Raw genomic sequence first — 57,671 nt, forward strand, 5'->3', positions numbered from 1 at the left:
ATTTCTTTCCGGTTTTTTCGAATGAATTAATAAATACAGCATGCCAAGAATGGCGATAAAAATAAGAGAGTAAATAAAATATTTAATTCCTTTCTTCATCTTTCTTTTTTATTTTCCCTCCTTATATAAAAGAGATCCTTTTTTATTCTGTTCATTAAATTACCCTACTAAAGGATAAGCTAAGCATTTCTACTGACAAAAGAATGACTTTTTATAAAATAGACAAACAAATAGATTTTCTTTGGAAATTGGCCGTATCGCTTGCACCATTATTTCCATTTATGTATAGTATACGTTATATCTATTGATCGAGGAAGGTGAGATCTTGACTAAATCCTTTTATCATTTTCTAATGAAGTTTCGGCACCCTGAACCAAATGATCAAATTAGCGAATTTGCAAATGACGCTTATCTTGATCATGATTTTCCTAAAAATAGCTTTGATTATGACGAAATTAGTGATTATTTAGAATTAAATGGGCACTATCTTCCAAGTATGCGCGTTTTTGATGAGGCTTGGGAGCAATACTTATTTCAAGAAGAAAAGAAAAATTACAGCTATTGAAAACATCCGGCAAGAATTTGTTTGGGTGTTTTTTGTTGGGTTTTTTTCAAAGTAACTGCCTTTTTCTAAGAATTATATATCCTAAATGAAAAAAGGAAGAGCTACTGCATGTACTTAAACGTAAGAATGTATTCTTCCTATTGACATACAGACATATAATGAATAAAAAGTTTTAAAGTAAAAGGAACTACTGGATTTTAGGATACATGAATTTTTATGAGCGAATAGCAGATAAGTGCATATGATAATAGAAACAAAAGCGAAAGTGAAAGTGTAGACGAACAAAAAAGGATGAAAATTAAATGGTGACTGAAGATAGGATTATATTCCTTTAATATCCCCCATCTTCATTTGATTACATGTTCTACTCAAGAGTGTGGGGGAAAACCGCATAAGTAGGCAATGCCACACAATCTTGTTTAGAGAGGATCAGTAATTATGACGAATCGAAAAAAACCTAAATTCAAAATTGGTGATACAGTTGTAATCACGATATATGGTACAGTAGGTAAAATTACCGATGTGAAATATTTAGATCAAATGCATGTATATGAAGTAAATAAAAGTGAAGGATTATATTTAGAATCCAGTCTACAGATGCTGTCTGAATATGAAGGAGAAATAATGGATTCAGAGAAAATCGATATAGAGTATCGCTTCTTTATTGGTGATTTAGTGAAAGTAAAAGGATATGGTTCAAACCTTTTTAAAATTATGGGATTTCGGACAGAGATTTGGAGATATAAGTCAGATGCTTGGGAAGACGTCATTTACGAGCTTTCTAGAGTTAGTGATGGTGAATGGTTAGAGGCAGGAGAAGATGAATTAACGTTAGTGGCAGATGCAGATAGTGCTGATTCATTTATACAAAAATTAGGGCTTTTATATATAATGGATAAAAAACAAAAGTCCATCGATCTTAAAAAATCAAGTAGCTCCTTCCATCAGACAGAAAAAGAATTGTTAGAAAGAACAAAGGAGAAGAAAGAGCTTATTGATGGTTTGTTAGATATATATAATGATTACAGAATTCTTTATTCGTTATTTAAAGACGCTGAGTATGAACAAGTAATGAAGTTAACTCTTCGTAAATTGAAGCTATTAAGCAACAGATCGGATAAGGACAATGGAACCAAAAATTTAGAATAATAGGTAGATAAACATCGGTACACTGCTAAGTAGAAGTAGGGTAAAGAGCTTTTTTAAAAGGGAATGAAAAATAGTAAGGATCTCACTGTTTTCATTATTCAAATCTACTTTTATATCTTCGACTATATATTGGATTTTATTCATAATAGGATGCCTCCCTTTTTTTACTAAAACTATATGTATAAGCTCTAATAAACATGTCTATTTTTTAAACTTATCTGGAGGATATTTTTTAATTGCGTTCATTATTTGGCATTGTAGATATTTCTTCTTGAAATAAAGTCAGTTTTATCAGATAATTTTATTATGAAAGCATTTTTTTTTTAGATGTCACATATATTCTTTAAAAAGGGGGCGATAGGCTTGAAAGAAATCGACGTGATTATAGATACTGAGGAAATAGCAGAGTTTTTCTTTCGTGAGCTATTAAAAAGGGGATTCGTTCCTACTGAAGGTGAAATGGAAGAATTGGCTGACATTACATTTGAATATTTATTGGAAAAATGCATAATTGATGAGGAACTTGATGAATAAAAAAATAAGAATGGTTAAATCCTTGCCCTTTTTTTATGTAAGTAAATGAATTTTTGAAGCGCTGACTTTCTTCTCCCTATTTAATGGAGAAGAAAGTCAGCGCTTTTTTAAAAACTATCTTTTCCGACCTGTTGCAGAATATTCTTTTCCATGTGCTTCGTGCTCAGCAATAATCGCTTCTTTTGGTATATGATTATTTTTCTTTGGAGAATTTATACGATTTCGATGCTTTTTTCCCATTATAATCCTCCTCTTAAGCATTTATCATTATCATTTACTTGCTTTCAAACAGTTAGATAATCTGTTTTCCTTCCTAGTAGAGGAAAACTAATTTTAGTATAACCTTTTAAAAAACAGTTATGCTAAAATTAAATATGTTTTACAGCATATTAGAATATGATATAGTACAAATAGTGAAGTTTTCATAAGTATGATATTTTTGAGTAGGAATATTGAAAAGAGTATCAATTGGAGGAAATACTAATGAGTGTACATATTGGTGCAAAAGAACATGAAATTGCAGAAACAGTTTTACTACCAGGAGATCCATTAAGAGCAAAATACATTGCTGAAAATTTCCTGGAGGACGCTAAATGCTATAATGAAGTCCGTAATATGTTTGGATACACTGGAACATATAAAGGGAAAAGAATTAGTGTACAAGGGACAGGAATGGGTGTTCCATCTATTTCTATTTATATTAATGAGTTAATTAGTAGCTATAATGTACAAAATTTAATTCGTGTTGGTACATGTGGAGCCATTCAAAAGGATGTAAAAGTAAGAGATGTCATTCTTGCGATGAGTGCTTCAACTGACTCTCAAATGAATCGTTTAACATTTGGTGGTGTAGATTATGCGCCAACAGCTGACTTTGATTTACTAAAAAAAGCATATGACAGTGGACTTGAAAAAGGACTATCTTTAAAAGTAGGAAATGTATTTACTGCAGATATGTTTTATAATGATAATTCTGAGTTAGAGAAATGGGCTAAGTATCAAATTCTTGCTATCGAGATGGAATCAGCTGCACTTTATACTATCGCTGCTAAATTTAATCGTAAAGCTCTATCTGTTTTAACAGTAAGCGATCATATATTAACTGGAGAAGAAACAACGGCACAGGAAAGACAATCAACATTCAATGAAATGATCGAAGTGGCTTTAGAAGCTGCAATTAAATAAAAATAGTATAGATTATATAAAGGTATGCTTTGGCATACCTTTATATAATCATTTTAATGAGAAAATATAAAAGGTTTGTAAGGTGACATAAATGAAAAGATCAGTAACCATCCCTGCACTAGCAATAGCAACGCTTATGCTAACGGGATGTGAAAAAGTTGATTTTTCATCCCTCAAAGATAAAATTTCTTTTTGGGACGAAAAAGCGGATGAGCAAGATAGCGGAAACCAGGTTAACGAAGAGGAGCAAGAGAAGGAAGAGCAACAAACTCCTCCTGAAGAGGTCGAAGAAGAAGAATATCCATGGACATTAGAATCGATCTTTTTTAACGAAATTAAAGTTGTAGATGGAAGAAATATTATTCAAAATCCAATGAATATTGTATCACTTGTCAATAAAGAATTTGGATTGCCAGATGGATATATACCAGAAGATTTAGTCCGACCAAATGTGGAATTTTCGTTTGGTAATCAGGATATTGAAAAAAGTTATATGCGAGAAGAAGCTGCTAAAGCCTTGGAAGACATGTTTAATGGGGCAAAGAAGAGTGGCATAACCCTTTACGCAGTTTCAGGTTACCGTTCTTATGATCGTCAAACAGTCTTATTTGGTGCAGAAGTGGACCGAGTAGGAGAAGAAAAGGCGGTACAAGCAGTTGCTTATCCTGGTAATAGTGAGCACCAAACAGGACTAGCTATGGATATTTCAAGCAAAAGTGCAGACTTTTTATTAACAGAAGAATTCGGAGAAACGAAAGAAGGAAAATGGTTAAAGGAAAATGCTCATCTATATGGATTTATACTGCGTTATCCTGAGGGAAAGGAAAGTATAACGCAGTATAAATACGAACCATGGCATTTCCGATATGTGGGGAAAAAATCTGCAAAAGATATATATGAAAATGACTGGACATTAGAAGAATACTTCAAAGTTGTTCGAAAAATCTAATGAAGAATACAGGAAAGGAGTGGGATCCTACATTATTCCTTTTCTGTAGTTCTATAGGAGAAGCTTTCTCATATTTGATTAAATAAAAATAAAAATGGTATTCTATTTTTATACATAGTGTATAACTCTCTTGGAAACGAAAGTGGTGAGGCATTTGGATAACGAAAAAAACAGTAATGAAAAGGAATTAGAACAAGAAAGTGGACAAGGATATATAAAAATAAAAAAGTTTTATTTTGTCATGCTTTTATTTGTTGTTGTAATTGCAGCAGCAGGTATAACTACAATTGCTTTTTCTTTTGGCGAGGAACCTGCTGTAACTGTAAATAATCAACGAGATGAATTTAATAAATTGTATACAGCGTATGATACATTAATGGATGATTATTATAAGGATTTAACTTCGGAGGATTTAGTTAATGGTGCTATTGATGGAATGTTCACAGCACTAGATGATCCATATTCTGATTATATGAATGAGGAAGAAGCCGCAAGTTTTCAAGAAAGTATCTCTTCTTCTTTCGAAGGAATAGGTGCTGAAATTCAGGAACAAGATGATAGCATCGTCGTCGTATCACCCATTAAAGGTTCTCCAGCTGAAAAGGCTGGAATTAAGCCGAACGATAAAATTCTAACAGTAGACGGGAAATCTCTACAAGGTATGAGTTCTTCTGAAGCAGTTCTGTTAATACGTGGTGAAAAAGGAACAAAAGTAGATTTAGAAATAGAACGTGCAGGTGCAAGTGATCCATTAAAAATAACAATCACAAGAGATACGATTCCGATTGAGACAGTTTATGGAGAAATGGAAAAAGATAAAATCGCTAAAATACAAATAACAAGCTTTTCAGAACATACAGCGTCAGAATTAGTTGAAATCTTAAATAAATACCAGGAAGAGGGTATGGAAGGAATTGTCCTCGATTTAAGACATAATCCTGGTGGGATACTTGAAGAAGTGAAAAAAATTGCAGATCTCTTTGTTCCAAACGGAGAAATTATTTATCAAATTGAACATAAAAATGGTACGGTTGACAAAGTTACCTCTCAAAATAGCAACAATATGGATATTCCGCTTGTTGTGCTCATTGACGGAGGAAGTGCAAGTGCTTCTGAAATTTTAGCTGGTGCTGTTAATCAATCTGCAGACGTTCCATTAGTTGGTGTTAAATCGTTTGGAAAAGGAACTGTCCAACGTGCAGAGAGCTTTACAGATGGAAGCAATATTAAGTATACAATTGATAAGTGGCTAACTCCTAATGGCAGCTGGATACATGAAAAAGGAATTGAGCCAACCTATAAAGTGGAGCTTCCAAGCTATGCAAGCCTTACAATGATCAATCCTGAAAGTAAATTGAAAAAAGGCAGTAATTCAGAAGAAGTTAAAATAGCACAAGAAATGCTAAAAGCATTAGGGTATGAAATAGACAATACCAATGGTTATTTTGATGAAAGTACTGAAAAAGCAACAAAAGAGTTCCAAAAGAAAGAAAAATTAAAAGAAGACGGAGTTATTACTGACAAGACAACTACGCAATTAATGAATAAACTTAGTGAAAAACTCCAAAAATCAGATACACAAATGAATAAAGCAATAGAAGTATTAAAAAAGGAAATGGAAAAATAAGCTTTAACATCGAAGAATAGGGTGACAATTTGTCATCCTCTTTTTCATAGGCTGTTTTCAATAGTAAAAAGACAATAGTTAAAGGATGTTATAAAGATGAAACAGACAGATATCTATGTATTATCCGGTTTTCTAGGCAGTGGAAAAACTACGTTATTAAAGGAAATTTTAAAAAAAGAAAAGGAAATTGGACGAAAAGTAGCCGTCTTAATGAATGAATTAGGTAAAGTATCGATTGATTCGAATGAAATAGAGGAAGATATTCCTTTAAAAGAGTTACTCGGAGGATGTGTGTGCTGCACTATACAAGATGAGGTGGAAGCCCAAATTCAAACATTATTAATGGAAGAAAAACCAGATGTGATATATTTCGAGACAACAGGAGCTGCACATCCAGTAGAAACGATCGATGGAATTCTATCTCCCATTTTCGCAGATCGTCTTCGATTTAAAGGGATAATAACAGTAATAAATGGAAAGCAGTGGATAGAGCGAGCTACATTAAACGCCCCAGTTCAACAGCTAATCTTGGAGCAAGCCAGACATGCTAGTTTATTAATCATTAATAAAGAAGATCAATTGACGGAAGCAGAAAAAGCAAAAATTAGTTTTGAACTTCAATCCATTTCCCCACATGCATTTACTATATTAACAACCTTTTCAAAATTTCCATTTGAAAAATTACTGGAAATGAATACACAGGTTTACGATAACGTACAAAAAACGTCAATCCATAAATTACACTTGAGTACTTTTGTGTATACGTTTAAAAAAATGATTGCTGCAGATGAATTTGAAACCTTTTTAAGAGAGCTTCCAGATACGATTTATAGAATAAAAGGATATGTTCAATTTCACCAAGCAAAATATCCAGATTTGTTTCAATACTCATATGGAATGCCTTTATTCATGCAAGAAGACATGAAAATGCCATTAAATATGGTATTTATAGGGGAAAACATAGACTGGAAATTGGTTGAAGAATCACTAAATAAATTATAAGATATTGGTTTTTTTAGCAAGGATCCTTTCATATAATATAGTTTGGTAATTGTTAGCAATGAGTAAAATAGAATGAGTACAGTAGAGAAAAAGGGGCAAACTTTCATTATTCAAATAAAAGTGAATGGGGGTCCTTTGTGTACAGAAAAATTTTATTTATGGTTATATGTTATCAATTTTTGGTTTCTGCGATTTCAGTGCGAGCTGCAGAAGAAGAAATAACCTCTCCTATTAGTTTTGATATTCAACTGTTAAATTGGAATACAATAAATGAAATGATTCCTAGATACAGTAAGTTTACCATTATTGATATAGAGACAAAGAAGCAGTTTAAAGTACAACGGAGAGCTGGAAGCCAGCATGCTGATGTGCAGCCTCTAAGTGTGAAGGATACAAAGATAATGAAAGAAATATATGACGGAAAATGGAGCTGGCGAAGAAGAGCGATTCTTATAATGGTAGATGACCAATTGTTTGCTGCATCGATGCATGGGATGCCGCACGGCGCAGGTGCTTTAAATAACGATTTTCCTGGTCATTTCTGTGTGCACTTTTTAGGGAGTACCACACATAAGACAGAGAAGATGGACTTTTCCCATAAATTAATGGTGTATAAGGCTGCTGGCCATTTAAAAGAGTATTTAGAGCAGATGAATCCTAGCGAGGTTGCCAAAGCGTATACTGCTGGATTAAAGGAAAAGGATACTACCATTTTGCGGTACATTTCAACGAAACAGGAATGGTGGACAGCGTTAGAACCAATCAAAAATATAAAAATTAATCGATTACAAGAGCCTGACCACCAACAGTTTGAACAAGCATTACAAATTGATCTTCCAATTGATTGGAATATTTACGTAAAGAACGAGAAACCAAAAAGTATAAACAAGGAGCTAGTAATAATCAGAAGCTCCCCACTAGAACCTTGGAAGGTTAAAGTAGAAGAACCATTATTTTAATAGCTATAAATAATGCTCCTTCTCATATTGTTTATCTATGGATTTTAAAAAAGTCGTTCTATTGGCTATAGATGCAGACATTCGTTCATGCAGAGGAGGAAACTATGCCTCCTCTCTGCATGAACGACAGGACGGGGGCTATAGCCTTTCCTCTATTGAGGCAATAGCTCGCTTTCAAATAAATAAATCCTCGTTTAAGGAGAACTATACTTATTCAGTGTCTTCTCCTCCTTTCAACTTAGTTTTTAAAGTGTCTTTTTCAATAAAAGAAAAGACCACTAATTAAGGGGAAAAACAGAGCAGCCTGAATACCACTCTCCCCTTGGAAAGCAAAGTGGTATTCAGGCTGTAGGTATAATAATAGACCTCCCGTTATTGTATTCCTTTTAAGTAAAATACTTTTGTACCATAACTCCTCTTTTTTGAGTAAACTCAATTGTTACCACTTTTATTGGCGACAGGACTATTACCTTTTGCTTTTGAACGTAAGATAGGTAGTTTAACTGTCCGTTATTCTGAATTTTCATCTACTCTAATCTTACAGTGGGGAACGAAGGGAAATCCCCACACAAGTTTCACTTTACTGAAAGGTTACTTTTCGTTATCCCTTCATTTCTCCAAACTTAATAAATGTATTTTCGTCTTCCACTAAGCCGCAAGCAGCACACTGAATTCGATATTCTGGTCCAGAATAACCCATATGGAAAGGAGATAGGTTATCAGATGAATATTCCTCCATAACATTACCTGTTTGTGGATCTAATTTAACTGATTGAGAAACTTGCTTAATAATATTAAAGCGACTTCGATTCGTCTTGCAATTGGGGCAGCAATACGGTGTATTCATATCATTACTCCATTCTTTATAAGATATTATTCCTAATTATATTTCCAATCTTATCGTTTTTTTATGCATATAGCAGAAGTAGAAATAAGGAATCATCCTTTTTTACTCATTAATACAAATAGTTCTTTAAGCTCCCACTGTAACAACTTGTACATTTTTGTTAACACATTGACTTTAATGTTATTTTCATTCGAAAAAAAAATGTCTGTCAAGCATCATTTGTTGTCCAAAATATAGGTTTCTATAATATAATTCCTATTAATGGTTTTTTTATCCATTCTATTTATGGATAAAATAAAGGATATATTTTGGTTGATGTATCTATTATTCTATTCATTTTCCTGTTTTTTCCTATATACATTCTTTGTTATCTAACAACTAATTGGTTTTTTTATCCAAAAATATGACAAAAAACCTATGTTATGATTTTCGTAGTAAGTCGAAAACAACAAAATCTATTAAACTTTCGATTTGGACAACTAAGGAGGAAATATAGAATGAAAAAGAAAAATTTAATTTTTTCAGTAGCGGCAGCAACAACATTGATGGCAACTCCACTAGCAAGCAAAGCAGAGGCTGCTACAGTTCAACCAAAAGAGGCAAAGGTAATCTATCAATCATATAATCTTTCAGAAGAGCAACTTAATAAAATAGTAAATGATTTTTCTAGTAATTATCAAATTGATTTGGATAAAGTATGGAGTGAATGGAAAGAGTCAATTGGAAAACAACAAACATATCAATCTGAAAACAAACAAACGGAAGTTAAGAAGGATAATACAGAACAAATAGACAAAAAAAACCAAGAGCAATCAAAGCCTGAAACAACTACTTCACAAAATAATAAGGTAGCTGAACCTACTAATAATAAGGTTGAGGATGCAACTGCTTCGGTAAGCGCTTTTGAAAAAGAAGTAGTAGAATTAACTAATAAAGAAAGAGCTAACTATGATTTACCAGCCCTTACTTTAGATAGCGAATTAAGTAAGGTTGCTAAAGCAAAGTCACAAGATATGAGTACAAATAATTATTTTGACCATACAAGCCCAACCTATGGCAGTCCCTTTGACATGATGGAGCAATTTGGCATCACGTATAAAGCGGCAGGAGAAAATATTGCCAAAGGCCAAAAAACACCAGAAGAAGTAGTAAAGGCATGGATGAATAGTGAAGGACATCGTGCAAATATTCTAAGTGATAAATTTACACATATAGGTGTTGGATATGTTGAAAATGGAAGTTATTGGACACAGCAATTTATCGGAAAGTAACACCAATAATATTATCGATATAAAATAATTAAACATGCAACTCTACAGAATTTTTTTCTGATAGAGTTGTTTTTTTATTATCTTGAATCAATAGTGTTTTGGAAAGCATCAAGTTTAATACAATACTAGCTATAGTAGACACAACCGCAAGCTTATTTGAGTTCAAGTAGTATTGGCAGGCGAGAAAGAGTAGCCAACTATGGAAATTATATTTTAACTTAGATGATTCTGAATAAAGAGAATTATAGAAATAGATGTTTATTAAACAAAATAGTGGTATTTTTGAGCATTAATTTATATAATAATTTTTCCTGAATATCTACTTTAAGAACAAGCACACTAACTAAGAGAGTTTACAGGGAAGAATTTATTGCATAGGAGAAATTACAAGTGGAAATTAGACAAGGACATATAGATGATTTACCAACAATCATGGAGATTGTTAAGAAGGCTTTAGTGATTATGCAAAAAGAAGGAAATGATCAATGGTCTCATAAATACCCTAATGAAAATAGCTTTGAAATAGATATCGAAAATAAAAATCTCTTTGTTGCTATTATGGATGACAAAGTGGTTGGTTCTATTACAATTGATCAAATTGGTGGAAAAAACTATGAGGGTATTGCCTGGACTTATCATAATAGAGAATACATGGTTATCCATCGATTAGTTGTTGATCCAGATATTCGTGGTGGCGGTATTGCGAGTAATTTATTAGCATTCGCTGAAGTGTACGCCATTGAACAAGATGTATTTTACTTGAAAACTGATACATATTCATTAAATGATAAAGCACAAAACTTATTTATGAAAAATGGATATAATAAAGTTGGTTCTACTTTTTTTGAAGGAAAAGACAAACCATTTTATTGCTATGATAAATTATTTCTATGATTCCTTAAAGGGAGATAGGAGGAAATCGCTAGATCTCCTCTTATCACACTTTGCAAGCAAAGGAAATCTGTAAAATTCCATTTTCATATTTCTTTTTAATCGTATTTTCATTCACATATTTTGGGATGCTGATTTTTTTTAGAAAATGTTTATTCTGTCGTTCTTTCAAAAGATAGGAACATTTAGGAAAAAGGGTTTTATAATATCCTTCTATATAAAGGACATGGTGATGAATACGAATCTTTAAAAGGTTTATATCCATTCCTGGCAACTCCATATCAATAAAATAACAAGATTCAAATAAATAATAATCACATGCTGGGAAAGTATCGCTATTTTTTATCGATGTTGGTGAAAGGGAAGACCACTCTTTGTCACTAGATCCAAACATTTCTTTCCAATAATCTTCCTTATGACTATTCTCTGAAAATTGATAGATTTTTTTTAAGTTGTCAAAACTCATAAAAATTCCCGCTTCCTTTTTAATTCATTTCTGTTACATCAATCTCCGAAAATTGAATATCAATATTCTTCTGAATCCTTATCTCTAAAATATGATCTTTGTAAACGGCAGCAGACCCTTTTTTTCTTACAATGGCAGGCAATGTAATCATATGTTTGTCTTCAAATGATGGAATATGCTCTATTACTAATTGGTTAGATGTATAAAAGATCTTAATATGTTCAAGCCAGCTGCTTTCTAGAATAGGAATTCTGACATAAACGTGATGATGGGTTTCAAAAACGACATAATTGAATTTTTCTGAATCGTGAATGTTATCATTGCGATAATTCGCACCTTTTGAAAATTGCTGGAACATAGTATCTGGCTCCATTTTCTGAAGAGATTCTGGCATAAGTTTATCCATCATTTCTTGTACATACTTTTGGATATCTTGAGGATTCATTTGATCCATTCTATTTTTTGAATCTTTATTAAAAGGGAATAAATTCCATGGGAACATTGGAAATTCATCCTTTCTCACCTTTGCAAATATATGCTTATTTTTCATTGTATTCACACATAATAAAAGTGTGTATTTGCCTAGTTGGCATTTCTTTAAATGAATATTGAAAAAAATCAGATAAGCGCAATGCCTTTTTCATATGCTCCATGTCTAACTATTCATTTTACAAAGTAGCCTAAGGACCATTATCAATATATTACTGTACCGTTTCTTGCCAGTACTTAAGAAGTTTATCCTCTGGTAATGGCCTACTATAATAGTAGCCTTGAATTTCATCACATCCCCATTCTAAAAGGCATTTAATTGTTCTTCCTTTTCAACGCCTTCAGCTGTTACCGTAATATTTAAGTTTTTGGCTACAAATAGCAAAGATTGTACTATGGCCGCATCATTTTTATTTTTTGGTAATTCTTTAATAAAGGAACGATCAATATTTATGCGATCCAGGTTGAACTGTGATAAGTATGTCAGGGAGGTGTAACCTGTTCCAAAATCATCCATCGATTTTTGGATTCCTTTTTCCTTCAGTATATTAATTTTTTTCTTAGTCTGTTCTGTATTTTCAATAGCCAGGTTTTCGGTGATTTCTAGATCAATCATATGTGTTGGAAGTTTGAATTTCTGTAATTGCGCAAATAAAAATGGTATAAAGTTCTCATCTAAAAAATGAATAGGCGATATGTTGATAGAAAGGTGAAAATTCACATTATATTCTAGTATCCAACCCGAAAATGAGCTTATTGCCTATTCAATAATCCAGTTACTGAGAGGAATAATTAGACCGTTTTCCTCTGCTAATGAAATAAATTCATCTGGACTGACAAAACCTTTTTCTGGATGGTTCCATCGTACTAATGTCTCTACACCTACTTTTTTTTTGTGATTAGTACTATGCTTGGGTTGGAAATGAAGAATAAATTGTTCTTGCTTAAGAGCTATCTTTAATGACTGAAGCATATTGATTTGTTCTAGTTTCTTCTCTTCAACCTGAGAAGAAAAGAAAATGACATTATTTCTTCCAGAATGCTTGACTTCATACATGGCCATATCAGCATGCTTAATCAGCGTGTTTAAATCTTTGCCATCTTCTGGATAAAAAGAAACACCGATGCTTATAGTAATTTCTTTCAAAGTCTCTTGTACTAGGAATGGCTCCTTCATTAAATCTTGAATATTCTTGATTCTTTCAAATACTTCGTTCCGACTATAGGGCGCAATAAGGCAAATGAAAAAATTCGTCTTCCCCATTCTTGCAAGCAATTCACCTCGTATCAATATTTTTTTTAATCTTCCCGTAACTTGCTTCAGTAAGGTATCTCCAGCGACATGGCCAAGATTATTGATGTCTTTGAACATGTCGAGATCGATAAGAATAGTTGCCACAAGCGTGTTAGCGTGAATGGTGACTTTCTAAATTTCGATAAATTCCTCTTCATTTGAATAAACCAGTTAAATCATCATGATATTGATATGCTACGAATTTTACTTGCCTCTGAGTCGTAATCTGTTCTGTTATATCTTCTAAAGCAACATTTATTAACTAAACAGTAAGAGGTTAAAGTAGGGACTTTTGATTTGTTTAGTTATCAACAATGTGAATGGTGACAATCATAGATTTATATGATGGAAGATATTCTCTTATATGAAGGGGATAGAAATTTTCTAGTTCTATTGATACTTAGAGGTAGGTCGGAGATTAGCACCGTAATGACCAAGAGTTTTACCATTCAATAGTAGGGGGATAAAGGAAAACCCACCACTGATGGAAGTTTCACTTTATCTTTTTTTACATCTTTCCCCTTGTGGTAATCACTCTTTTAATGCTGATATTGCGGATAAGCAAATTTTTTCTTCTGTATCTTTATTAATCGACTCGTTAAGAAAATAGCTCCTGTAGCAAGACCGATAATGAGACCGATCCAATAGCCAAAGGGACCTAAATGGGTATACATAGCAAGAAGATAGCCGCTTGGTAAACCAATCACCCAATAGGATAGAAAGCTCATAAGAAGTGTAACATTTACATCTTTATAGCCTCGTAAAGCTCCTTGAATTGGTGCTTGAATAGCATCTGATAATTGAAAGAATATCGCATAAATAAGAAAGTGAGCTGTTAGATTTAGCACTTCCCAATCTTTTGTATAAATTTCAGCAATATCCATTCGGAATGTTAACAGAATTATTCCACTTATAAATGCAATGAAACACGCTAGTCCCACTCCTAACCAGCTATATGCTTTTGCATCCTTCAAGCGATTGGCTCCAACTTCATAACCAACAAGGATGGTTAATGCTGTAGAAATGCTGAGGGGAACCATATACAAGAGTGAGGCAAAGTTAATTGCCGATTGATGTGCAGCAATTGTATTAGTATCGTAATTGCTCATTAGAATTGTCACAGCACTAAAGATACTTGTTTCAAAGAACACGGAAAAACCAATCGGAATCCCAATTGTCAAAATTTCCTTCCATTTAATCCAAGATACTTTTGAAAATTGAGTAAATAATTGAAACGAAACAAAAGGCTGTTTTCGATGCACGATATAAATGGCAATAAAAAACATAATCCAATACGTTATACTTGTTGCATAACCAGTTCCTATTCCACCTAGCTCGGGAAATATCCATATCCCATTGATAAGTGCATAATTTAATACTACATTAATCGGAATGGCAATTAAAGTAATAAACATGGTAATCTGAGTCTGGCCAAGGGAATCAATGAAAGAACGAAGAACAAAGTATAAGAAAATAGGAATAATCCCCGTACTCAAGGCTACTAAGTAATGGTAAGCAACGTTAAAGACTTCTTTTTCTAACCCAATACTTCCTAATATGGACTCTAAAAAGAAGTAGCCAATTATTATAAGTGTTACAGCCATACTAAAAGAAAGATACGCAGCTTGGATAACTGAAAATCGTACCTTTTGTGGTTCGCTTCTACCCATTAATTGGGAAACGATTGGAGGTAAAGCAAGAAGAATCCCACTGAGTCCTGTATAGATTGGTGTCCATAAGGAGCTCCCTACTGCTACTCCCGCTAAGTCAACGGGACTATAATGTCCAGACATTGTCGTATCAAAAAAGCTTAGTGCAAATATGCCAACCTGTGTAACAAGTACAGGCATTAAAATAACGATCATTTGTGTTAACTTTTGATTAATTGAATTTGATTGTTTCATCTTTTTGTCCTCTTTCTTAACAATAACGTTTCGTATTATACCATAGATTGGGAGAATGATGGAACGAAAGAAACGGAAACTTCTAAATTCTTTGCATAAAAGTGGTTTGTAGTTAAGATGAACAGATTATGATGAAATTTATATATGAATGGAAATGGATAAGAATATATGTCTTCGAAACAATTTGACAGTGAAGCAAATATTTTAAACCTTTTAGGGCATAAAACATAGTTATTAATGGTAGGGATGCTAACGGTTCACGAATGCTGTTTATGTGAATTTGTAGATGGGTTTCAATTGTCTCAACCTGCTATTAGTCAACATTCGAGAAAGTAAAAGGATGCTGGACTGGGTAATCAATTTTCTAAATCAACAAAATATACATTTTTCGATGGTTAACGATATTCTAAAGTAAGTAAATGAGCAAGAAGAAAAATTTATTAGCTTAGAAGATCACGGCAAAAGAATTTCTTGTATTTAAAAGTAAAAAAATGTAATTGACAGCACCTTTTTTTACTGATAATATATAAGTATATAATTATATATTAAAAGAATAGATACAAATACTAATAAATATTGTATTTCTTTTCTTTAAATAAGTATATAACAATAAGCTTATGTAATAGGAAATCGTGTAGAAAGGAGGATAAAAATGAGCAAAAAAGACCAATCTTTAAAAGAGACAGCTAGTGTTTTAAAATTACTAGGGGATAAAACAAGACTTAGCATTGTAAGCTTGTTGTCTGAACAAGAATGCTGTGTGTGTGAATTTGTTGAAATCTTTAATATATCACAGCCAGCAATTAGTCAGCATCTTCGTAAAATGAGAGATTTGGGAATTGTAAAGGAACAAAAAAAGGGGCAGTGGGTTTTTTATTCATTAAATAATACTAGTGACTATTATGAAATGATAATGGAGCTATTAAAACACATCCCAAATCAGCGAGAAAAAATCGAGAGGTTAGAAGAAAAAGGTTTTAGAATCATATGTAATTAATGGAGGTTGACACTTTGTTACAAACAGTCTTGGCAATAATTATCTTTTTATTAACATTAACATTGGTTATCTGGCAGCCAAAAAATCTTTCGATTGGTTGGTCTGCCTGTGGAGGGGCAATACTAGCATTACTGGTAGGTGTAGTAGATTTTAATGATGTTGCTGATGTAACAGGGATTGTTTGGAATGCAACACTTGCCTTTATAGCAATTATAATTATCTCTTTAATATTAGACGAAATTGGCTTTTTTGAATGGGCAGCACTACATATGGCACGAGCCGCGAACGGGAACGGGCTTAAGATGTTTATTTATGTTTCGATATTAGGTGCAATTGTTGCAGCGTTGTTTGCAAACGATGGTGCAGCACTTATTTTAACCCCCATTGTACTCGCGATGGTTCGAGCATTAAAGCTAGAAGAAAAAATGGTTTTTCCATTTATTATGGCTAGTGGATTTATTGCAGATACTACATCCTTGCCGTTGGTGGTAAGTAATTTAGTGAATATAGTTTCTGCTGATTTCTTTGGTATTGGTTTTGTTGAGTATGCATCCAGAATGATTGTTCCAAATCTATTCTCCTTATTAGCTAGTATCCTTGTGTTATATCTATACTTTCGTAAGAGTATTCCTAAGAAGTATGACTCAAGCCACTTAAAGGTTCCCGTTGATGCAATTAAAGATCAAAAAATGTTCCGGATTTCTTGGGGCATTTTAGTGGTCTTACTTATTGGCTATTTTGGAAGTGAGTTTTTGAAGATTCCAGTATCGTTTGTTGCTGGCATTATCGCAATTATTTTTCTCTTTTTTGCAAGAAGAAGCGAGGCGGTATCTATTCGGAATGTAATGAAGGGAGCACCCTGGGCAATTGTTTTCTTTTCGATAGGAATGTATGTTGTTATTTATGGTCTTCGGAATGTAGGATTAACCAACCTGCTTTCAAGCGTTATTCAAGCAGCTGCAGATCAGGGATTGTTTGTTGCAACCATTGGCATGGGATTCATCGCTGCTATTATTTCTTCCATAATGAATAATATGCCGACTGTCCTGATCGATGCCTTAGCAATAGCAGATACTAATGCAACTGGAGTAATCAAAGAGGGATTAATTTATGCTAATATAATCGGTTCCGATTTAGGTCCAAAAATTACCCCGATCGGTTCACTGGCAACTTTATTATGGCTACATGTATTATCACAAAAAGGGGTAAAGATTTCATGGGGAACCTATTTCAAAACGGGAATAATTTTAACCATTCCGACTCTTTTTATTACTTTAATTGGCTTATACTTCTGGCTTTCTTTCCTTTCATAGTTGGTAAGTTAAACCATTAATCTCCGAACTCTAAAAAAAGCAAGAGAGAAGGAACGAGCCATTTTTAGTCGCCTGTTTTTATATGATTCATTGCAAAAAAGAAAGGTTAAATCGATTTAAGAAAAAAATGAATGCATATAGGAGGATAAACATGAAAATTATTATAATAGGATCGGTTGCAGCAGGGACTTCTGTAGCAGCAAAAGCACGTAGAAATGACGAACAAGCCGAGATCACCTTATATAATGCAGATTATGACATTTCCTATTCAGTTTGTGGAATTCCTTATTTTCTAGGTGGAGAAATAGATGAATTGGAAACTTTAACACCAAGGACTCCATCTTGGTTTAAAAAACGATATAATGTAGACATTTTTATCCGACATGAAGTTACCAGTATCGATGCTGTAGAGAAAAAGATTCAAGTGAAAAACTTAGATACAAACGAAGTAAAAGAGGATATATATGATGTATTAGTTTTTGCAACAGGTGCAACACCAATTACTCCTGAAATTAGTGGTGTAGAATTGGAGCATGTTTTTCAGGTTCGAACCATTCAAAATACGAAAGCTATCGAAAAATTTATGAAAGAAAAGCAGCCCGAAAAAGCAACTATTATTGGCGCAGGTTATATTGGCTTAGAAATGGCAGAACAGCTTAAAACAAGAGGATTAGATGTAACGTTAGTTCAGCGTAGCAATCAAGTTATGTCTCATTTGGATAAGGATATGGCTATACGTGTAGAGGAGCACTTAGTTAAAAAAGGGGTAAAACTCCTTTTAAATGAAGAAATAACCGCAATAAATGAAGCGGAAATACATTCAAAATCAGGAAAAGTTATCGAAGCAGATATGGTCATTTTAGCAACAGGTGTGCGCCCAAATACACAATTGGCTGAGGCAATAGGTGTTAATATTGGTCAATCAGGGGCCATTGCTGTAAATAGTAAAATGCAAACAAATATACCAGATGTGTATGCAGTAGGTGACGTGGCGGAAAGCTTTTCCTTAATAACAGGGAAACCGCTGTATCGTCCATTGGGTAGTACAGCTAATAAAATGGGGAGAATAGCTGGTGATGTGATAACTGGTGGTTCACTAGAGCATCGAGGTATTTTAGGTACAGGAATTCTGCGAGTTTTTGATTTAGCTGTTGGACAAACTGGTATGACAGAAAAAGAAGCATTAGAAGAAGGATATTCAATTGAAATCCTGCACAATATCAAACCTGCTAGAGCGGAGTATCTTGGAGGGAAAGATTTAATCATTAAGGCAATTGCTGATAGACAAACAGGCAGAATATTAGGCGTACAAATTGTGGGGGAAGAAGGGGTGGATAAGCGAATGGATGTATTTGTTACAGCCATTACATTTCAAGCAAAAGCTGAAGACTTATTCCATCTTGATTTAGCGTATGCTCCACCTTTTAGTACAACAAAAGATCCTGTTATGTATACTGGGATGGCGTTACAGAATGCTATAGAAAAGAAAAATAAACTAATTACCCCAAGTGATTTATCAGAAAGAATAAATAATGGTGAAGCAATACAGGTAATTGATACGCGTTCTGCAAAACAATTTCAAGCCTCATGTGTGGATAGTGCCATTAATATAGCTCTTGGTGATTTGCGTGAAAAATCGAAGAATCTTGATCCGTTGCTCCCTACTGTGACATATTGCAATAGTGGTACAACAGGTAATGCTGCGCAAAATGTATTACGAAATTTAGGGTACAGCGATATTTATAATCTTTCTGGTGGTAATAAAAATTATCAAACCTTTAAGAAGAGTAAATAAAGGGTTTGCTAACATAGGAAGGAACCTTTAAGTTCAAGCTTTATCGGTTCTTTTCTTCATTCAAAATGTCACAGAAAAAATGTAAGAAATAAAATAAGATCAGTAGATAGATACTAGAGCTATCGCTGATCTTAGTAGATTATGAACAGTTGACCAATGAATTTACGCCTCTCTGAGATCATTTGTACTCTCTTCAGTAGTTTGACGTAAAGTATAAAGAGTAAATAAATCTTTAGGAATTTCAAATAGTTGATAATTTGTGCCAGAGCTATTTAAGGCTTGTAAAAGATTGCTTCTTGTCTCATTGGCAGAAATAGCATAAGGAAGCTTTTCGGCTGCTTTTAGCGATCGAGTATTATGGCTTCTAATCCGCATTAATATGCTGTCAATATTTAGGTCAAAAAATGCTTCAGAGAAGAATAGTTCCTTTGCCAATTTATTGTATCCTTTTCCATGATATGGCTTCCCTAGCCATGTTCCTAGAAAGCCAATATTATTATTTAGATCAAATAAACTTATCGTACCAATTGGGTTTTGCCATTCGTCCAAAATGGTTCTTGAAATAAGTTCTCCTCTTTCTTCTGCTTCCATTGTTTGTTTTGTTAGAAACAGGTATTCTTCATATGAATTAGCTTTTTGACGCACAAATGGGAAGACAACTGGATGCGTCATTAAAGGATATAACACTTGGCAATCCTCGAGATCTCTTTTCTTTAACATAATAATCCCTCCGTGTCCTGAGGGCAGAACTTACTCTTGATAAAGAAATGCCCACCCTCGAAATTTTTAATCCAATTGAAAAAAAATTTCGGGGTGGGAATCGAACCCACTAGAACCAAAGCGGTGGCGCACCATTTGCCTTCCCATCTTTTATTATTATCTCATGATAACAAATTACTTTTCTATATCATACAAAATTATGTAGAAAATGAAAATAGGAAAATACAAACAAAATGTAAAATTTTTATGAATAAATGTAAAGGTGAGGGAGGCTAAATAGTTATATAGATGAAAAAACATAATAAAATAATTGGACAAATATTATTAGAAAAATGAAACATTTAATTTAATCAATGGTATATAATAATATAGCAATTATTATTACAATTCGGAGGTTTCAAATGGATTTCAAAGAAGATGTATCATCAACGGATGAGAGAATTTTTGCAATGCTGATTTACGTATCAAGTTTCTTTACTAATTTTATCGGACCATTAGTTATTTGGCTCGTGAAAAAGGATTCACCTTTTGTTAATTATCATGGTAAGGAATATTTCAATTTTTTAATTTCTTATGCTATTTATTCGTTTATTGCCTGGATTCTGATATTTATTATTATAGGAGTGATTATTTTACCTATTATCGGAATAATGGCGTTTGTATTTACAATTATTGCAGCAATAAAATCTTATGAGGGTCAAGCGTATCATATTCCATTAACAATTCGTTTTATTAAATAGTCCATTTGACTAAACATGACATGCTTTAAGAACTGCCGCATATTCTCTTAAGTATAATACTATCCTTCTTGATAGTGGTGTATATGAGATAGGGAATATGCAGCAGTTTTTTTATTTGTATTATTCCATTTAACAGAAAAAGCATCATTACTGTTAATCCCTCATTCATGCAGAGGGTACCATTCTTTTCATTCCTTGTCCTCCTTTTGTGGATTGATATATCCCTAATGAATTTATAGTCTTCCTGTTCCATCGATAAAGCGTTGGAAAGCAGACCTCCATTTTCTTTTGCTCCTAAATAAAAAAGAATAATAGACAATTTAATAGAACTAATTTCATTTTTTCCAAAAAAGTCTCCATTAACTAATCATAGATTTGAGTAGAAATTAATAGAATAGTTACTACAGATTAAAAAATATGCCAAAACTCACAATCCAACCTTGTAAGGAAGAATGGAAATAAAGGAGACTCGTTATGAATATAGAAAAATATTATAAATACACAGCCGTTTCTGCTTTAAACGCTAGTCTAATTAGTTGCATTCCAATTTTTCTTTTTACGGTGCTGTTTATTTTTAGTCACTCTAGCATTACTTATTTCTTACTTTTAGTGCCATTTGGATGCTATAGTGTAACTTGCTATAGCCAGTATTATTTACATAAACGACGATTCGAAAAGGTAGATACAATATTTTCATTTGGTCAAGTTAACTCCATTTTAAAAACAAATACAGTTGTTTTATCATTTTTACCTGCACCCTCACTGCGTATGGTTATTTTTGATAGAAATGGGCAAGAGATTGGAGAAATTAAAGATGTGAAATTTTCGGTGATTCGCTGGTATCTTCCCTTTCTATTTGATCTGTTTTATGTAAAATCATATGGATTTTATAATACGGAGAACGTGCTTCAATATACTTTCAGAATGAAGCGGAATAGGATAGAGATTTTAAATAAAGACAATAGAATGATAAGCTCAATAATGGAGATGAAAACAGATAAACGATCTTCGCGGATTTTTTTATTTGGTGAAAAATCACTCAGGATGAAAAAGAGCTTTGGTAATACGGAATATCATTTTGAGAAAGAAGATGGGATTGTATTAGCACATTTGAGAAAAGGCTGGATGCCAAAGGAGTGGTCAAAGCGATTCATGGACCCTAATCTTCCTTTATTTACAATTGATCCACATGCTTCGGATAGAGAAGTAATCCATCTATATGCTTTATTGGCGAAAATATTTGCGTATACAAATCATTGATTTATTTGAATTTATTCTGAAATTTTTTTGATAAGAAAATATTACTAAGGAAAGGCGAAATCATCATAATCTGTAGGAAAAAGTAAGTATTTTCTCCTAAAAAACATTGGCAAAGTAATGGGAATCTGCTATCATAAATTCTTGTGGCTACCCTATTTCATGCTGAAAGTCATGTCAATATATGACATGCTTTTCTTGTGTTTAAGAGGGAAGCGGGTAGGGAGAGGGCTATAACTAAATAGGTATTTCAAATGAAAGATTATATTTTTTCATTTTTTAAGCTAAAAGAAAATCAAACCACTTTTAAAAGTGAAATTTTTGCAGGGATTATTGGATTTTTTACTGTTGTTTATATTGTGGTGGTGAACTCTTTAATCTTGGCAGAAGCAGGTATTCCTTTAGAAGCAGCGATCATTGCAACGATTCTAACGTCAGTTGTAGGTTGTTTTTTAATGGGTTTTTACGGGAATGTTCCGATTTTACTTGTACCTGGTATGGGGATTAATGCTTTATTTTCCTATACAATTGTCCATTCAATGGCTTTAACTTGGCAAGAAGCTCTGGCGGTTGTATTCATTTCAGGAATTTTGTTTATGATTGTTGCCTTTACGAAGCTTGCAAAGATTGTAAGTGATTCAATCCCTGTTTCATTGAAAGAATCGATTACTGTAGGGTTAGGTCTATTTTTAATGCTAATCGGTTTGGAGAAAGGCGGGCTTGTTGTAAGAGGAACGAATTCCATTATTGCTTTAGGATCTTTTAGTGATTTACATGTATTAGCAACTGTACTCACATTTTTAATAAGTATTATCCTATTTTTAAGAAATGTGAAGGGAAATTTCCTCATTACGATTGTTGTTGGCACATTGATAGCAGCAAGTTTTGGAATAATTGATGTAAATAGCGGAAAGAGTCAATCGCTCCACTTACAAGAATACAAGAATGTGTTTGGTCATATGTCTTTTGATAAACTAATATCGATTCCATTCTGGATTGCGGTATTTTCCCTAACGATGGTACTTATTTTTGAGAATATTGGATTGGTAAATAACCATGTGCAATCTATTGATAGACCAGACCGATTTACAAAGGCTTTTCGAGCTAATTCTATATCTGTATTTCTTTCTAGTTTTTTTGGCACAAGTCCAACAGTAGCGACAGTGGAAAGTTCTGCAAGTATGACAGCTGGTGGGAGAACAGGTCTAACAGCGGTAACAACAGGACTTCTTTTTCTTTGTTCTGCGTTTTTTATTCCTGTTATTAAATTAATACCAGACAGTGCGATTGCACCGATTCTTATCATTATTGGAGGATTAATGCTACAAAATATCCGTAATCTGGATTTAAGGGATTTAAGTGAAAGTTTTCCCAGCTTCTTTATTATTGCTATGATTCCATTTACTTATAGTATCGCAGATGGTATGGCAATCGGATTTATCCTTTACCCAATTTTAAAGATAGCATTAGGTAAAGCGAAAGATGTTTCACTTCCTTTGTATTTCATATCCTCATTGTTTTTGATTAATTTTGTACTTCAATATACACATTAATCAAAAAGAAGATCCATCCTTTATCATAGCGCTTATTTTATTTTTTGAATAAGAACTTTACTAATATACCAGGATAAAGGATGGTCTTTATCATCGAAAAATAACTGCACCATAGATGCCCCTATAATTAATCAAAATAAGACATTTTAAGCGCTAAAAATAATTATCTTACACTCAAGGTTCGACAACCTTCTGCTTATAAATTTATTAAAATGACAATAACTATGGCACAAATAGATTGACGGAGGTAAAGGAATGGAAGTTTTTGTGGCGAGACAGCCACTATTTAATCGAATGGAAGAGGTTTATGGCTATGAATTGCTTTATAGACATAATAACATGAATTCATTTCCAAATATAAATGGAGATCAGGCGACGACAGAAGTTCTAATTAACAGTTTCTTTAATATTGGGATAGATAAGCTATCAGACGGAAAACCTTGTTTCATCAATTTCACAGAAAATTTATTAGAACTAAGACTGCCTACATATTTTCAACCAAGAAACATAGTAATCGAAATTCTCGAAAGCGTTATTCCCAGTCAAAAAATAATCGATATTTGCATAGAGTTAAAACAACTAGGCTATAAATTAGCGTTAGATGATTTTATTTTTGACAAAAGCAATCTATACTCACAATCTTTGCTATTACTTGCTGATATGATTAAAGTTGATTTTCAGCAAACAACTAAGGAAACACGTTCAGATTTGGAAACGTTGGCGAGAAAGAATAATATTGAATTGGTTGCAGAAAAGCTGGAAACAAAAGAAGAGTATGAACAAGCTAAAAATAAAGGATATCACTATTTTCAAGGTTACTACTTTTCAAGACCACTGATTATGTCTACTCACGATGTACCAATCTATATTCATACGTATTATAAGATACTTGAACTTTTGAATGATGAAGATCCAGATATTAATCGTATTTCAAAATTAATCGAGCAGGATATTTCATTGTCCTATAAATTATTGAAACTAATAAACACACTAGGCTATGGAATGAAGCAAAAGGTAACAAGTATTAAAAATGCGATTATTTATATTGGGCTTATTGAGCTGCAAAAATGGATATACGTTTTAACCGTAAGAGAAAATGAGTGGAAGAATGGAATCTCATTTGAAGTAATGCTTAATTGTTTAATCCGCTCTAAAATGTGTGAATCGGTCGCAAAGCTAATCCCTGGAAGACAAGAATACGGCAGTTTTTTTTTAACGGGTATGTTCTCCCTTATGGATACCATTATGAATAGAGATATGGCGACAATTCTTTCTGATTTACCTCTAGATGAAACGATTGTACAAGCATTATCAGGAGAGAAAAATATTCAACGAGATGTACTCCAATTGGTCATAGCTGCAGAAACAGCTGATTGGACTGGAATAGGACTTGGCTGCAAAGAGTTAAATATACAAGAAAAGGAACTATTTAAAGAATATGCAGAATCCATTTCATGGGCTAAAAAGCTATTGGATGAAGATTATTTATAATGTTTATTAAATAGAGAGGTTGGGACAAAAGCATTTCAACGAGAGTATAAAATATTTTGTGTAAATGAAAATTTCCATGTAAAAAGGAAGACCTTCTCTTGGTAGAATTAAGTCACCACAACCAATCCTAGAAAAGAGGTCTTCCCTATGAATCAGTTTACAACAGAAATTATCGATGCACTAGTAAAAAAACAAGATATTACCGAGGTTTTTCGTTCGCACTTGGAAATGGCGATCAACTCGCTACTTGTGACAGAGTTAACGGAATTTCTAGATTATGAAAAATATGACCGTATTGGCTTTAATTCAGGCAACTCACGCAATGGGTCTTATTCGCGTACGCTTCACACAGAGTACGGCGATTTAGCCATTCAAATTCCACGTGATCGCAATGGTGAGTTCAAACAACAGACCGTGGCTCCGTATAAGCGTTCGAATGATACGCTTGAAGATACGGTGATTCACCTGTTTAAAAAAGGCATTACGATGGCTGAAATTGCCCAGTTAATCGAAAAAATGTACGGCCATCACTATACGCCTCAAACGATTTCGAATATGACAAAAGCGGTTTCAGAAACAGTCGATGCATTTAACAACCGTTCGTTGCATAATCGTTACGTATGCGTGTATTTAGATGCGACGTATATTGCCGTGCGTCGTGATACGGTGTCCAAAGAAGCTGTCTATATCGCTGTTGGTATTCGCGAAGACGGCTCTAAAGAGGTACTCGCTTATACGATTGCCCCAACAGAGTCTGCTTACAACTGGCAAGAGCTACTAGAAGAGCTGAAAGACCGTGGTGTAGAAGACGTCTTATTATTCGTATCAGACGGCTTAAAAGGCATGGCAGACGCTGTTTTCACTGTGTTTCCAAAAGCAAAATATCAAGTCTGTTTAGTTCATGTCGGTCGCAATATTATGCATAAAGTACGCGTAGAGGATCGCAAGGAAGTCTGCGAAGATTTTAAAATGATTCACCAGGCAAAGGACGCCGAAGCAGCTGAGCTAGCACTTGGGCAGTTCTGCGAGAAATGGAGCAAATCGTACAAAAAAGTTACACAAGGCTTACTAAATAACCCGTATTTACTGACGTTTTATCAGTTTCCAAAAGCAATTTGGCGAAGCATCTACTCGACCAATTTAATTGAGTCGTTCAATAAGCAAATCAAAAAATATACAAAGCGCAAGGAACAGTTTCCGAACGAAGAATCACTGGAACGTTTTTTAGTGACGCAGTTCGAGGACTACAATCAACGTTTCGCCTCACGCTGTCACATCGGCTTCAATCAGGCACGTGCAGAGTTGGAAGAGATGTTTGAGCAGCTACATGAACCGACAAACTAACCGGGACGTGCCAGCGCGAAATTTGGGTGTCTAGGAAAGGGCTAGCCCTTTCCTAGACACCCAAATCAACACTTCGAACAAATCTATTTGAATACGAAGGTGATCATCTACCTTGAGAAGTTGAAAAGTCATTTACACAAAAATATTGACAGTACCATTTCAACTAATAAAAAACGCGAAAATTTATATAGTTAATATATATAAATTTTCGTGTTTTTTAGTTTAAAAATAGGTTTGAAAACGAAGTGAAATGGAGCAGAGGACGCTCGACTCCTGCGGGAAATAGAGACGCTTTAGACCCCTCAGAGCATGCGAGGGAGGCTCAGCTTCCTCCATGGCGCATCGTGGGTCTGTAGCGCAATGGAACGACTTAGTTTTTATACTTGACTATATTTAAAATCATAGATAATCATCATGAGATAGTAGCTTTATTTAAGAGCTAAATTAGAGAGTATTTGTCTTTAAAGGTTGGTTATTTAGTTTTGTCCCAGCCTCTTTTGTTATTTTCTGTACTCTTTTACTAATAAGAATTAATTGCAGGTTAAATGCAGGAACGGTAAAATGGAAGAAGATTGATATCAGCTTGGAGGAATAGGGAAATGAATATAAAAATTACAAAATGTCATGGAAGTGGAAATGATTTTTTAATTATAGATGAGATATCAGATGATTATCAGTTTTCTGAAGAAGAAAGAGCGACGTTAGCTAAAGCGCTCTGTAATAGAGAGTCTTCCTTGGGAGCTGACGGAATTCTTTATGTAATGTCAAGTCAAGTAGCCGATGCAAGAATGAGAGTATTTAATGCAGATGGTTCGGAAGCGTCTATGTGCGGAAATGGTATTCGTTGTGTTGCCCGTTATGTTTGTGAATTGCTTAAAGTAGAAGAGGCTGTAATTGAAACGATGAAAGCTAATCTGGAAGTGAAAAATGAAGAGGATATTTATCCAAACATTCCAACTTATTTGGTAGAAATATCTCCAGTTTCCTTTAAGACAGAAGATCTTCCATTACAATTAGAAGCAGATACACTACTGAATGAGAAGATTCCAGGACTGCATGAAGATTTGTTATTTACTGCGTTAGCAGTACCAAACCCACATTTAATTACGTTAGTGAATAAAGAGGTACTGGATTCTGAAGTACAGGAAACTTTAAGTAAATATGTGAATGGGTCAAATGAATACTTTCCAGACGGAGTTAATGTTAGCTTTGTATCGATTTTAGATAAAGGTAGTATCTATGTTCGTACTTATGAACGAGGAGTTGGTTTTACTAATGCATGCGGTACAGCGATGAGCGCATCTACCCTCGTTACGATATTAAATGGATTTAATGAAGAAAATACTTATGTTGATGTGTATAATAATGGCGGGAAAGTTCGCTGTATTGTTCACCATCAAAATGGACAATACCGCATAGATTTAATTGGAAATGCTAGTTATGTATATCGTGCAGAAGTAGCTTTAGAGTGGGATACGATTGAAAATTTTAATGTTAAGAATAAGATTTATTTTGAGGATGAAGCTATCCAATATAATAAACTACAAACAGAAGCACAAAATTATGTAGAGGCTCATTTAAAGTAAGTATAATAATAGTTCTTTCCAAATGGATAGGATGAAAAGGTAAGCTATATTTACTAAGATGAAACGATATATCATCAGAGTGAGTAGGTTGCAGGTAATTGTAATTGAAATGGCTATTTTAAAAGTATAAAGAGATTGGGACATAAGCATTTCAATCAACAATAAACACGAACGTTTTATGTAATTTAATTACACAAAGGTTCGTGTTTATTGGTTTAGAACAAGTTTAAAAAACGACTTAGTTTTTACACTTAACTACATTTGTATCATAGATAACCATCATGAGAAAGTAGCTTATATAAGAGCTAAATTAGAGATTGTTCGTCTTTAAAGATTAGTTATTTAGTTTTGACACAGCCTCATGGCTTATGTCCCAAGTCTTTTCGTCTAAAAAAGTATTAAACAGTTTATTGCTAAGTTAAATTCTGAAAGATAATGGGATGTGTTGGAATAATACTGTATATTATTTTTCTATTTGCAAATGGTAAGGATAAAAAGGATATCTACTATGAAGCCAATAAAGCCATTTGAACCAATCTTAACAGATGTAATTCCTCAAGGTGATCAGTGGGTTGCCCAAGTGAAGTGGGATGGAACAAGGATACTCACCTATTATGATGGAGATAAAACCCAATTGTTTAATAGAAAGAAAAACGAAAGAACCAAACAATATCCAGAGCTCTTACGCCCAAATACGTTTATACAGGCTGAAAATTGCATTTTGGACGGAGAAATAATCGCTTTACAGAATGGCAAGCCGTCTTTTTATGAAGTAATGAAGCGTGATCGAATACGAAATATGGATAGAGTAAGCCAATTGCAGCAGGAAATTCCCATTACCTATATGATTTTTGATATCCTTTATGTTAATGACCATTGGTTATTAGAGAAGCCTCTACGTGAAAGACAACAAATACTACGAGAAAGAATTACTGAGAATGAAGTGATTCGCCTAGTGGAAAGCTTTTCCGATACAGAAGGTTTATTTAACGTATGCATGGAGCATCAGCTCGAAGGAATTGTTTGTAAAGATCTCGATAGTCCATATTTACTTGAAGGAAAAGATTCAAGATGGAGAAAGAGAAAAAAAGAGCAGGATTTAATCGCAGTAGTAGGCGGGGTTACGTTGAAGAATAAGACTGTCCATTCCCTACATCTTGGGCAGTTTAATAAGGACGGCCAATTATTTTATATTGGAAGTGCTGGTTCTGGAAAATTAACGGCAAAAGACTGGGTTGCTGTTACAAATGCTATTGAACCAATTATTATCAAAGAGAATCCGTTTATTAACCAAGTTGAAGTTAAGGGAAGTGTTTGGCTGAGGCCAGCTCTTACTGTGAAAATCACCTTTTTAGAGTGGACAGAGGGTAGAACCTTAAGACATCCAGTAATTGAATCCTTTGTAACCGTCCCTATAGAAGAGTGCCTAATGGAATGAGCCTCTTACAGGAATCCCTGTTTATTTTTAATTTGTGTTAATATATCCAGCACTTGACGGAACGGCTGTCTTTTTTTGGCTTCAAAATAAGTAGAAAATGGATTTATTCCTTTTTCTAATCTCTCAAGGACAGTTTTCATCGGAAACTGACTTGGATGGAGGGTGTTTGTAAGTTCCTTCCATTCAATTGGACATGCAACATATCCACCTCTGTTACCACGGATAGAGTATGGAGCGATTATCGTTTTGCCCTCGCTGTGCTGGATATAGTCAATATATAATCGATTATTTCTGTTTTTTTTCAGTCTTTCAATGGTGAATTGTTCTGGATTCTTTTCTATCATAAAATGTGCGATAAATTCAGTAAAAATCCGCACTTCATCGTATGAAAAAGTTTTTTCGGGAAGTGGCAAATAAATTTGTATGCCTTTGTTTCCTGAGATTTTTAAAAAGGCTTGTAATTGCAATCTATTCAGAATTTCATGCAGAACTTTAGCTGCTTCAATGGCCATATGAAAATGATCATTTGAAGGAGGATCTAAATCAAATACAATTTCAGAAGGCATTCCATTGGAGTGGATGGTTTCGAATGGGATATGATATTCAAAAGCTAATTGATTTCCTAACCACATTAGGGTTTCTTGATTATTACATAAAATATATTCAATATCTTCTTTTACATATGTTTCTACAAAAGAAGGAGCATAATCTGGGCATTGTTTTTGATAGAATGATTCTCCAAATAGACCATGTGGAAAGCGAATGGTTGTCAGCAAACGGTTATGCAAAAAAGGAAGGAAATAGGGACTTACCTCTTTTAAATATAAAAGATAATTAAGTTTAGTAATATTAGTATCGGGAAAAAGTGGTTTGTCAGGGTGAGTAATAGTAGTGCGATCTGTTATAAGTTGTTCCAATTTGCAATCGCGCCAATTATGTTTATATAAAAATTTTGAGAAAGTAGGATTGATTATTTCATCATGTACAAATGAAGAGAAATGTAATTCTACACAAATTCCTGGATCCATATAATAAAAATCATCCTCTTCTTTTTTGTAATGTTCCTTTATAATGCCTAACAAGGCGATTTTCTCATCCTCCTTTAACCCTTTCTTAAATCTCCCAACGGTTATTATTTCCTTATTTAAACAAACGCTCACACCAAATGTATCTGATTTTTTATGATAATAATGTATAAAAAATGCTGCTTTAGGCATAAGTAATCCTCCTGATAATCATTCGATAATAGTAGTATATCCAATTGATATGGGTATGTATGAATGATGTGCACTACCAATAATTAAATAGTATGAAAAAGACATGGAAACACAATGTATTAATAGAATCAAAAAGTAAAATTTTTGGGAAAGTAATTTAAATGAGAATGGAGATTATACGATGCACACGATGTGGAAAGGAAATATAAGTTTTGGACTAGTGAGTATACCGATTAAGATGCATTCTGCAATTGAGGATAAAGATATAAAGTTAAGAACACTTCATAAAGCGTGTCATGCTCCTATTAAATATGAAAAGAAATGCTCTGCCTGTGAAAAAGAAGTAGCTCCAGAAGAAATTGTGAAGGCGTATGAGTATGCAAAAGGAAAATATGTAGTCCTCGATGATGATGACTTAGAAAATCTACGCAAAGAGAACGAGGATAAAGCGGTAGAGATTATTGATTTTGTGAAAATGGAAGAAATTGATCCGATTTATTTTGAAAAATGTTATTATATGTCTTCAGGTGAGGGCGGAAATAAGGCATATGCTTTATTAAGACAAGCTTTGCTTGAAACAGGAAAAGTAGGAATTGCTAAGATTATTATTCGCTCTAAGGAGCAATTAGCTATTATTCGAGTGTATGAAAATACACTTGTGATGGAGACGATACATTTTCCAGATGAAGTTCGCAATGTAGAAGATGTACCAAATGTACCTGAAGCCAGTCAAATAGAGAAAAAAGAATTAGAAACAGCCATTTTATTAATAGATCAATTAACAACAGAGTTTACACCAGAAAAATACACGGATGAGTACAGAACAGCTCTTCTTCAATTAATTGAAGCAAAAAAAGCTGGAGCAGAAGTAGTTACAGGTACAGAAAAGCAACCGAAATCGAATGTCATGGATCTGATGGCGGCTCTTCAAGCTTCTATTGATAATACAAAGCCTAAGAAAACAGAAGAAAAGAAGAAGAAGACAACGAGAAAGAAAGTCGCAAAAGAAGCTTAAAATTTAAATAGGTGCTATGCTTGTATGGACAAGCTAGCACCGAAAAATAGCGAGGGATAATTTTGGAAAGAAATATAACATTAAAGTATATAATCCTGATGATTGCTATAATCGTAACTTTTAGTACGGTATTTTATTTAATAGCAAACCTAGTTACCAGTTTGGATATCATTACTTTTGACGATATGATCATCGATTTTATCCAGTCATTCATTTCCGATGATTTAACAATATGGGTGGAACGGGTGACATTTTTTGGATCGGTATCATTTATCACAATTGCTTTACTATTCATTACAGCTCTTTTGCTATGGAGAAAAAAATATGCTTTAGCCACCTTTTTTGTTTTGACAAATGGTATTGGCGCACTATTAAATAAACTGCTTAAATGGTTTTTTAAAAGAGAGCGTCCAGATATTTTGCCTGTTATAATAGAGAAAGGCTATAGTTTCCCAAGTGGACATTCAATGGGCTCTCTTATATTCTTTGGTTCATGTGCATATCTATGTATACATATTGTGAAATCGACTGGACATAAAATAATTGCATATGTGGTTGCTTGCCTATTTATCATTCTAATTGGTATAAGCAGAATATATTTAGGAGTTCATTATCCGACAGATGTTGTCGGCGGATATTCAATAGGAATAGCCTATTCAGCCGTTTGTATTTTAGCTTTTCGGCTATATGAATTTAAATCTAGACTGTAGCCAAACGCCTGGATTGTAGAAATAAGGTTTGTCTATAGATATTTATTAGGTCCTTAGGATTGGAATGTTGCTTTCCGTTTTTGGGGTTTGCCTTCCTCAGTAGGGCTCGCGCTAATCCCAAATGAGTCTCACCTCTTACACTAAAAGCGACGCATAAAAATTCTATTTAACTTTTTTAAAATCATTTTTTTGACAAACTGAATTGAAACGGTAATTTTTTACTAAAGAAAGCTGTTAATAAAGAGGAGAGCGTATACAAGGTATAGTAATTTTGCAATAAAGTGAATTATGGGGGATAAAAATGAATCAGCATATCATACCTGCATCATCAAATATGAAGGAATTTGAAGCTTTTCTAAAAAGTGATTATGAAATTGGCGTGTTCTTAGAAGTACATATTTCTCAATTAAAGCACATTAGCCAACTGGCAAAAAAGGCTAATAAGAAAATGATTTACCATGTGGATCTAATTCAAGGATTAAAAAGTGATGATTTTGGTACAGAGTTTATCTGTCAAGAGTTTAAGCCATATGGAGTAATATCTACAAAATCATCCGTTATTTTAAAAGCAAAACAGAAAAATGTCATTGCTATACAAAGGGTCTTCTTACTCGATAGCCATGCGATAGCGAAAAGTGTTAAATTGGTGAAAAGAACATATCCAGATTATATTGAAGTTCTTCCAGGCGTGATGCCTTGGATGATTAAGGAATTAAAAGATAGTTTGAATGTACCGATACTCGCTGGTGGTTTGATTCGCACAAAAGAAGATGTTAAAAAAGCAATTGATGCTGGGGCTACAAGTATTACGACATCGAAGCGTGAATTATGGGAAGAGAGATAATGTACACTTAATTAATAATTACTATTTTTATAGTGGAAATATCAAAAAATAATTGACAGTCTACTGGTAAGCGTTTACAATAGATTTACAAGTTAATTTAATGTGTAGGAGAAAAGGAGATGCACGCAGGTAGCCATAATTTATTTATTGGCGATATTCTGTTGTGCTCTCCTTTTTTGCGCATTTTTTAACCAATTACACTCTGTGATTTGAATCGAAAAGACAGGTTGATAAGTATTAACGAAGATGTAAAAAATGTATTTAGCATCGAATTAAAACAGAGTGAAAAAAGGATAAGGGGGATTCGAATGTCTGCGTTTATGGGAGAAGTTATTGGAACGCTTATTCTGATTGTATTTGGTGGCGGGGTCGTAGCAGGTGGTAACTTAAAAAAGGCGTACTCAAATGGCGGTGGTTGGATTGTCGTTACGATTGCATGGGGATTAGCTGTAGCAATGGGCGTATTTGCTGTAGGAAGCATTAGTGGTGCACATCTAAATCCTGCAGTGACAATTGCTCTAGCAATAACTGGGGACTTTCCATGGAATCAAGTAGGGCCTTACATATTAGCGCAAATGATTGGTGCGTTTTTAGGAGCCTGTATTGTTTATTTACACTATCTCCCACATTGGGAAGCAACAAAGGATCCTGGTGCAAAATTAGCAGTGTTTTCAACTGGACCTGCGATTCCACATACTTTTTCCAATATATTAAGTGAGTTGATTGGAACGTTTATGTTAGTGCTAGGATTGTTATTCATTGGTGCAAATAGTTTTACAGAAGGTCTCAACCCAATAGCTGTAGGTTTGTTGATTGTTGTAATTGGTATGTCATTAGGAGGAACAACAGGATATGCCATTAATCCTGCCCGTGACCTTGGTCCAAGAATTGCTCATTTTGTACTGCCGATAGCAGGTAAAGGCTCATCGAATTTCGGATATGCATGGATACCTGTAGTTGGACCGATTCTCGGTGGTTCTTTAGCTGCAATTATGTATACTTATCTTTTTAAAGGTATTATCTTATCCAGTTTCTGGGTAGTGTTAGCCATAAATGCAGTTGTTTTAATGCTTGCATTTTTTATGACAAAAGGGGAAAGTAAGAGTATTAGAAAAAAAGTAGCGTGAATATTTACTAACTGGGGAGGAATGAACATGGAAAAATATATTTTATCATTAGATCAAGGTACAACAAGCTCTAGAGCGATTATTTTTAATAAAAAGGGAGAAATTGTGCATGTTGCGCAAAAAGAATTTACACAAATTTTTCCAAAGCCAGGCTGGGTGGAACATAATGCTAATGAAATCTGGGGTTCCATTCTGGCTGTAATTGCAACCGTTTTATCAGAATCAGATATTAAGCCAGAACAAATTGAAGGAATCGGGATAACAAATCAGCGTGAAACAGCGGTTGTGTGGGATAAGAAATCTGGGGTTCCTGTATACAACGCAATCGTCTGGCAATCAAGACAAACAAATGACATTTGTGAAGAATTAAAAGCACAGGGGTATAATCAATTATTCCGAGATAAAACAGGATTATTGATTGATGCGTATTTTGCAGGTACAAAAGTTAAATGGATTTTAGATCATGTAGATGGGGCAAGAGAAAAAGCAGAAAATGGTGATTTGTTATTTGGGACGATTGATACATGGCTTATTTGGAAGTTGTCTGGTGGAGAAGCACATGTAACAGATTATACAAATGCATCCCGTACATTAATGTTTAATATTTATGATTTAAAATGGGATCAGGAATTATTAGATATTTTAACAGTTCCTAAATCGATGCTTCCTGAAGTAAAGGCTTCTTCTGAAATATACGCATATACAGTTGAAGGACATTTCTTTGGTAACAGAATTCCGATTGCGGGAGTTGCTGGAGATCAGCAGGCTGCATTATTTGGGCAGGCGTGCTTTGAAGCTGGAATGGCAAAAAATACGTATGGAACAGGCTGTTTTATGCTCATGAATACAGGAGAAAAGGCAGTCAAATCAGATCATGGACTATTAACAACCATTGCATGGGGGATAGATGGAAAAGTGCATTATGCGCTAGAAGGGAGCATTTTTGTTGCTGGATCTGCCATTCAATGGTTACGAGATGGATTAAGAATGCTAAAAGATGCGAAGGATAGTGAAGCATATGCAAGCAGAGTGGATTCAACCGATGGAGTGTATTTAGTACCAGCATTTGTAGGACTTGGTACACCGTATTGGGATAGTGATGTAAGGGGTGCGATGTTCGGCGTAACGAGAGGAACAACAAAGGAACATTTTATTCGTGCAACATTAGAGTCACTTGCCTATCAAACAAGAGACGTACTTTCTGCAATGGAAGCAGATTCGAATATTCAAGTAAAAACATTACGTGCAGACGGGGGAGCAGTTCGAAACAATTTCCTCATGCAATTCCAAGGAGATATACTGAATGTTCCTGTAGAACGACCAGTTGTAAATGAAACAACTGCATTAGGTGCTGCTTATCTTGCTGGATTAGCTGTTGGATACTGGAAAGATCAAAGTGAAATTGCAGAACAATGGAGTTTGGATCGTTCCTTTGAACCAAAAATGGAAGAAGATAGAAGAGAAGAATTGTATCTTGGCTGGAAGAAAGCAGTCAAAGCAACGATGGCTTTTAAATAAGAAAACATTATAAAAATAATATAAATACTATGAATATAAAGAAAAATATGTTATAATATACACAAGTTAATAATTTTTGTCTGGAGAATTGGAGAGACCACAAGCCATTGTCATCATAATGATAATGTAGCTTTGTGGTCTCTTTTTGTTTCCTAAAAAACTACTTACGACTCAATTATCTCATTTGTTACAGCAGGAAAATATTTAACCAACATGGTTTTCACTTAAAGGGAGGTTATTACTTTGCAAAAGAAGCCAAGTAATAGAGAAAAAATAGAACAGCAATTAATGAATAAGAAATTTGATATGGTAGTTATTGGTGGAGGTATAACAGGTGCGGGGATCGCTTTAGATGCGGCAACTAGAGGAATGGAAGTAGCGCTAGTAGAAATGCAGGATTTTTCAGCTGGAACCTCAAGCAGATCAACGAAATTAGTGCATGGGGGACTAAGATATTTAAAGCAATTTGAAGTGAAAATGGTTGCAGAGGTAGGGAAAGAAAGAGAGGTTGTATATGAAAATGGACCACATGTGACCACGCCTGAGTGGATGCTTCTCCCCTTGCATCAAGGAGGGACTTTTGGGAAATTTTCAACGAATATTGGCTTAAGAGTATATGATTTTCTTGCCGGAGTAAAAAAATCAGAACGTCGAAAAATGTTATCAAAGGATGAAACATTATCTAAAGAGCCTTTAATAAAAAAAGATGGACTAAAAGGTGGCGGATACTATGTAGAATATCGGACAGATGACAGCCGTTTAACGGTTGAAGTACTTAAAAAAGCAGTAGATAATGGGGCGACTGCCATTAATTACACGAAAGTAGAAAACTTCTTATATGATAAAAATGGTATGGTGGAAGGTGTGGAAGTTAGAAATTTAATAGCTGGTACTGTGTATCCAATTTATGCGAATACCATTGTTAATGCAACAGGACCATGGGTCGATACGTTAAGAACAATTGATGGAAGCAAGAAAGGAAAAACGCTTCAGCTTACAAAAGGAGTTCATTTAGTTATTGATCAGTCTGTATTCCCGCTAAAACAAGCCATTTATTTTGACACTTCTGATGGTAGAATGGTTTTTGCTATTCCACGAGATGGTAAAACCTATGTAGGTACAACAGATACCTTTTATAGTGATGATCTTATACATCCATCCATGTCTATAGAAGATAGGGATTATATTTTAGGAGCCATAAAATTTATGTTCCCTTCTGTGTCTGTTTCTGCAGCAGATGTAGAATCTAGTTGGGCTGGAGTGAGACCATTAATTTTGGAAGACGGAAAAGACCCATCTGAAATTTCGCGAAAGGATGAAATTTGGGAATCGGAAAGTAAATTAATTACAATCGCTGGAGGTAAACTAACTGGTTATCGAAAAATGGCAGAGACAGTTGTTAATCTAGTAGCAAGTAGATTGCAAGAAAAAACAGGCAAAACATTTAAAAACTGTATGACAAAATCATTGCCAATTTCAGGCGGTGAAGTCGGAGGGTCAAAAGGTTTTTCGACATATATCAAAGAGGTAGTAGAGAAGGGAATTAATGCAGGACTCTCTAAAGAGGATGCAGAAAAAATCGCAAAGCTATATGGCAGCAATGCGCCAATTCTATATGAGCTGGCAAAAGAATCTATCGGAAAGCATGAAGAGCTTTCGCCAGTAGTGCTTTCAAGAATACGCTATGCAATGGAATATGAATTCGCTATGACACCTACAGATATTCTTTTAAGACGAACAGGAATGCTACTATTTGATATAGATAAAGTGCAAGAAATAAAGGAAGCCGTTATAGAGTATATGGCAAATTATTATAATTGGAGCTACGAAAGGAAAAACATATTAACAGCTGAATTAGAAGAAGAAATCCAAAAAGCCACAGTACCATTTGAAGGAAATTTAATTAAAAATTAACTCGTAAGTGGTTCTCTTTTTTTAAAGCCTAAAATCTTATTATAGGAATTTAATGGGAAATATGTAGTAAGAAGTAGGGCGAGTCAACACCAATAGAATCGTTGCTTGCCCTAAAGTAAACTGTATTTAGCCTGCTATACTTTTTGTTCATTTGCTTAGATTCTAAAACCATTAAATGAATGATTTTACAAAAATAGGGAAGGTTGAAGTTGACTTATATCCATTTCTAAGATATGATGTTTCTTGTATGTATTTGAGGTTTAAAAAGAATTTTGTAGAATTATGTGTAAGGTAACTAAGATATTTATAAGTAAACGGAACAGCTATATAAGAACATTCATGACAATTACACTCCAATTATCTTCAAAAACACATTTAAAATCCTTCCTATTGCGGATTAATCCTTCCATTATTTTTTTCAGAAATGTATTTTTGTGTTCTGCACAATTCACCCTAAATTCACACTGGCACGGCCTAGGAGCCGTAAGGATGAAAGAGAGGTAGGGCTTTCGTTGTTTTAGGCATTTACACCAATTAACTAGTATTCGTGTATTTCCCTTAAATATATGCATAGCTAATGTGTATTCATCATGATGGATACAGTAGTCAAAGGATCTTCTAAAACTGACTTTAAAATCAGTTTAGAAGATCCTTTTTTCATTTGCTTTAAAAAGCAGAAATGATCGGAAAATTTATTTCATTTAAAATAGAGCTATGATATGATACATAAGTACTTATCAATACATAGTGACTGACGACATAGATGGAAATAACCATATGGGAGCTGTGTATATGTATAGCCGGTCGTCTGGGCAGAAGAGCAGCAAAACGCACTTCTTTCTATAATTTACCAGGAGGTATATACATGTCGAAAAAACTGATTTTAGACGGAAATGTAGTAGCAAATGCAGTAAAGGATGACTTAAAAGGAAGAATAAGCGCTCTAAAAGAAAAAGGGGTAACTCCTTGCTTAGCAACAATATTAGTTGGAGATGATCCATCATCTGCTACATATGTTAGAATGAAAGGTAATGCATGTGCTAAACTTGGGATAGAATCTAGGAAAATCCACCTGAAAAAAGAAACAACAACAGAAGAATTGTTAGAAACGATTAACAGATTAAATAAAGATAAAGATGTCCATGGTATCTTGCTACAGCATCCTGTCCCAAGTCAAATAGATGAACGACAAGCATTTGAAGCAATTGATATCGAAAAAGATGTCGACGGTGTTACAAGTTTCGGTTATGGACAAACGGCCCTTGGTTTTGGGAAATATCCTTCTTGTACTCCAGCTGCTATTATGAAAATAATGGAACATTACGAAGTAGAAGTTAGTGGGAAACATGCGGTTGTCGTAGGTCGTAGTCCAATTTTAGGAAAGCCTGTATCTGCATTGCTCCTAAATGAAGATGCAACAGTAACAACATGCCATTCTCGTACGGTAAATGTAGAAAGCTATGTAAGACAAGCAGATATAGTTATTGCTGCAGTAGGAAAACCAAACTTTATTCAAGGAGACTGGATTAAACCAGGAGCAGTTATTTTAGACGCAGGCTATAATAAAGGCAATATTGGTGATGTGGATTATGAAGCTTGTATAGAGAAGGCTTCTGCGATTACACCTGTACCAGGAGGCGTTGGTCCTGTTACAATAAGCATGCTTTTAAAACACACGGTTGACTCAGCGGAAATAGCATCTCGTTAAAAAGAAGCTTTTCCTGTTGTATTTCCGAGAATAGTTTTGAAGTATGAGTAAAATGTTTGTGGGAGAATAAATATCCTTTTTGTCTAGTTGGGGGACTCGTCCCCCAACTAGACAAAAAGGCCACCAAGCGAGAGCGCGGTAGCTGGAAAAAATTAAGCATTAAAAAAGAGAGCTTCCTTTTGTAAAGTAGAATTTGACTAGAAAACTACGAAAAGGAGAGGCTCTCATGAATCAATGTAACACAAAAATGCCATCATTAAAAGAATTGGAAAAAACTTTATTTCGAACACTACAAATGACGTTTCAAGAAATTCTTGTTCAAACATTAGAAAATTGGGATCAAGAGATTGCTCAGCAACGAGACAAAAGAAGATTTGCTTTACGTGATAAACGAGAAATACGAGTAGATACAGCGTTTGGAGCTGTGGAGCTGAAGCGTAATTATTATTTTGATCGTGTGACCAAAAAATATATTTGTCTATTAGATCACTATTTACAGTTTCAGGGGAATAAGGGATTTAGTCCGCTACTAGAAGAATGGGGGTTAGAACTAGCGACGAATGGTTCCTCCTATCGAAAGGCGGTGGAAACGTTCGAACAATTTTTAGGCTATTCGGCGATGAGCCACGAAGCATTACGGCAACATCTTCTTCAAACAAGCGTACTTCCCGCTAAGGAAAAACGCCCTTTTCAAAAGGTATTGTTTGTAGAAGTAGATGGATTATATGTGAAGAGTCAAGAAAAGAAAAAGCGTGGATGGGAGTTGAAATTCGCCGCTGTACACGAGGGATGGAAAGAAAACGGAAAGCGAGTCAGGCTCCGAAATAAAAGGCATTTTCTTTATGAAGGAAAAGAACCCTTTTGGGAAGCCTTTGAAACGTTCTTACAGAATCATTATGCGTATGATCCTACCCAAACCTTGCTTATTATTAATGGCGATGGAGCAGGCTGGATAACGGCATGTCGAGAGTATTTTCGGGAACGCGCCTTTTTCACCATGGATCGTTTTCATGTCGCTCGTTCAATGAAGCAACTAATGAAGAGCCATCCTCGATACCGCTACATGAAAAGAGCGTTAAAAAACTACCAGGTAGAAACATTACTTCTAGAGTTGAATAGCGCAGTAGGAACAATGGATACACCAGAAGAAGAAGAAAAACTAGAGCATTTCCTTGCCTTTTTAACGCATCATCAGGAAACCATAAAAGATTACCGTAGTTGGTTACAGGAAAAAGGTGTGGACACGACAGCGTATCGTCCAATGGGAAGTGCAGAGGCGATGATGAATCAATTAGCCAAACGATTAAAAAATGGAAGAGCATGGAGCAAAAAAGGGGTCATGAGCATGGCGCGCTTGTGGATTGGATTGAAGGATGACCTATCCATCCAAACGATATATGGGAAATGGGAAAAAGAAAAAAGCCTAAATACATCAAAGAAAGAACATCGACCGAAAAGAAAAGTACCCACAAAATTAGTAACAGAAACCGTGCGTCAGAACATGCCATACTTAAATCAAGCGATTGGAAAACCCATTCACTTTGCCTTACAGGGATTAAAAGGTTTTTAAAAAAAGAAAAAAACGAAATTTTGATGAAAGAAAATATTTAGAAAGCGGATACAAAATTAAAAGTTTTATTTTATAAAAAGGGAGCTAAAAAAACTCCCACAAAAACTTGACTCAATCAGTTTTGAAAACGTTATTGACAAAAAGCCAATAAGATTATATTATAAGTGTAACGCAATTAAGTTCGGTATATGTTTTATGGATAAGGTGGTCGTAGCTGCAATGTATGTAGGCGATTTTCTTCTACATCATTCCAGCTACGGCTTTTTCATGTTGAATGAGGTATCGATTCCTAAAAGTTATATTAGGTGCTTAGTGTGTAACACATTTTTGGAGGTTTTACAATGAACACAGGTAAAGTAAAATGGTTTAACGCAGAAAAAGGTTTTGGTTTCATCGAGTCTTCTGAAGGGCAAGACGTATTTGTTCACTTCTCTGCTATTCAAACAGAAGGTTTCAAAACTTTAGAAGAAGGCCAAGACGTAACTTTCGAAATCGTTGAAGGTAACCGTGGACCTCAAGCTTCTAACGTAACTAAAGCTTAATAAAAAATTAAAAAAAGGTGATGCCTTTCAAAATGCATCACCTTTTTTAATGATGTTTACAAGAACTTCTATAACAAAGATTATTTCATATAAACGCTTTGAAAAAATCATTTTAGAATGAAAGCATAATGTGATTTACTCACTGTCTTATTACATTAACTTAGCATTTATATAAAAAATCTCCATCAACTTCATTATATTCATCCGTTAAAAAACCACATAATTTCCCACTAAAGTATGGTATAAAGGCTTTTAATTGATCCTATTTACCTTAATGTTTTGGAAAATGAAAAAAAGTGAAATAAAATGGAGAGTATATATTTATAACAAAATAAAACAATACACTCTAGGTTGGTATTTTCTAAACAATAATGTCCCTTATAATAGGGCGGTGTTTTAAGGTTTATATTAAAGAGTAATCATGCGCTAAAATTAGTGGAATCCATTCATTTAAAATGATAAAGATCCTATCCTACGACATTTATGGCCCTATATTCTAAGGAATATCAATCAACGGAGTACAATTACAAGGAGGAAAAAGTATTGACAACTTTTTCAGATTTTAAATTAAGCAGCAGTTTAGAAAAAGCATTATCAAACATGGGATTCGAAGAGCCAACACCTATTCAGGCACAGGCTATTCCAATTGCATTATCTGGTAAAGATATGATTGGACAAGCTCAAACAGGTACAGGTAAAACAACAGCATTTGGTGTGCCTTTACTTGAAAAAATTGAAGTTGGCAAGGCAGTTCAAGGGTTAGTTATTGCTCCAACAAGAGAATTAGCAGTCCAAGTAGCAGAAGAATTAAATCGTATCGGTTCTGTAAAAGGAATCCGCACATTACCAATTTACGGTGGCCAAGATATAAATCGCCAAATTCGCGGATTAAAAAAGAAACCAGAAATTATTGCAGCTACACCTGGTCGATTAATTGATCATATAGAGCGTAAAACAATTCGTTTACAAGATTTAAAAATGATTGTACTAGACGAAGCAGATGAAATGTTAAATATGGGATTTATTGAAGATATCGAAAGAATCTTAAGTGAAACTCCAGATTCTCGTCAAACACTATTGTTTTCTGCGACAATGCCAAAAAGAATTCAAAGCCTTGCAGAAAGATTCATGGTAGAGCCTGAAATCGTAAGAGTGAAAGCAAAAGAAATGACAGTAACAAACATCGAACAACATTATATGGAAGTGCAAGAGCGTCAAAAATTTGATGTTCTATGTAGCTTACTTGATATTCAATCACCTGAGCTTGCAATTGTTTTTGGTCGTACAAAAAGACGTGTTGATGAAGTAGTGGAAGGATTAATCAAACGTGGTTATTCTGCAGAAGGTATTCACGGCGATATTCCACAAGGGAAACGTGACCAAGTGATCCGTCGCTTTAAGGAACAAAGCATTGATATAATGGTTGCAACAGATGTTGCAGCAAGAGGATTAGACATTAGCGGTGTATCTCATGTTTATAACTTTGATATTCCACAAGATCCAGAAAGCTATGTTCACCGTATTGGTAGAACAGGACGTGCTGGTAAAAAAGGTCTTGCTATAACGTTTGTTACTCCTAGAGAGCTTGATCATTTACGTATTATTGAAAATGTAACGAAGAAATCAATGTCTAAAAAACCAATCCCTTCCCTTACAGATGTGTTAGCTGGTAACCAACAAGCTACCATTAATAAAATTACTAAAACTGTGGAAGAAAATGAGTATTCTGAATATAAGCGTGTTGCAGAAGGTTTATTAGAAGAAACAGATTCAGTAACATTACTTGCTGCTGCATTGAAGCTACTTACAAAAGAACCAGATGCTACACCAGTTAAATTAACAGCTGTTGAGCCATTGCGTTCAAGAAAGAAAGATAATCGTTCTGGTGGCGGTGGCGGTAACCGTAGACGTCGCAATGATCGTGGCGGAGAACGTGGCGGATATGATAGAAAACGCCCAAACTCTTCAGGTGATAGCAGAAGACCTAGAAGCCGTAACAGAAGCAAATAAATCCTATTCTTTTATCTAGAATACATTATTTTTCCGACAATAGATGGACGTTTAAATTTCAGCGTTTTAAATATGGAAAATTGGGTATACTAGTTAAATGAAGGGTATTTCATAAATATCCATGTTATTTAAATCTAGGAGGCAATAAGAAATGGCAACAGGTAAAGTAAAATGGTTTAATTCTGAAAAGGGATTTGGATTTATCGAAGTGGAAGGTGGAGAGGATGTATTTGTACATTTTTCTGCTATCCAAACAGAAGGGTTCAAAACTTTAGATGAAGGTCAAGAAGTTAATTTTGATATAGAAGAAGGTAGCCGAGGACCACAGGCTGTAAATGTAACAAAACTATAATCGTAATAAAGAGTCCTTTTATGGGGCTCTTTTTATTTTTCAAGTTTTTTACTGGTTGCTTGTGAAAAGAAAAGTTCAATAAAAGTGAGTAATGGAGAGCAAGACACGCATCTGCAAGCTTTGTGATAATGTCTTAGAAGAAACACTGGGAAATCAACTGTTCGAAAGAAATGATGGGTGAAACAAACGAACGCCACTGGTCGTTTGTTTCACTTAAGGAAAGAGCTTATGTAATAAGAAAGGACAACTCTTTGCTAATTTCACTGTAATTGTATAAAATAATAAAGTAAAGAAAGAGGTGCATAATATGAAAGAATTTAAGGTGAGTTTCCATGCAGAAGATGGAGTCGATCAAATGGTTGTACAAAAACTAAGTGAGGACGATTTTAATCGTGCTACGAGTGGAGGTACTAGACAATTATTTGAATTAGATACAAATATTGGTTTTTTTATTTATTTTGATGCAGTGGATGAGGCAGGAAAAGAATCTTATTTAGTTCTTCAGTATGAAGAAGAAAATGAGGATCCATCTGCTTGCTATAGTTTTCAGCTAAAAGATTTCTATCAATTTGTAGCATTGCACTTAAATGATTTGCAATATGAAGAAGATGAGGAAGAGGATGAAGAAGAGTTTGGTCCTATCCACTATCTGGCGCATTTAATGCATCATATTGTAGAAGATGGAAAAACTGTTGAAGTTTAAGCTAAAAGAGAAAAGAACGGAAGGAGTGCATTCCTTCCGTTCTTTTCTCTTTTCTGCCTTAAATTTCTTCCTCCAAATAATGCATGTTGCAAAAGGTTTTTATTTCTTCCAGTTCATCGTCTTCTAAGCCATAATCTAAGTATTTATTTTCTAAGCTATTATAAAAATGATAATTAAGAATGCGAGAGACACCCTCATCTACTGAGAAAAGAACTTTTATTTGCAGATGGTCTTCTTCTGCTAATTCATCGTCTTCATCGAACTCAACAGTTAGGAAAAATTCGTAACGTTTTCCGATAAGAATGCCAGTTGGGTCTTTTATTTCCTCAATGGTATATTCTTTTATGTTCACTTAATAAACCTCCAATAATTCTTCGATAAAACAATTGATAATTTGGTCACCTCAAAAATAATATCATATTAAGTAGGGAATAGCTAATTGAAAGAATTTTTAATATCCAAAATCCTTTCAGAATTTGGGAAAGAAAGATAACTCGACATTTTATTAAAATAATGTTTGCATTAATGGTAGGAAGTATGGCATAATGAAAAGTTTGACTTTCATAAGTATTTATGTTATATTTAATATTAGTTTTTAGTTTAGATTTATATTTCTCACGCACTTGTTTAGGGATTATTTCTTGTGTTTTCTCTTGTTTACAAGTGTTTTTTATTTTATGGCGTTAAATTTTCTATGTGAAGTGAAGAATATAGTAATAAGAGATGTGGGTAGAAGCATGAAATAGAATGCGCAAACTACCTTTATCACATAGTTCATTTAACAAAAAATTAGCTTCCTGGAGGTGCTTCATTTGGCAATGGGATTTGGAAGAAGAAATAATGAAGAAATTGTTAAAGAAGAAGTGATGGTTTGGGATTGTACATCAGAAACTTGTAAGTGCTGGATTCGTGATAATTTTAAAAGCAGTGAGACACCAAAGTGCCCAATATGCGGAAGTGAAATGGTTAAAACAACTAGAGAACTTCAAGTAGTTAATAATAATAGCATCTATTCGAAATAAAAAGAAGAGGAATTTTCCAAAAGGATTGACCTCACAAGATTTGTTCATTCGATTGATAGTAATCGATTGAGAAATCTTGTATGGTCTAATCTTATCTGGAGAAGTCCTATTTTTTTTGTCTATTTTTTAATGCAAAAAAAAGAAGAAATGCCAATAAAGAGACATTTCTTCTGCCATTATTTATTCTGTTACTGGTGCATGCGAACTCTTAAGCAGTAAAGTTAAGCATTAACGGGATCAAAGAAGTTCCCCATAAAACAGTAATCCACGCTGCTAAAATCATTGCAAGTGTAGAAAAGGTTGCCTCTTGTTCTCCAAATTCCATCGCTTTTGATGTGCCGACTCCATGTGCTCCCATTCCAAGCGCTAAGCCTTTTGCTATCGGGGAGTGAAGGGATAACCATTTTATTGTATACGGCCCAATGATTCCTCCTAGAACCCCTGTGATAATCACAAATATTGTTGTTAGTGTTGGCAGGCCACCAATTTCCTCTGATACGACTATTGCAATAGGTGTAGTGATGGAACGCGGCAAGATACTCATTATAAAGTCATTGTTTAAATGAATCAAAATGGATAATAAATAAGAAGAAAAAATCGCGACCAAAGTACCTGTTGTAACGCTAATCATAATAATCGTAAAATATTTCTTTAACAAATGTAAGTTTTTATAAATTGGAACGGCGAAAGCAATTGTTGCTGGTCCTAATAAATGTGTTAATGGTTGTGCTGATTCCATATAAGTCGTTGCTGGAATACGAAAGATACTAATAAACGCAATTAGCAATATGGGGGTAATTAACAACGGATGAAATAATGGGATATTCCATTTTTTATAGCAGGCTTTAGCTATCCGATAAAGAACATAGGTTATAATGGTGATTATGATAATTTTCATTTACTAAAACGTCTCTTTCTATTATAAATTTTTTCAGCAGTAAAACCTGTAGCCCCCATTACGATAAAAGTACTTATCGCGATTAGTAGTACTGTTTCAACTCCTTTAACATTTAGAATTTCGTTGTAATTTACAATGCCGACAGCTGATGGAATAAAAAATAACAACAATTCTGCAAGCAGCCAAGCAGCGCCTTTTTCGACCCATTCAATTTTCACTAATTTAAGCTTTAATGCAATAAAAAGGACAATTAATCCAATCATTGAAGCTGGAATTGGTATAGAAACGATCAATTTAATTCCCATGCCGATAAAAAGAAAAACATGGAGGAATAAAATTTGACCAGCGATTATCAATATATTCTTCAATGGGCTCACCTTCTGTTATTCATTTGATGGAATAATATCTTCCATCTCCTTGGTATATGAATATCATACGCTTCTAATCGTTATTCGTAAAATACATAGTTATTATAGTTAATATAACTAAAAGTTATTGAAAAGCGAAAGCGAGAGAGTTGAAGAATATAAGGATAATTATTCATTATCAAGGACAAAGTCGATAAATCTTCTGCTGGCAACGGATAGATAGCGATCCTTTTTCGTTATGATAACGAGCTCCCAATTTGTAACAGGCTCTAAATCAATGAACCGAACTTGATTATTATTTGCTCGATTGCATATCGATTCCGGTAGTATGGAAATTCCTAGATTTGCAGCGACAATTTCCACCATAAAGTCCCATTGGGAGCTTTTGAAAATAATATTTGGTTCAAATCCTTCTTGAATGAATTTTTTCCTCATTATTTCATATAGAGCAAATTCTTCGCTGTAGAAAATAAATTCTTCTTCTTTTAATTCCTTCATATGAACTTTATTTCTACTAGCAAACCGGTGCGATTCTGGGACAATTAATTTTAATTCTTCCTTAACAAGTGGAAACACATGGTAATCTTCATCCGCTAAAGGAAGCACAGCAACCCCCATTTCAAATTCGCCTTCTTCGACACTTTTAACTACTTTGGCAGCGCCGTATTCCTTTATATTAATTTGGATGTTAGGATATGCTTTATGAAAAGCGGCAATTATTTTCGGGAAAAATAAACTTCCGATAATTGGCGGGAGCCCAATATTAATATTTCCTCTTGTTAAATTGGTCATATCATGGAGTGTGGATGACATTTCTTCCACTTGTGCAAGGATTTTTTGTCCATATTCAAAAACGACTGATCCCGCATCTGTTAGCTCATGTGTTTTATTTGACCGATGAATTAATGTTAAGCCAATCTCTGCTTCTAGGCTTTTGATTGCTTTACTAAGTGCAGGCTGTGATATATGAAGATTCTCTGATGCCTTTGTCATATTTTTTTGCTTAACTACTTCTACAAAGTAATGTAATTGTCTTATTTCCATCTTTCTTCCTCCTTTCATTACGGAAAATGGCTGCCTCTAATCAAGGAGACAGCCTTTTTGACCATAATTCATTATGTTGTAATAAACTCCTTATAATTGCCGAATAGTGTTTATTTCGGTATTTTTTTTAGCAAGGATAAATTTCTAATCATCGAACCGACAAACATCGTGCCAGCTCCTCCAAAAAGAAGTATTAATACTGTTTGCTTGCTAATAACATCAAGTGGATACAGTACACTGCCTAAGATTGCGAAAAAACCAATTAGCGATAAAAACCAACCAAATTTAGTCATAATAAACTTCCTGTCCTTTAAATAAAATGTATTAATAATTACCTATTTTACGCAAATTAGAAGCGAAGCACAACTATTGGCTAGTAGTTTGTCGAAAATTGTGGTGTATTCGTTCAGCTCCTAACACAATACTGGTAAAAAGGGCTGAATTTAATCGGCGATTTTATCAAGCCTGAAAGGAAATTACACGAAAGACTCGGATCATTTCATTCGGTTAGAAGAAAAAATTTATTCGCATTAAGAAATGATTTATTTTACAACTTCATTTTTAAAGTGCTACTTCTTTCTAACAGCTTGTAGGAACTGATGGAATTGATGAAAAAATTAGAGACACATTTATATATAAATACGGAGTAATTTTAAGTTTAAATGGGAAATGGATGTGGTATAAGTAGATTATCAACTTAAGAAGGTGTGAACATCATGAGCATTTTTCACCAGTTAAAAGACAAGATAATCTTTATGCATAATTGGAAGGATAATTTAACTGCACACAAAAAATATGAAAATTTATACAAAAAAAATGCGACAGAAATGATATATCTTAATATGTACCGTTTAAAATCAAAAAAACAAAATGAACAAAAATAATAGACTAGGGTGAGACGCATCCTAGTCTTTGTTATGTTTCAAAATCATTTAGCTATATTTTCTATTATGCCATGGATGTTTCTTTTAAATAATCAGAAAAAACCTTTTGTACAAGAACTTCTTCTTGAATATCGTCCGAATTATGTAAATCCTTAATACAGACTACGTAAACAGATTTTACAAATAAGTGTAATGCTTCATCATCCGTTAATTTCTGGATTTTCTTTATTAGTTGAATATCAGTAATGTAATTAACGATACGATCAAGGAATTCCTTCGGGTAATCTTTTGGCTGCTTACCAGTTTCCTCTTGAAAAATTCCTCCTTGTCCTTCAATTTCGACATGACGTATTACTTTTTCTAATTCTTGAATACTGAATATCTCCATTGATTATACACCTCTTTCCCTCTAGTATTATAACAGGCTATTAAACAGTAGTAAATTGATGATTTTACACTATTTGAAAAAGCTTGATTTAATAGTCTTTCAGTGGTGTTATATAAAAGATTAGAAGAAAGATTAGGAAGGCTTTTTTTCCTATTTTAACTCCATCGTTATTCCTAAAATAAAGGAAAGTACTACAAAAAGAAAGTCAAAATGTTACAATAGTCTTTAGTCCATACCGAACGGGAAAAGCCTATAACTACATAAATGGAGGAAGATAGGTGTTTTAAACTCTTCCATATTAGAATAGGAGAAGTATAATAAATTTCAGCGAGAGGACTAAAGGGAAAATTCATATTTAATGGAAGTTTTCTAATTACATTTACGTTTATTTCGAAAAGGAGTAGTAATGGATAATAATAAGATGTATCATATGGTGAAAAATTTTCATGAAGCATTTGGACATGAAGTGGCAAAAGAACCTACTGCTATTGATGAAAAAACAGCTGTTAATCGAGCGGTTTGGACAGGAGAAGAATTAGTTGAATTTCTATATGCTACGGCTGAAGGAAATGAACAGAAATTCCAAGTATTATATAAACAGTTTTTACAAGGATTAGATAAAGCTGCTGATAAAATACTTACCCAAAAGAAACCAGTCGATGATAAATTAGTAGCACAGATGGATGCACTAACAGATGTTGAATATTTCAATCAAGGAAGTTTTGTCATTGCTGGTGTTGAGCCATTTCCTCTCTTTCAGATAGTGCAAGAAGCGAATATGGGAAAATTATTTGAAGATGGCAAACCACGCTTCAGAGAAGGGGATGGCAAGATTATTAAGCCACCGAATTGGGAGGCAGATTTTGCACCAGAAGGCAGATTAAAAGCGGAAATAGAAAAACAAAGAAAAAATAAATAGAAATAATGGGAGGAACTGAGAGTTGGTCAATACTGTAAAAGTAATAATGGCCACCAAAGTTCTTCCCATTTTTACTACTCAAATTATTGAAATACGGAAGTAGGAATCAATATGGATGGATTGCCAGAAACGTATGGACCTACTTCATATTGCTGGAATATTAGGACTATTCCTTTGTCAGATAAAAAGAAATTCGTTTCATTTGTTACTTTAAAGTCTGCAAATTCAGTAGAATCTGAATAAAATATTTCAGGATGTTTTTTCATATATGCTAATGCATAATTTGTTACCTTTTCATATTCTCGCTCTGATGTGAGAAAGTCATCTAATGTCAATTGATTTCCTGATTTCAAATCAAAATTATATGACGAAATAACCGTGTTTCCATGTGCACCACCAGTAAATTGATAATCATTAAATATGATGCTAAGTTTATTATTACTGTTGAATTTCACCTTGTAATTGGTAATGTATTCGAATTTACAAACAGATGGTGACTCTTTGCAAATTGGATCTGTTTTCATTTTTTCCATTTCTTTCATCCATTTAAAATATCTCTTATAAGAATGTTTGATATGCTGTAAAAGAATTTTGTTTACTTGATTTTGAGCTTTGTTATTTGGTGCGCTTATTAGCGTAGGATATTTGAGATTTTCGATATTTTTATATTGTTTTGTCATAACCACATTAGGTGTTTTAATCGCAGATGCAGGTATTGGTTGAATAGTAAAAATAAGTATATGTAAGACAGATAACGTAAGAATAAATAAATTCGTTTGTTTTTTCATAAAAATCTCCATTCCTTTCAGATAGTATTACTATTTTTTTACGAAAGAGAATGGATATGTATGGTGATAATTGGAAAAAGCTAAAGGGAGTTGATTAATCGACTTCCTTTAGCTTTTTTTCAATGGATTTAAGATGGTTATTTAGGTCATTTATCATGGTCATTTGCTGCTTATGAATAGATAGGCTGCTTCTTTCCAACTTTAATCTTTCGATGGCTCTAGCCTCTTTCCGTTTAAGAAAGCGAACAACGATAAATATAAGTAAAACAGGAATGAAAATATAAAGGAATAAAGTTGGCAAAACCATAATGGCTATAGTCATATTATTTCTCCTTTTAATTTGTCTCATCTAAGATTTTTTCAATGTGGACAATTCTTTCTTTGATTTTGTTAAGAGCATTTATTTGTTCTTTTTGATTTTCAATATTTTCTTTTTCTATAATAATCTTTTCATCTGCTCGTGCTTCCGCTCTTTTCATATATCTAGCTAAATAGAATAGAAACCCAAGGATCAAGACTATAGGCAGAATAAAAATGAGTAAATTGATCATACTAAATAATTGCATTTGTTACCTCCTAAAATGTAATATGCTACTCCTTTCTTTTTTTTATCGACACGGTTTTAGCCAAGTCTGTAATGAATTTTTCTGATAAAGGAACATGAAAAGGAATCAATTCATAGTATTTCATTGCTTTTCCATCTTTCGAAATTTCATGGTGTCCCTTAACAATTTCTGCGTTTTCTAATTTTTGAAGATGTAAATATAACAATGGTCTACTAATTCCAAGCTCTCGAGCTAACAGACTTACGTATTTTCGTTCTTTTTGCAATATTGCAATAATTTTTAATCGATACGGATTAGACAATGCTTCAAGTACTAGGAGTAATTGATCACCGTTATTTATACTTTTCATATGTAATAATTTTATTACAGGTGTAAATGTTATGCAAGAACAATTTTGAACTTTTTTTGCAAAGTATATTAAAAAAGGAGGGAAATAAGAATAGAATAAAAAGCAATGGCTTATCACATAAAGTTGTTTCGTATTTTTCGCAATAAATACTACAATCTTATGGAAAAGTGTTAAATTAGGAAACTTTTATAGCTGTTAATTCGTATATACATTAAAAAATGGAGGTAGATTTTTATGGGTTTTTTAAATGGTTTAATGGGAAATGCAAGTTCAACAGATGTGAAAGAATTAGAAAAGGAATTAGATAAGATTATCGGATCAAATGAACAGATAGAGCTTGCATATAAATTAATTCGAGACTTAATTGTATTTACTGATTTACGATTAATTCTCGTTGATAAACAAGGTTTAACTGGTAAAAAAGTCGAGTATTTGTCAGTGCCTTATAAAAGCATCTCTCGGTTTAGTATCGAAACTGCTGGTCACTTTGATTTAGATGCTGAATTAAAAATTTGGATTTCTGGTGCAGAATTGCCAGCTATATCCAAACAATTCAAAAAAGATAGTAGCATATATGACGTGCAAAAAGCACTTGCAAGTTATGTGGCAAAGGCTTAAGATAATTGGAAATTAGTCCCTGACTGTTTAAAGACAGTTATGGGACATTCTCTTAAAAAAATATAGAAGGAATGTAATGTTCTTTGTGGAATATTTATTTAGTATGGTGCTTATAGGATAAAGATAGGTGGAGAAGGAAAGATTGGGTGGAATAGGGGGAATAATATGCATTCAGAAGCGAAATTTACAGGGAAGTCTACATTATATGATCGTTATCGTCCAGGTTATCCAAAACGTTTCTTTATTGAGCTTTTTACAGAGTATATTGGTGCCAAAGATAATTTCGTCATTGCTGACATCGGTGCTGGTACGGGGATTTTTACAGAATTAGTTGCTACTTTTGGAACAGATATTATAGCGATAGAGCCAAATGACGATATGAGATCTATTCTAAAAGAAAGAATGGAAAATTTCACACAGGTGACATGTGTAAACGGTTCAGCTGAAAAAACAGCGCTTGCTGATAAGAGTGTGGATTTAATTACGGTTGCTCAAGCATATCATTGGTTTGATGCAATTGCCTTTAAAAAAGAGTGCGAACGAATTCTGAAGAACAATGGTCTTGTCATGCTTATATGGAATAGTCGTGATCATACGAGTAGCTTAAATATGGAAACGGCAAAAATATCGAAAAAATATTGTCCTGATTTTCAGGGGGTTAGTGGTGGAATTAATATTGAGCGCCTGGATTTACAGCAATTTTTCACGCATGGCTATGAGCATTATGCTGTCTCCAATCCATTAAAAATGGATAAAGAACATTTTATAGGCAGAAATCTGTCTGCTTCCTATGCACCAAAAGAAGATGACTTTTTTTACGAGGAATTTGTTGGTGAACTAGAATTTCTTTTTGAAAAGTACAGTAAGGACGAAACAATCCTAGTTCCGAATGACCTGCATGTTTATGTAGGCGCTATCATTTGAGTGTTTCGAAGAATACTAGTATTTCCTTTAAGAAACTTTTATACGACTCTCACCCCTTATTTAGGAATATGGGAGCAAGATCAGATTCCGAATGTTCACTAAGCTTTTCTGAGGGGATAAAGGCCCCTATGATAATGGAAGTTTTCTTTTGTAGTTGAAGGACTTTTCGAAAGATATTGACAATTGACGAAGAAAAATCTACAATAAATCTTAATAAAAATGATGGCGTAGATAAGGAAAAGTAAATAAGGCAATTTTTTTAGAGAGCTTCCGAGGGTGGAAAGGAAGTAAATGAACCTTATTGAAAATGACCTTTGAGCTTCGTACCGAAAACTATGTGTGAGTAGACTACGACGAGACAGGCACTCGTTACAACAGCGGCAGTATCTCTTTCAAAAAGACGTACTGATTAGAGGCAAATAGTGCAAATTATTTGTAAAGCTAGGTGGTACCACGGGTAAACTCGTCCTAATCTTTTTAGATTAGGGCGTTTTTTTTATGGTTTTTAAAATGATAGGAGGATTTTATAGGCAGTAAGAGTGTGCGTTATCGAAATTCAGATAAGCAAAACAAAATGGAGAGATGAATGAAGGAGGAATAAATGATGACAATATTTATCGGGGGAGCTTGGCCATATGCAAATGGATCCTTGCATTTAGGACATGTGGCGGCATTGTTGCCAGGAGATATTTTGGCACGATATTTTCGCCAAAAGGGAGAGAATGTACTTTACGTTTCAGGAAGTGATTGTAATGGAACGCCAATCTCGATACGAGCACAACAGGAGCAAACAACTGTTGAGAAAATTGCCGATCGCTACCACAATGAATTTTATCAATGCTTTACCCAGTTAGGATTTACTTTCGATTTTTATACAAGAACAGATGCACGGCATCATCACATATCAGTTCAAGAGATATTTCTTACTTTATTAAAGAATAATTTTTTATATAAAAAAACAGTTGAGCAGGCATATTGTCAAAAAGACAACCAGTTTTTACCTGATCGTTTAGTAGAAGGCATTTGTCCTCACTGCAAACAAAAAGCTAGAGGGGATCAATGTGATTACTGCTCTAGTATATTAGATCCATTAGAGTTAGAAGACAAACGCTGTAAAATTTGTGGTGAAACACCAGTCATTCAAAAAACAGAGCATTTCTATTTTGCTTTTAGCAAGTTTCAGCAAGAGATGGAGACATACTTAAAACATGCTGAAGAAAACCAGCTTTGGCGTGAAAATGCTCTTTCTTTGACAAAACGTTACTTAGAGGAAGGACTTCCTGACAGAGCAGTTACAAGAGATTTACCAAATGGAATTGATGTTCCATTAGAAGGCTATGATGGGAAGAAAATTTATGTTTGGATTGAAGCTGTGTCAGGCTACTTAACGGCTACTATAGAAGTATGTAAAAAGGAAGGCATGAATGTGGAAGATTATTGGAAGGAAGAGACGATTTCTTATTACGTGCATGGAAAAGATAATATTCCCTTCCACTCCGTTATTTGGCCGAGTATATTGCTTGGGCTGGGCAAAAAATCCTTACCGACACATATCATTTCTAGTGAGTATTTAACATTAGAAAAGAAGAAATTATCCACCAGCCAAAATTGGGCTGTATGGGTTCCATATATTTTACAAAAATATAATCCTGATTCCATTCGTTATTTCTTAACAATGAATGCTCCTGAAGCAAGAGACACAGACTTCTCATGGCGGGAATTTATCTATAGTCATAATAGTGAACTATTAGGAGCATACGGTAATTTTGTAAATAGAACATTAAAATTCATTCAGAAAGCGATGAATAGCAAGATTCCAGAAAAGCAGATTTCAAAAAGGATTATAGCGTTTACAGAAGAGGTGTATAAAAAGTCAGGAGAATGGGTTGAAAAGGGAAGTGGAAAAAAAGCGTTAGAAGAAATTTTTTCTTACATTCGTTATGGAAATCGTTATTTTGACAAGCAAAAACCATGGGAACAGATAAAGGGAAAGGTGGAAGATGCAGAAATTACTTTAGCTAATTGTACATATATTATTATAAATTTAGCCCAACTTCTCGAACCATTTGTTCCTTTTTCTACACAGAGAATTAGAGACATGCTTGGTATTAACAAAATAGAATGGAAGCTACAACACACACTTCCATCCGAAATATTGTATGTCACCCCTTTATTTGAAAGATTGGATTTAGGATTAATCGAAGAAGAGTTAAAAATACTACAAGATGGAGTGATAAACGGCTAGCCTTCTGACAGTTCGCTTAGCTTTTTTTCACTAGTATCTCACTTTTAAACTTCAGTAGTAGTAGGAGATATCTGTCTGTATTAATCCGATTGCTTCAACTAACCATTAGCGGAAGAGGATAGAACCCTCCGGTTAATGGTTAGTTTTTATTTCTATGGGAAGGAACCTGTTGAATAGGTAAGAAATTATTATTCATCAGAAGGTTTTAGATGAATTCCTCCGAGAGCCAATTACTTTACCGTCTTCCTTCCGCTCCCTCTGATAATACAACGACATAAGCATTTATCTTGTATGTCACCATTTGGCAGTAAGAATGACTTTTCTTAAAAGACCGAAATTGATTGTAGAAAATTGATTTTTTTCAGAGAAAATACAGGAAAATTGCGTTCATATATCGAATTGATAGGTATTAATATTATCATTTATGACCATTTCATGTAATATGAATATACTAGATTAAATACAATACTTGGACCGTAAGAAAAATCACTTGGCAATTTTTCCATTACTATGGAATAGACATAAAGTAATAAACAAAGAGCGGATTATCAGAGAGTATATGGCAAAAGGAGTTGAATAAAGCAGTTAATAAGTAAGGAGGGAGCTAAAAATGAAGTGGAGTGAGTTTGTATCCCATGGAAAGAACAGAGTCTTACCAGTCATTATAGAGGTATTGGGCAAAAAATATCCACATTATGCAAGTAAGCTTTATCCAATATGTTATACAAGCTTTAGTGATTTGGGAATTCTTTTTACACCCTGTGGTTTATTTAGAAAAAAGAAGAAACAAAGTATTCGAACGGTTCGATATAAAGAAATTATGTCAGTGGAGTTTAACGTCCAACGAGTACCAACTGTTTACTTATACCTTTTAGGATCCTCTTTGCATTTGAATATTATTCTCCACTTAAAAGACCATTCCATTTTATATTTGGAAAGTGAAGATATAAGTCTCTTTCCTGAGCTAATTCAGCTTTTAAAAAAGCAGAAAGTGGTTATTAAAGATCCTTTAAAACTCCAAAAAATTCTAAAAGAACAGGATACGATGGAAAAGTTTTATTCCTATATTGATAAGTATTTAGAACAGGATTCCTATTATAACGACAAGGAACCTAAAATAAAATAGAGAATCAACGGTTAACGAGTTATTTTGAGATCAAAATCAGTTACTGAATTTCGTTCTTTTTTCTAAGGATTCTAATAATTCTATTGCATTCTTATTGTAAATAGAAGCAGAAAAATGCATAGATGGTACACACATATGTCGACGATTAGGATTGCGATTTTGTTTTCTTTTTATTGTCATAGAAATAAGCCTCTTGATTACTTTTTATCTATAGGTTTTCCATCTTTTCAATATTCTTATACAAGCCTTTAAAACGTAAAAAAAGAGTCTCGGAAAAGAGTTAGAATTCTTGATGGAAAGAATTCTTCTCCTTTTTTGAGACTATAACTAATTAAGCACGTTTTGCTAGTAAGTTTAATGCTTTTTTATTCATGTCATGAATATCTTCAAATGTTTCTGATACTGCTACTGTCATTTTTCTCCTATTCGGATTCATTGACTTTTTCGACTGTTTATTTGGTTTGTTGAATGGAGTAGGATTTGAAGCAGCTGTCGTTTTCTTTTTGCTTGCCATATCAATTCCTCCTTAAAGAAAAGTGTTTGAATGAACAAGACACAAGCTATTAAGCAAGGAAACTAGCAAACTTTCGTTTGTTAGAAATGCTCATGCTTTATCTATATATTATTATACTACAGAATATGTAAAATGGAGCCTTAAACCATGTACCAATCGAAAATTTGTGCGAGGTTCAGTATATGGGAAGCGTCGATTCCGTCAACTTCTACGAAATGAGAGCTGATACCAATCAGCATATTGTAACTTTCCCCATAATATGCAACGATAAAAACATTTTTCGTTAATTCCTCTACTGTTGAATCAGTACCTGGACCCTTTAATGGAATACTCTTTCCTTCGAGAAGCTCTTGAATAATGCTGGTTCTACTTTCGTTATCTAGAAAGCTAATATTATAACAAATTTCTACACTATTAAAAGC

Annotated in this window: 62 protein-coding genes, 1 pseudogene, 1 riboswitch and 1 other annotated feature (2 of these 65 running past the window's edge); of the genes and pseudogenes, 40 read left to right on the plus strand and 23 right to left on the minus strand. The window is 33.9% G+C overall.

Annotated elements, in window-relative coordinates; translation table 11 throughout:
- Positions 1–99: the beginning of an SGNH/GDSL hydrolase family protein gene (locus ACWNMZ_RS14420; RefSeq protein WP_031536000.1), read on the minus strand. It extends 975 nt beyond the left edge of the window; 99 of the gene's 1,074 nt are visible here — the first part of the coding sequence; the start codon lies at positions 97–99; the stop codon falls past the left edge of the window.
- A 226-nt stretch (positions 100–325) separates the two neighbouring features.
- Here ACWNMZ_RS14420 and ACWNMZ_RS14425 point away from each other — a divergent pair, with 226 nt between their 5' ends.
- Together ACWNMZ_RS14425 and ACWNMZ_RS14430 are read left to right on the plus strand one after the other, a co-directional pair.
- Positions 326–565 (plus strand): YozE family protein, encoded by a 240-nt coding sequence (locus ACWNMZ_RS14425; RefSeq protein ID WP_035416077.1) that lies wholly within the window; start codon positions 326–328, stop codon positions 563–565.
- A 438-nt stretch (positions 566–1,003) separates the two neighbouring features.
- Positions 1,004–1,714, plus strand: a complete 711-nt coding sequence (locus ACWNMZ_RS14430; protein ID WP_031535996.1) for a hypothetical protein — start codon at positions 1,004–1,006, stop codon at positions 1,712–1,714.
- Here ACWNMZ_RS14430 and ACWNMZ_RS14435 read toward each other — a convergent pair.
- Entirely contained in the window at positions 1,706–1,858 is a 153-nt protein-coding gene (locus ACWNMZ_RS14435) for a hypothetical protein (protein WP_155986736.1), read from the minus strand. The genes ACWNMZ_RS14430 and ACWNMZ_RS14435 overlap by 9 nt on opposite strands.
- 219 nt (positions 1,859–2,077) lie before the next feature.
- Between ACWNMZ_RS14435 and ACWNMZ_RS14440 the strand changes: the two genes are divergently transcribed.
- Entirely contained in the window at positions 2,078–2,248 is a 171-nt protein-coding gene (locus ACWNMZ_RS14440) for a YozD family protein (protein ID WP_065429127.1), read from the plus strand.
- A 114-nt stretch (positions 2,249–2,362) separates the two neighbouring features.
- Here the strand turns inward: ACWNMZ_RS14440 and ACWNMZ_RS14445 are convergent, their stop codons facing one another.
- Positions 2,363–2,488, minus strand: a complete 126-nt coding sequence (locus ACWNMZ_RS14445; RefSeq protein WP_016203953.1) for a hypothetical protein — start codon at positions 2,486–2,488, stop codon at positions 2,363–2,365.
- 243 nt (positions 2,489–2,731) lie between these two features.
- On the opposite strand from ACWNMZ_RS14445, the gene deoD reads away from it, so the two are divergent.
- The 5 genes from deoD to ACWNMZ_RS14470 all read left to right on the plus strand — a co-directional run bounded on the left by deoD (position 2,732) and on the right by ACWNMZ_RS14470 (position 7,970).
- Positions 2,732–3,433 carry a purine-nucleoside phosphorylase gene (gene deoD / locus ACWNMZ_RS14450; protein WP_235251648.1) on the plus strand — a complete coding sequence of 234 codons (702 nt, stop codon included), beginning with the start codon at positions 2,732–2,734 and terminating at the stop codon, positions 3,431–3,433.
- Between the two features lie 91 nt (positions 3,434–3,524).
- Positions 3,525–4,382, plus strand: coding sequence for a M15 family metallopeptidase (locus ACWNMZ_RS14455; RefSeq protein WP_031535992.1), 858 nt, complete (start codon positions 3,525–3,527; stop codon positions 4,380–4,382).
- Positions 4,383–4,527: 145 nt separating this feature from the next.
- Complete coding sequence (locus ACWNMZ_RS14460) at positions 4,528–6,009, plus strand: lmo1851 family serine protease (RefSeq protein WP_419181482.1); 1,482 nt, start codon at positions 4,528–4,530, stop codon at positions 6,007–6,009.
- A 96-nt stretch (positions 6,010–6,105) separates the two neighbouring features.
- Positions 6,106–7,011, plus strand: a complete 906-nt coding sequence (locus tag ACWNMZ_RS14465; protein WP_031535988.1) for a CobW family GTP-binding protein — start codon at positions 6,106–6,108, stop codon at positions 7,009–7,011.
- Between the two features lie 137 nt (positions 7,012–7,148).
- On the plus strand, positions 7,149–7,970 hold the full coding sequence (locus ACWNMZ_RS14470) for a hypothetical protein (RefSeq protein WP_048718560.1): 822 nt from the start codon (positions 7,149–7,151) through the stop codon (positions 7,968–7,970).
- Positions 7,971–8,571: 601 nt separating this feature from the next.
- Here ACWNMZ_RS14470 and ACWNMZ_RS14475 read toward each other — a convergent pair.
- On the minus strand, positions 8,572–8,817 hold the full coding sequence (locus tag ACWNMZ_RS14475; protein ID WP_031535984.1) for a hypothetical protein: 246 nt from the start codon (positions 8,815–8,817) through the stop codon (positions 8,572–8,574).
- A gap of 497 nt (positions 8,818–9,314) precedes the next feature.
- Here ACWNMZ_RS14475 and ACWNMZ_RS14480 point away from each other — a divergent pair, with 497 nt between their 5' ends.
- Together ACWNMZ_RS14480 and ACWNMZ_RS14485 are read left to right on the plus strand one after the other, a co-directional pair.
- Positions 9,315–10,088, plus strand: a complete 774-nt coding sequence (locus ACWNMZ_RS14480) for a CAP domain-containing protein (protein ID WP_031535982.1) — start codon at positions 9,315–9,317, stop codon at positions 10,086–10,088.
- Positions 10,089–10,478: 390 nt separating this feature from the next.
- Entirely contained in the window at positions 10,479–10,982 is a 504-nt protein-coding gene (locus ACWNMZ_RS14485) for a GNAT family N-acetyltransferase (protein WP_031535979.1), read from the plus strand.
- Positions 10,983–11,025: 43 nt separating this feature from the next.
- Here ACWNMZ_RS14485 and ACWNMZ_RS14490 read toward each other — a convergent pair whose 3' ends face one another.
- The 4 genes and pseudogenes from ACWNMZ_RS14490 to ACWNMZ_RS14505 form a co-directional block, all read right to left on the minus strand.
- The gene (locus ACWNMZ_RS14490; RefSeq protein ID WP_031535978.1) at positions 11,026–11,445 is read right to left on the minus strand and encodes an Hsp20/alpha crystallin family protein; all 420 of its coding nucleotides are present in this window, start codon (positions 11,443–11,445) and stop codon (positions 11,026–11,028) included.
- Positions 11,446–11,464: 19 nt separating this feature from the next.
- Complete coding sequence (locus ACWNMZ_RS14495) at positions 11,465–11,995, minus strand: Hsp20/alpha crystallin family protein (RefSeq protein WP_311298667.1); 531 nt, start codon at positions 11,993–11,995, stop codon at positions 11,465–11,467.
- A 243-nt stretch (positions 11,996–12,238) separates the two neighbouring features.
- Positions 12,239–13,333, minus strand: a pseudogene (locus ACWNMZ_RS14500) (putative bifunctional diguanylate cyclase/phosphodiesterase).
- Positions 13,334–13,767: 434 nt separating this feature from the next.
- Entirely contained in the window at positions 13,768–15,132 is a 1,365-nt protein-coding gene (locus tag ACWNMZ_RS14505) for an MATE family efflux transporter (RefSeq protein ID WP_031535973.1), read from the minus strand.
- Positions 15,133–15,378: 246 nt separating this feature from the next.
- Here ACWNMZ_RS14505 and ACWNMZ_RS14510 point away from each other — a divergent pair, with 246 nt between their 5' ends.
- The 4 genes from ACWNMZ_RS14510 to ACWNMZ_RS14525 all read left to right on the plus strand — a co-directional run bounded on the left by ACWNMZ_RS14510 (position 15,379) and on the right by ACWNMZ_RS14525 (position 19,237).
- A complete protein-coding gene (locus ACWNMZ_RS14510; RefSeq protein ID WP_231512510.1) occupies positions 15,379–15,468 on the plus strand; it encodes an ArsR family transcriptional regulator in 90 nt (29 codons plus the stop codon).
- A 316-nt stretch (positions 15,469–15,784) separates the two neighbouring features.
- Positions 15,785–16,129, plus strand: coding sequence for an ArsR/SmtB family transcription factor (locus tag ACWNMZ_RS14515; protein ID WP_031535972.1), 345 nt, complete (start codon positions 15,785–15,787; stop codon positions 16,127–16,129).
- 14 nt (positions 16,130–16,143) lie between these two features.
- On the plus strand, positions 16,144–17,442 hold the full coding sequence (locus tag ACWNMZ_RS14520; RefSeq protein ID WP_031535969.1) for an arsenic transporter: 1,299 nt from the start codon (positions 16,144–16,146) through the stop codon (positions 17,440–17,442).
- Positions 17,443–17,593: 151 nt separating this feature from the next.
- Complete coding sequence (locus ACWNMZ_RS14525) at positions 17,594–19,237, plus strand: FAD-dependent oxidoreductase (RefSeq protein WP_031535967.1); 1,644 nt, start codon at positions 17,594–17,596, stop codon at positions 19,235–19,237.
- Between the two features lie 162 nt (positions 19,238–19,399).
- Here ACWNMZ_RS14525 and ACWNMZ_RS14530 read toward each other — a convergent pair whose 3' ends face one another.
- Positions 19,400–19,957, minus strand: coding sequence for a GNAT family N-acetyltransferase (locus ACWNMZ_RS14530; RefSeq protein ID WP_251629885.1), 558 nt, complete (start codon positions 19,955–19,957; stop codon positions 19,400–19,402).
- A 401-nt stretch (positions 19,958–20,358) separates the two neighbouring features.
- Here ACWNMZ_RS14530 and ACWNMZ_RS14535 point away from each other — a divergent pair, with 401 nt between their 5' ends.
- The 7 genes from ACWNMZ_RS14535 to ACWNMZ_RS14565 all read left to right on the plus strand — a co-directional run bounded on the left by ACWNMZ_RS14535 (position 20,359) and on the right by ACWNMZ_RS14565 (position 29,366).
- Complete coding sequence (locus tag ACWNMZ_RS14535) at positions 20,359–20,697, plus strand: DUF4870 domain-containing protein (protein ID WP_031535963.1); 339 nt, start codon at positions 20,359–20,361, stop codon at positions 20,695–20,697.
- A 474-nt stretch (positions 20,698–21,171) separates the two neighbouring features.
- Entirely contained in the window at positions 21,172–21,957 is a 786-nt protein-coding gene (locus ACWNMZ_RS14540; RefSeq protein ID WP_031535959.1) for a hypothetical protein, read from the plus strand.
- A 251-nt stretch (positions 21,958–22,208) separates the two neighbouring features.
- Complete coding sequence (locus ACWNMZ_RS14545; protein ID WP_031535957.1) at positions 22,209–23,507, plus strand: NCS2 family permease; 1,299 nt, start codon at positions 22,209–22,211, stop codon at positions 23,505–23,507.
- Positions 23,508–23,762: 255 nt separating this feature from the next.
- A complete protein-coding gene (locus ACWNMZ_RS14550) occupies positions 23,763–24,998 on the plus strand; it encodes an EAL and HDOD domain-containing protein (RefSeq protein ID WP_031535956.1) in 1,236 nt (411 codons plus the stop codon).
- 147 nt (positions 24,999–25,145) lie between these two features.
- Complete coding sequence (locus ACWNMZ_RS14555; RefSeq protein WP_031540362.1) at positions 25,146–26,342, plus strand: IS256 family transposase; 1,197 nt, start codon at positions 25,146–25,148, stop codon at positions 26,340–26,342.
- Between the two features lie 599 nt (positions 26,343–26,941).
- The gene (dapF, locus tag ACWNMZ_RS14560) at positions 26,942–27,928 is read left to right on the plus strand and encodes a diaminopimelate epimerase (RefSeq protein WP_235252394.1); all 987 of its coding nucleotides are present in this window, start codon (positions 26,942–26,944) and stop codon (positions 27,926–27,928) included.
- Between the two features lie 508 nt (positions 27,929–28,436).
- Entirely contained in the window at positions 28,437–29,366 is a 930-nt protein-coding gene (locus ACWNMZ_RS14565; RefSeq protein WP_031535952.1) for an ATP-dependent DNA ligase, read from the plus strand.
- Positions 29,367–29,371: 5 nt separating this feature from the next.
- On the opposite strand, the gene ligD is transcribed toward ACWNMZ_RS14565, so the two are convergent.
- Complete coding sequence (gene ligD, locus ACWNMZ_RS14570) at positions 29,372–30,583, minus strand: DNA ligase D (protein WP_235252395.1); 1,212 nt, start codon at positions 30,581–30,583, stop codon at positions 29,372–29,374.
- A 181-nt stretch (positions 30,584–30,764) separates the two neighbouring features.
- On the opposite strand from ligD, the gene ku reads away from it, so the two are divergent.
- The 12 genes from ku (at position 30,765) to ACWNMZ_RS14630 (ending at position 44,596) form a co-directional block, all read left to right on the plus strand.
- Complete coding sequence (gene ku, locus ACWNMZ_RS14575) at positions 30,765–31,598, plus strand: non-homologous end joining protein Ku (protein WP_031535948.1); 834 nt, start codon at positions 30,765–30,767, stop codon at positions 31,596–31,598.
- A 62-nt stretch (positions 31,599–31,660) separates the two neighbouring features.
- Positions 31,661–32,308 carry a phosphatase PAP2 family protein gene (locus ACWNMZ_RS14580; RefSeq protein WP_031535946.1) on the plus strand — a complete coding sequence of 216 codons (648 nt, stop codon included), beginning with the start codon at positions 31,661–31,663 and terminating at the stop codon, positions 32,306–32,308.
- A 301-nt stretch (positions 32,309–32,609) separates the two neighbouring features.
- The gene (locus tag ACWNMZ_RS14585) at positions 32,610–33,152 is read left to right on the plus strand and encodes a glycerol-3-phosphate responsive antiterminator (protein WP_031535944.1); all 543 of its coding nucleotides are present in this window, start codon (positions 32,610–32,612) and stop codon (positions 33,150–33,152) included.
- Positions 33,153–33,460: 308 nt separating this feature from the next.
- On the plus strand, positions 33,461–34,279 hold the full coding sequence (locus tag ACWNMZ_RS14590) for an MIP/aquaporin family protein (protein ID WP_031535942.1): 819 nt from the start codon (positions 33,461–33,463) through the stop codon (positions 34,277–34,279).
- A 27-nt stretch (positions 34,280–34,306) separates the two neighbouring features.
- Positions 34,307–35,797, plus strand: coding sequence for a glycerol kinase GlpK (gene glpK, locus ACWNMZ_RS14595; RefSeq protein ID WP_235252397.1), 1,491 nt, complete (start codon positions 34,307–34,309; stop codon positions 35,795–35,797).
- 288 nt (positions 35,798–36,085) lie between these two features.
- Positions 36,086–37,711: a glycerol-3-phosphate dehydrogenase/oxidase gene (locus tag ACWNMZ_RS14600; RefSeq protein WP_235252398.1), complete on the plus strand. Its 1,626-nt coding sequence runs from the start codon at positions 36,086–36,088 to the stop codon at positions 37,709–37,711.
- 737 nt (positions 37,712–38,448) lie between these two features.
- Positions 38,449–38,532, plus strand: a riboswitch (ZMP/ZTP riboswitch).
- A 44-nt stretch (positions 38,533–38,576) separates the two neighbouring features.
- Positions 38,577–39,419, plus strand: coding sequence for a bifunctional 5,10-methylenetetrahydrofolate dehydrogenase/5,10-methenyltetrahydrofolate cyclohydrolase (locus tag ACWNMZ_RS14605; protein WP_235252796.1), 843 nt, complete (start codon positions 38,577–38,579; stop codon positions 39,417–39,419).
- 226 nt (positions 39,420–39,645) lie between these two features.
- Positions 39,646–40,989: an ISLre2 family transposase gene (locus tag ACWNMZ_RS14610; protein WP_449598666.1), complete on the plus strand. Its 1,344-nt coding sequence runs from the start codon at positions 39,646–39,648 to the stop codon at positions 40,987–40,989.
- A 341-nt stretch (positions 40,990–41,330) separates the two neighbouring features.
- The gene (locus ACWNMZ_RS14615; RefSeq protein ID WP_016203922.1) at positions 41,331–41,531 is read left to right on the plus strand and encodes a cold-shock protein; all 201 of its coding nucleotides are present in this window, start codon (positions 41,331–41,333) and stop codon (positions 41,529–41,531) included.
- Positions 41,532–42,074: 543 nt separating this feature from the next.
- The gene (locus tag ACWNMZ_RS14620; protein WP_031535934.1) at positions 42,075–43,541 is read left to right on the plus strand and encodes a DEAD/DEAH box helicase; all 1,467 of its coding nucleotides are present in this window, start codon (positions 42,075–42,077) and stop codon (positions 43,539–43,541) included.
- A 151-nt stretch (positions 43,542–43,692) separates the two neighbouring features.
- Positions 43,693–43,893 (plus strand): cold-shock protein, encoded by a 201-nt coding sequence (locus tag ACWNMZ_RS14625; protein ID WP_031535932.1) that lies wholly within the window; start codon positions 43,693–43,695, stop codon positions 43,891–43,893.
- A gap of 307 nt (positions 43,894–44,200) precedes the next feature.
- Positions 44,201–44,596 carry a hypothetical protein gene (locus ACWNMZ_RS14630; RefSeq protein WP_031535930.1) on the plus strand — a complete coding sequence of 132 codons (396 nt, stop codon included), beginning with the start codon at positions 44,201–44,203 and terminating at the stop codon, positions 44,594–44,596.
- Positions 44,597–44,654: 58 nt separating this feature from the next.
- Here the strand turns inward: ACWNMZ_RS14630 and ACWNMZ_RS14635 are convergent, their stop codons facing one another.
- Positions 44,655–44,948 (minus strand): DUF6509 family protein, encoded by a 294-nt coding sequence (locus ACWNMZ_RS14635; protein WP_031535928.1) that lies wholly within the window; start codon positions 44,946–44,948, stop codon positions 44,655–44,657.
- Positions 44,949–45,414: 466 nt separating this feature from the next.
- Here ACWNMZ_RS14635 and ACWNMZ_RS14640 point away from each other — a divergent pair, with 466 nt between their 5' ends.
- The gene (locus ACWNMZ_RS14640) at positions 45,415–45,618 is read left to right on the plus strand and encodes a cold-shock protein (protein ID WP_031535927.1); all 204 of its coding nucleotides are present in this window, start codon (positions 45,415–45,417) and stop codon (positions 45,616–45,618) included.
- A gap of 208 nt (positions 45,619–45,826) precedes the next feature.
- On the opposite strand, the gene ACWNMZ_RS14645 is transcribed toward ACWNMZ_RS14640, so the two are convergent.
- The 4 genes from ACWNMZ_RS14645 to ACWNMZ_RS14660 form a co-directional block, all read right to left on the minus strand.
- Positions 45,827–46,516 carry an LrgB family protein gene (locus ACWNMZ_RS14645; RefSeq protein ID WP_031535926.1) on the minus strand — a complete coding sequence of 230 codons (690 nt, stop codon included), beginning with the start codon at positions 46,514–46,516 and terminating at the stop codon, positions 45,827–45,829.
- Positions 46,513–46,884 carry a CidA/LrgA family protein gene (locus ACWNMZ_RS14650; protein ID WP_031535925.1) on the minus strand — a complete coding sequence of 124 codons (372 nt, stop codon included), beginning with the start codon at positions 46,882–46,884 and terminating at the stop codon, positions 46,513–46,515. Before ACWNMZ_RS14650 ends, ACWNMZ_RS14645 begins: the two co-directional genes overlap by 4 nt.
- Positions 46,885–47,052: 168 nt before the next feature.
- A complete protein-coding gene (locus tag ACWNMZ_RS14655) occupies positions 47,053–47,928 on the minus strand; it encodes a LysR family transcriptional regulator (protein WP_031535924.1) in 876 nt (291 codons plus the stop codon).
- 110 nt (positions 47,929–48,038) lie between these two features.
- Entirely contained in the window at positions 48,039–48,221 is a 183-nt protein-coding gene (locus tag ACWNMZ_RS14660; protein WP_031535923.1) for a hypothetical protein, read from the minus strand.
- A 423-nt stretch (positions 48,222–48,644) separates the two neighbouring features.
- Here ACWNMZ_RS14660 and ACWNMZ_RS14665 point away from each other — a divergent pair, with 423 nt between their 5' ends.
- The gene (locus ACWNMZ_RS14665) at positions 48,645–48,812 is read left to right on the plus strand and encodes a hypothetical protein (RefSeq protein ID WP_449598667.1); all 168 of its coding nucleotides are present in this window, start codon (positions 48,645–48,647) and stop codon (positions 48,810–48,812) included.
- Positions 48,813–48,876: 64 nt separating this feature from the next.
- Here the strand turns inward: ACWNMZ_RS14665 and ACWNMZ_RS14670 are convergent, their stop codons facing one another.
- Complete coding sequence (locus tag ACWNMZ_RS14670) at positions 48,877–49,200, minus strand: hypothetical protein (protein WP_031535921.1); 324 nt, start codon at positions 49,198–49,200, stop codon at positions 48,877–48,879.
- A 406-nt stretch (positions 49,201–49,606) separates the two neighbouring features.
- On the opposite strand from ACWNMZ_RS14670, the gene ACWNMZ_RS14675 reads away from it, so the two are divergent.
- Positions 49,607–50,119, plus strand: a complete 513-nt coding sequence (locus ACWNMZ_RS14675) for a pyrophosphohydrolase domain-containing protein (RefSeq protein WP_031535919.1) — start codon at positions 49,607–49,609, stop codon at positions 50,117–50,119.
- Between the two features lie 83 nt (positions 50,120–50,202).
- Here ACWNMZ_RS14675 and ACWNMZ_RS14680 read toward each other — a convergent pair whose 3' ends face one another.
- The 4 genes from ACWNMZ_RS14680 to ACWNMZ_RS14695 form a co-directional block, all read right to left on the minus strand.
- A complete protein-coding gene (locus tag ACWNMZ_RS14680) occupies positions 50,203–50,907 on the minus strand; it encodes a DUF3298 and DUF4163 domain-containing protein (RefSeq protein WP_031535917.1) in 705 nt (234 codons plus the stop codon).
- 94 nt (positions 50,908–51,001) lie between these two features.
- Complete coding sequence (locus tag ACWNMZ_RS14685) at positions 51,002–51,229, minus strand: hypothetical protein (RefSeq protein WP_031535915.1); 228 nt, start codon at positions 51,227–51,229, stop codon at positions 51,002–51,004.
- Between the two features lie 13 nt (positions 51,230–51,242).
- Complete coding sequence (locus ACWNMZ_RS14690) at positions 51,243–51,473, minus strand: hypothetical protein (protein WP_031535913.1); 231 nt, start codon at positions 51,471–51,473, stop codon at positions 51,243–51,245.
- Positions 51,474–51,498: 25 nt separating this feature from the next.
- Positions 51,499–51,822, minus strand: a complete 324-nt coding sequence (locus tag ACWNMZ_RS14695) for an ArsR/SmtB family transcription factor (protein ID WP_031535911.1) — start codon at positions 51,820–51,822, stop codon at positions 51,499–51,501.
- A 234-nt stretch (positions 51,823–52,056) separates the two neighbouring features.
- Between ACWNMZ_RS14695 and ACWNMZ_RS14700 the strand changes: the two genes are divergently transcribed.
- From ACWNMZ_RS14700 to ACWNMZ_RS14715, 4 genes are all read left to right on the plus strand, one after another.
- Positions 52,057–52,440 carry a PH domain-containing protein gene (locus ACWNMZ_RS14700; protein ID WP_031535909.1) on the plus strand — a complete coding sequence of 128 codons (384 nt, stop codon included), beginning with the start codon at positions 52,057–52,059 and terminating at the stop codon, positions 52,438–52,440.
- 165 nt (positions 52,441–52,605) lie between these two features.
- Complete coding sequence (locus ACWNMZ_RS14705) at positions 52,606–53,364, plus strand: class I SAM-dependent methyltransferase (RefSeq protein ID WP_251629441.1); 759 nt, start codon at positions 52,606–52,608, stop codon at positions 53,362–53,364.
- A gap of 219 nt (positions 53,365–53,583) precedes the next feature.
- Positions 53,584–53,838: a binding site (T-box leader), on the plus strand.
- A gap of 130 nt (positions 53,839–53,968) precedes the next feature.
- On the plus strand, positions 53,969–55,609 hold the full coding sequence (metG, locus tag ACWNMZ_RS14710) for a methionine--tRNA ligase (RefSeq protein ID WP_031535904.1): 1,641 nt from the start codon (positions 53,969–53,971) through the stop codon (positions 55,607–55,609).
- A 610-nt stretch (positions 55,610–56,219) separates the two neighbouring features.
- On the plus strand, positions 56,220–56,735 hold the full coding sequence (locus tag ACWNMZ_RS14715) for a hypothetical protein (protein ID WP_048718878.1): 516 nt from the start codon (positions 56,220–56,222) through the stop codon (positions 56,733–56,735).
- A gap of 36 nt (positions 56,736–56,771) precedes the next feature.
- Here ACWNMZ_RS14715 and ACWNMZ_RS14720 read toward each other — a convergent pair whose 3' ends face one another.
- The 3 genes from ACWNMZ_RS14720 to ACWNMZ_RS14730 form a co-directional block, all read right to left on the minus strand.
- Positions 56,772–56,915 carry a hypothetical protein gene (locus ACWNMZ_RS14720; RefSeq protein ID WP_204375778.1) on the minus strand — a complete coding sequence of 48 codons (144 nt, stop codon included), beginning with the start codon at positions 56,913–56,915 and terminating at the stop codon, positions 56,772–56,774.
- 151 nt (positions 56,916–57,066) lie between these two features.
- Positions 57,067–57,249: a hypothetical protein gene (locus tag ACWNMZ_RS14725; RefSeq protein WP_031535900.1), complete on the minus strand. Its 183-nt coding sequence runs from the start codon at positions 57,247–57,249 to the stop codon at positions 57,067–57,069.
- Positions 57,250–57,389: 140 nt separating this feature from the next.
- Positions 57,390–57,671 carry the 3' end of a type II toxin-antitoxin system SpoIISA family toxin gene (locus ACWNMZ_RS14730; RefSeq protein ID WP_031535898.1) on the minus strand. The gene runs 549 nt beyond the window's last position, so the window shows 282 of its 831 coding nt (coding positions 550–831); its start codon lies beyond the right edge, outside the window; its stop codon occupies positions 57,390–57,392.

It is taken from the genome of Niallia sp. Marseille-Q9988 (assembly GCF_976954375.1).

Bases quoted from the DNA above. Each gene is read 5' to 3' on its own strand.
- ACWNMZ_RS14615 (WP_016203922.1), top strand. From the start codon at position 41,331: ATGAACACAGGTAAAGTAAAATGGTTTAACGCAGAAAAAGGTTTTGGT.
- ACWNMZ_RS14655 (WP_031535924.1), bottom strand. From the start codon at position 47,928: ATGGAAATAAGACAATTACATTACTTTGTAGAAGTAGTTAAGCAAAAA.
- ACWNMZ_RS14680 (WP_031535917.1), bottom strand. From the start codon at position 50,907: ATGAAAAAACAAACGAATTTATTTATTCTTACGTTATCTGTCTTACAT.
- ACWNMZ_RS14700 (WP_031535909.1), top strand. From the start codon at position 52,057: ATGGGTTTTTTAAATGGTTTAATGGGAAATGCAAGTTCAACAGATGTG.
- ACWNMZ_RS14590 (WP_031535942.1), top strand. From the start codon at position 33,461: ATGTCTGCGTTTATGGGAGAAGTTATTGGAACGCTTATTCTGATTGTA.
- dapF (WP_235252394.1), top strand. From the start codon at position 26,942: ATGAATATAAAAATTACAAAATGTCATGGAAGTGGAAATGATTTTTTA.
- glpK (WP_235252397.1), top strand. From the start codon at position 34,307: ATGGAAAAATATATTTTATCATTAGATCAAGGTACAACAAGCTCTAGA.
- ACWNMZ_RS14495 (WP_311298667.1), bottom strand. From the start codon at position 11,995: ATGAAAAATAAGCATATATTTGCAAAGGTGAGAAAGGATGAATTTCCA.
- ACWNMZ_RS14665 (WP_449598667.1), top strand. From the start codon at position 48,645: ATGAGCATTTTTCACCAGTTAAAAGACAAGATAATCTTTATGCATAAT.
- ACWNMZ_RS14625 (WP_031535932.1), top strand. From the start codon at position 43,693: ATGGCAACAGGTAAAGTAAAATGGTTTAATTCTGAAAAGGGATTTGGA.
- ACWNMZ_RS14555 (WP_031540362.1), top strand. From the start codon at position 25,146: ATGAATCAGTTTACAACAGAAATTATCGATGCACTAGTAAAAAAACAA.
- ACWNMZ_RS14630 (WP_031535930.1), top strand. From the start codon at position 44,201: ATGAAAGAATTTAAGGTGAGTTTCCATGCAGAAGATGGAGTCGATCAA.
- ACWNMZ_RS14565 (WP_031535952.1), top strand. From the start codon at position 28,437: ATGAAGCCAATAAAGCCATTTGAACCAATCTTAACAGATGTAATTCCT.
- ACWNMZ_RS14510 (WP_231512510.1), top strand. From the start codon at position 15,379: ATGCTAACGGTTCACGAATGCTGTTTATGTGAATTTGTAGATGGGTTT.
- metG (WP_031535904.1), top strand. From the start codon at position 53,969: ATGACAATATTTATCGGGGGAGCTTGGCCATATGCAAATGGATCCTTG.
- ACWNMZ_RS14435 (WP_155986736.1), bottom strand. From the start codon at position 1,858: ATGAATAAAATCCAATATATAGTCGAAGATATAAAAGTAGATTTGAAT.
- ACWNMZ_RS14540 (WP_031535959.1), top strand. From the start codon at position 21,172: ATGAATATAGAAAAATATTATAAATACACAGCCGTTTCTGCTTTAAAC.
- ACWNMZ_RS14705 (WP_251629441.1), top strand. From the start codon at position 52,606: ATGCATTCAGAAGCGAAATTTACAGGGAAGTCTACATTATATGATCGT.
- ACWNMZ_RS14535 (WP_031535963.1), top strand. From the start codon at position 20,359: ATGGATTTCAAAGAAGATGTATCATCAACGGATGAGAGAATTTTTGCA.
- ACWNMZ_RS14455 (WP_031535992.1), top strand. From the start codon at position 3,525: ATGAAAAGATCAGTAACCATCCCTGCACTAGCAATAGCAACGCTTATG.
- ACWNMZ_RS14530 (WP_251629885.1), bottom strand. From the start codon at position 19,957: ATGTTAAAGAAAAGAGATCTCGAGGATTGCCAAGTGTTATATCCTTTA.
- ACWNMZ_RS14670 (WP_031535921.1), bottom strand. From the start codon at position 49,200: ATGGAGATATTCAGTATTCAAGAATTAGAAAAAGTAATACGTCATGTC.
- ACWNMZ_RS14610 (WP_449598666.1), top strand. From the start codon at position 39,646: ATGAATCAATGTAACACAAAAATGCCATCATTAAAAGAATTGGAAAAA.
- ACWNMZ_RS14490 (WP_031535978.1), bottom strand. From the start codon at position 11,445: ATGAGTTTTGACAACTTAAAAAAAATCTATCAATTTTCAGAGAATAGT.
- ACWNMZ_RS14465 (WP_031535988.1), top strand. From the start codon at position 6,106: ATGAAACAGACAGATATCTATGTATTATCCGGTTTTCTAGGCAGTGGA.
- ACWNMZ_RS14690 (WP_031535913.1), bottom strand. From the start codon at position 51,473: ATGCAATTATTTAGTATGATCAATTTACTCATTTTTATTCTGCCTATA.
- ACWNMZ_RS14430 (WP_031535996.1), top strand. From the start codon at position 1,004: ATGACGAATCGAAAAAAACCTAAATTCAAAATTGGTGATACAGTTGTA.
- ACWNMZ_RS14720 (WP_204375778.1), bottom strand. From the start codon at position 56,915: ATGACAATAAAAAGAAAACAAAATCGCAATCCTAATCGTCGACATATG.
- ligD (WP_235252395.1), bottom strand. From the start codon at position 30,583: ATGCCTAAAGCAGCATTTTTTATACATTATTATCATAAAAAATCAGAT.
- ACWNMZ_RS14585 (WP_031535944.1), top strand. From the start codon at position 32,610: ATGAATCAGCATATCATACCTGCATCATCAAATATGAAGGAATTTGAA.
- ACWNMZ_RS14640 (WP_031535927.1), top strand. From the start codon at position 45,415: ATGGGATTTGGAAGAAGAAATAATGAAGAAATTGTTAAAGAAGAAGTG.
- ACWNMZ_RS14715 (WP_048718878.1), top strand. From the start codon at position 56,220: ATGAAGTGGAGTGAGTTTGTATCCCATGGAAAGAACAGAGTCTTACCA.
- ACWNMZ_RS14675 (WP_031535919.1), top strand. From the start codon at position 49,607: ATGGATAATAATAAGATGTATCATATGGTGAAAAATTTTCATGAAGCA.
- ACWNMZ_RS14600 (WP_235252398.1), top strand. From the start codon at position 36,086: ATGAATAAGAAATTTGATATGGTAGTTATTGGTGGAGGTATAACAGGT.
- ACWNMZ_RS14605 (WP_235252796.1), top strand. From the start codon at position 38,577: ATGTCGAAAAAACTGATTTTAGACGGAAATGTAGTAGCAAATGCAGTA.
- ACWNMZ_RS14475 (WP_031535984.1), bottom strand. From the start codon at position 8,817: ATGAATACACCGTATTGCTGCCCCAATTGCAAGACGAATCGAAGTCGC.
- ku (WP_031535948.1), top strand. From the start codon at position 30,765: ATGCACACGATGTGGAAAGGAAATATAAGTTTTGGACTAGTGAGTATA.
- ACWNMZ_RS14550 (WP_031535956.1), top strand. From the start codon at position 23,763: ATGGAAGTTTTTGTGGCGAGACAGCCACTATTTAATCGAATGGAAGAG.
- ACWNMZ_RS14515 (WP_031535972.1), top strand. From the start codon at position 15,785: ATGAGCAAAAAAGACCAATCTTTAAAAGAGACAGCTAGTGTTTTAAAA.
- ACWNMZ_RS14480 (WP_031535982.1), top strand. From the start codon at position 9,315: ATGAAAAAGAAAAATTTAATTTTTTCAGTAGCGGCAGCAACAACATTG.
- ACWNMZ_RS14445 (WP_016203953.1), bottom strand. From the start codon at position 2,488: ATGGGAAAAAAGCATCGAAATCGTATAAATTCTCCAAAGAAAAATAAT.
- ACWNMZ_RS14505 (WP_031535973.1), bottom strand. From the start codon at position 15,132: ATGAAACAATCAAATTCAATTAATCAAAAGTTAACACAAATGATCGTT.
- ACWNMZ_RS14685 (WP_031535915.1), bottom strand. From the start codon at position 51,229: ATGACTATAGCCATTATGGTTTTGCCAACTTTATTCCTTTATATTTTC.
- ACWNMZ_RS14695 (WP_031535911.1), bottom strand. From the start codon at position 51,822: ATGAAAAGTATAAATAACGGTGATCAATTACTCCTAGTACTTGAAGCA.
- ACWNMZ_RS14545 (WP_031535957.1), top strand. From the start codon at position 22,209: ATGAAAGATTATATTTTTTCATTTTTTAAGCTAAAAGAAAATCAAACC.
- ACWNMZ_RS14645 (WP_031535926.1), bottom strand. From the start codon at position 46,516: ATGAAAATTATCATAATCACCATTATAACCTATGTTCTTTATCGGATA.
- ACWNMZ_RS14660 (WP_031535923.1), bottom strand. From the start codon at position 48,221: ATGACTAAATTTGGTTGGTTTTTATCGCTAATTGGTTTTTTCGCAATC.
- deoD (WP_235251648.1), top strand. From the start codon at position 2,732: ATGAGTGTACATATTGGTGCAAAAGAACATGAAATTGCAGAAACAGTT.
- ACWNMZ_RS14725 (WP_031535900.1), bottom strand. From the start codon at position 57,249: ATGGCAAGCAAAAAGAAAACGACAGCTGCTTCAAATCCTACTCCATTC.
- ACWNMZ_RS14525 (WP_031535967.1), top strand. From the start codon at position 17,594: ATGAAAATTATTATAATAGGATCGGTTGCAGCAGGGACTTCTGTAGCA.